At 36.7% G+C, this 42298-nt stretch carries 40 protein-coding genes, 1 pseudogene and 1 CRISPR repeat array; of the genes and pseudogenes, 19 read left to right on the plus strand and 22 right to left on the minus strand.

The genetic code is table 11. The annotated features are described in order from the left end of the window. Positions 1–32: 32 nt before the first annotated feature. The 4 genes from sstT (at position 33) to HX129_RS04245 (ending at position 3118) form a co-directional block, all read left to right on the plus strand. Positions 33–1229 (plus strand): serine/threonine transporter SstT, encoded by a 1197-nt coding sequence (gene sstT / locus HX129_RS04230; protein ID WP_174492577.1) that lies wholly within the window; start codon positions 33–35, stop codon positions 1227–1229. A 46-nt stretch (positions 1230–1275) separates the two neighbouring features. Beyond that, entirely contained in the window at positions 1276–1950 is a 675-nt protein-coding gene (locus tag HX129_RS04235) for a YoaK family protein (RefSeq protein WP_130073446.1), read from the plus strand. 15 nt (positions 1951–1965) lie between these two features. Further along, the gene (locus tag HX129_RS04240; RefSeq protein ID WP_174492575.1) at positions 1966–2502 is read left to right on the plus strand and encodes a DUF2058 domain-containing protein; all 537 of its coding nucleotides are present in this window, start codon (positions 1966–1968) and stop codon (positions 2500–2502) included. A 424-nt stretch (positions 2503–2926) separates the two neighbouring features. After that, entirely contained in the window at positions 2927–3118 is a 192-nt protein-coding gene (locus tag HX129_RS04245) for a ribbon-helix-helix protein, CopG family (RefSeq protein WP_130073443.1), read from the plus strand. A 175-nt stretch (positions 3119–3293) separates the two neighbouring features. On the opposite strand, the gene HX129_RS04250 is transcribed toward HX129_RS04245, so the two are convergent. The 3 genes from HX129_RS04250 to HX129_RS04260 form a co-directional block, all read right to left on the minus strand. Continuing rightward, positions 3294–3680, minus strand: a complete 387-nt coding sequence (locus tag HX129_RS04250; protein WP_286433813.1) for a hypothetical protein — start codon at positions 3678–3680, stop codon at positions 3294–3296. A gap of 61 nt (positions 3681–3741) precedes the next feature. Beyond that, a complete protein-coding gene (locus tag HX129_RS04255; protein ID WP_130073441.1) occupies positions 3742–4080 on the minus strand; it encodes an immunity protein Imm33 domain-containing protein in 339 nt (112 codons plus the stop codon). A 135-nt stretch (positions 4081–4215) separates the two neighbouring features. Then, on the minus strand, positions 4216–4407 hold the full coding sequence (locus HX129_RS04260; RefSeq protein WP_286433812.1) for a hypothetical protein: 192 nt from the start codon (positions 4405–4407) through the stop codon (positions 4216–4218). 1131 nt (positions 4408–5538) lie between these two features. Here HX129_RS04260 and aroQ point away from each other — a divergent pair. The 3 genes from aroQ to accC are packed head-to-tail and all read left to right on the plus strand — an operon-like array spanning position 5539 to position 7810. Then, entirely contained in the window at positions 5539–5994 is a 456-nt protein-coding gene (aroQ, locus tag HX129_RS04265; protein ID WP_130073439.1) for a type II 3-dehydroquinate dehydratase, read from the plus strand. 18 nt (positions 5995–6012) lie between these two features. Beyond that, a complete protein-coding gene (gene accB, locus HX129_RS04270) occupies positions 6013–6429 on the plus strand; it encodes an acetyl-CoA carboxylase biotin carboxyl carrier protein (RefSeq protein WP_130073438.1) in 417 nt (138 codons plus the stop codon). A 16-nt stretch (positions 6430–6445) separates the two neighbouring features. Beyond that, entirely contained in the window at positions 6446–7810 is a 1365-nt protein-coding gene (accC, locus tag HX129_RS04275; protein WP_130073437.1) for an acetyl-CoA carboxylase biotin carboxylase subunit, read from the plus strand. Between the two features lie 92 nt (positions 7811–7902). Here the strand turns inward: accC and HX129_RS04280 are convergent, their stop codons facing one another. Then, positions 7903–8388 (minus strand): hypothetical protein, encoded by a 486-nt coding sequence (locus tag HX129_RS04280; RefSeq protein WP_130073436.1) that lies wholly within the window; start codon positions 8386–8388, stop codon positions 7903–7905. 320 nt (positions 8389–8708) lie between these two features. On the opposite strand from HX129_RS04280, the gene HX129_RS04285 reads away from it, so the two are divergent. Continuing rightward, positions 8709–10124, plus strand: coding sequence for a GGDEF domain-containing protein (locus tag HX129_RS04285; protein ID WP_286433916.1), 1416 nt, complete (start codon positions 8709–8711; stop codon positions 10122–10124). 362 nt (positions 10125–10486) lie between these two features. On the opposite strand, the gene HX129_RS04290 is transcribed toward HX129_RS04285, so the two are convergent. Both HX129_RS04290 and HX129_RS04295 read right to left on the minus strand, forming a co-directional pair. Then, the gene (locus tag HX129_RS04290; protein WP_286433811.1) at positions 10487–11659 is read right to left on the minus strand and encodes an MFS transporter; all 1173 of its coding nucleotides are present in this window, start codon (positions 11657–11659) and stop codon (positions 10487–10489) included. Positions 11660–11949: 290 nt separating this feature from the next. Then, positions 11950–12338: direct repeats of the CRISPR family, unit length 28 nt; unit sequence TTTCTAAGCTGCCTATACGGCAGTGAAC. 314 nt (positions 12339–12652) lie between these two features. Next, positions 12653–12895 carry a hypothetical protein gene (locus tag HX129_RS04295; RefSeq protein WP_286433810.1) on the minus strand — a complete coding sequence of 81 codons (243 nt, stop codon included), beginning with the start codon at positions 12893–12895 and terminating at the stop codon, positions 12653–12655. Positions 12896–13173: 278 nt separating this feature from the next. Between HX129_RS04295 and HX129_RS04300 the strand changes: the two genes are divergently transcribed. Both HX129_RS04300 and HX129_RS04305 read left to right on the plus strand, forming a co-directional pair. Beyond that, the gene (locus tag HX129_RS04300) at positions 13174–13518 is read left to right on the plus strand and encodes a hypothetical protein (protein WP_286436026.1); all 345 of its coding nucleotides are present in this window, start codon (positions 13174–13176) and stop codon (positions 13516–13518) included. Beyond that, positions 13515–14078 (plus strand): hypothetical protein, encoded by a 564-nt coding sequence (locus HX129_RS04305; protein ID WP_286433808.1) that lies wholly within the window; start codon positions 13515–13517, stop codon positions 14076–14078. Before HX129_RS04300 ends, HX129_RS04305 begins: the two co-directional genes overlap by 4 nt. Before the next feature lie 74 nt (positions 14079–14152). Here HX129_RS04305 and HX129_RS04310 read toward each other — a convergent pair whose 3' ends face one another. The 3 genes from HX129_RS04310 to HX129_RS04320 all read right to left on the minus strand — a co-directional run bounded on the left by HX129_RS04310 (position 14153) and on the right by HX129_RS04320 (position 19002). Continuing rightward, positions 14153–15214 (minus strand): 3-deoxy-7-phosphoheptulonate synthase, encoded by a 1062-nt coding sequence (locus tag HX129_RS04310; RefSeq protein WP_174492567.1) that lies wholly within the window; start codon positions 15212–15214, stop codon positions 14153–14155. Between the two features lie 379 nt (positions 15215–15593). Next, positions 15594–17726, minus strand: a complete 2133-nt coding sequence (locus tag HX129_RS04315; RefSeq protein ID WP_286436027.1) for a bifunctional diguanylate cyclase/phosphodiesterase — start codon at positions 17724–17726, stop codon at positions 15594–15596. 511 nt (positions 17727–18237) lie between these two features. Beyond that, positions 18238–19002, minus strand: a complete 765-nt coding sequence (locus HX129_RS04320; RefSeq protein ID WP_130073431.1) for an alpha/beta fold hydrolase — start codon at positions 19000–19002, stop codon at positions 18238–18240. A 290-nt stretch (positions 19003–19292) separates the two neighbouring features. On the opposite strand from HX129_RS04320, the gene HX129_RS04325 reads away from it, so the two are divergent. Beyond that, positions 19293–20498: an amino acid aminotransferase gene (locus tag HX129_RS04325; RefSeq protein ID WP_286433807.1), complete on the plus strand. Its 1206-nt coding sequence runs from the start codon at positions 19293–19295 to the stop codon at positions 20496–20498. A 65-nt stretch (positions 20499–20563) separates the two neighbouring features. On the opposite strand, the gene HX129_RS04330 is transcribed toward HX129_RS04325, so the two are convergent. Both HX129_RS04330 and HX129_RS04335 read right to left on the minus strand, forming a co-directional pair. Beyond that, positions 20564–20998, minus strand: a complete 435-nt coding sequence (locus tag HX129_RS04330) for an I78 family peptidase inhibitor (RefSeq protein WP_286433806.1) — start codon at positions 20996–20998, stop codon at positions 20564–20566. 140 nt (positions 20999–21138) lie between these two features. After that, positions 21139–22248, minus strand: coding sequence for an S-(hydroxymethyl)glutathione dehydrogenase/class III alcohol dehydrogenase (locus HX129_RS04335; RefSeq protein ID WP_130073428.1), 1110 nt, complete (start codon positions 22246–22248; stop codon positions 21139–21141). A gap of 192 nt (positions 22249–22440) precedes the next feature. Between HX129_RS04335 and HX129_RS04340 the strand changes: the two are divergent. Both HX129_RS04340 and HX129_RS04345 read left to right on the plus strand, forming a co-directional pair. Then, positions 22441–23906: pseudogene (locus tag HX129_RS04340) on the plus strand (phospholipase D family protein). Between the two features lie 491 nt (positions 23907–24397). Next, entirely contained in the window at positions 24398–24835 is a 438-nt protein-coding gene (locus tag HX129_RS04345) for a hypothetical protein (RefSeq protein ID WP_130073426.1), read from the plus strand. Between the two features lie 10 nt (positions 24836–24845). Here the strand turns inward: HX129_RS04345 and HX129_RS04350 are convergent, their stop codons facing one another. The 4 genes from HX129_RS04350 to HX129_RS04370 all read right to left on the minus strand — a co-directional run bounded on the left by HX129_RS04350 (position 24846) and on the right by HX129_RS04370 (position 29612). Continuing rightward, complete coding sequence (locus tag HX129_RS04350; RefSeq protein ID WP_286433805.1) at positions 24846–24986, minus strand: hypothetical protein; 141 nt, start codon at positions 24984–24986, stop codon at positions 24846–24848. 379 nt (positions 24987–25365) lie between these two features. Beyond that, positions 25366–26667: a DcaP family trimeric outer membrane transporter gene (locus tag HX129_RS04360; protein ID WP_174492562.1), complete on the minus strand. Its 1302-nt coding sequence runs from the start codon at positions 26665–26667 to the stop codon at positions 25366–25368. Positions 26668–26768: 101 nt separating this feature from the next. Next, positions 26769–28142, minus strand: coding sequence for an MFS transporter (locus HX129_RS04365; protein WP_286436028.1), 1374 nt, complete (start codon positions 28140–28142; stop codon positions 26769–26771). A 552-nt stretch (positions 28143–28694) separates the two neighbouring features. Continuing rightward, on the minus strand, positions 28695–29612 hold the full coding sequence (locus tag HX129_RS04370) for a LysR family transcriptional regulator (RefSeq protein ID WP_130073423.1): 918 nt from the start codon (positions 29610–29612) through the stop codon (positions 28695–28697). Positions 29613–29850: 238 nt separating this feature from the next. Between HX129_RS04370 and catA the strand changes: the two genes are divergently transcribed. From catA to benE, 6 genes are all read left to right on the plus strand, one after another. Beyond that, a complete protein-coding gene (catA, locus tag HX129_RS04375) occupies positions 29851–30771 on the plus strand; it encodes a catechol 1,2-dioxygenase (protein WP_286433803.1) in 921 nt (306 codons plus the stop codon). A 93-nt stretch (positions 30772–30864) separates the two neighbouring features. After that, positions 30865–32265 carry a benzoate 1,2-dioxygenase large subunit gene (benA, locus tag HX129_RS04380; protein ID WP_286433802.1) on the plus strand — a complete coding sequence of 467 codons (1401 nt, stop codon included), beginning with the start codon at positions 30865–30867 and terminating at the stop codon, positions 32263–32265. After that, positions 32262–32762: a benzoate 1,2-dioxygenase small subunit gene (gene benB, locus HX129_RS04385; protein WP_107008677.1), complete on the plus strand. Its 501-nt coding sequence runs from the start codon at positions 32262–32264 to the stop codon at positions 32760–32762. Before benA ends, benB begins: the two co-directional genes overlap by 4 nt. A 78-nt stretch (positions 32763–32840) precedes the next feature. Further along, a complete protein-coding gene (gene benC, locus HX129_RS04390; protein WP_286433801.1) occupies positions 32841–33857 on the plus strand; it encodes a benzoate 1,2-dioxygenase electron transfer component BenC in 1017 nt (338 codons plus the stop codon). A 79-nt stretch (positions 33858–33936) separates the two neighbouring features. After that, positions 33937–34722 (plus strand): benzoate diol dehydrogenase BenD, encoded by a 786-nt coding sequence (benD, locus tag HX129_RS04395; protein ID WP_130073419.1) that lies wholly within the window; start codon positions 33937–33939, stop codon positions 34720–34722. 398 nt (positions 34723–35120) lie between these two features. After that, positions 35121–36338 carry a benzoate/H(+) symporter BenE gene (gene benE / locus HX129_RS04400; RefSeq protein WP_286433800.1) on the plus strand — a complete coding sequence of 406 codons (1218 nt, stop codon included), beginning with the start codon at positions 35121–35123 and terminating at the stop codon, positions 36336–36338. Positions 36339–36491: 153 nt separating this feature from the next. On the opposite strand, the gene HX129_RS04405 is transcribed toward benE, so the two are convergent. The 7 genes from HX129_RS04405 to HX129_RS04435 form a co-directional block, all read right to left on the minus strand. Beyond that, the gene (locus HX129_RS04405; protein ID WP_107008671.1) at positions 36492–37079 is read right to left on the minus strand and encodes a TerD family protein; all 588 of its coding nucleotides are present in this window, start codon (positions 37077–37079) and stop codon (positions 36492–36494) included. Between the two features lie 12 nt (positions 37080–37091). Then, positions 37092–37808, minus strand: a complete 717-nt coding sequence (locus HX129_RS04410) for a TIGR00266 family protein (protein ID WP_107008709.1) — start codon at positions 37806–37808, stop codon at positions 37092–37094. 11 nt (positions 37809–37819) lie between these two features. Continuing rightward, the gene (locus tag HX129_RS04415) at positions 37820–39130 is read right to left on the minus strand and encodes a vWA domain-containing protein (RefSeq protein WP_180047299.1); all 1311 of its coding nucleotides are present in this window, start codon (positions 39128–39130) and stop codon (positions 37820–37822) included. 133 nt (positions 39131–39263) lie between these two features. Then, the gene (locus tag HX129_RS04420) at positions 39264–39842 is read right to left on the minus strand and encodes a TerD family protein (protein WP_130073415.1); all 579 of its coding nucleotides are present in this window, start codon (positions 39840–39842) and stop codon (positions 39264–39266) included. Positions 39843–39845: 3 nt separating this feature from the next. Then, a complete protein-coding gene (locus HX129_RS04425) occupies positions 39846–40949 on the minus strand; it encodes a DUF475 domain-containing protein (RefSeq protein WP_130073414.1) in 1104 nt (367 codons plus the stop codon). A gap of 16 nt (positions 40950–40965) precedes the next feature. Further along, positions 40966–41541 carry a TerD family protein gene (locus HX129_RS04430; protein WP_130073413.1) on the minus strand — a complete coding sequence of 192 codons (576 nt, stop codon included), beginning with the start codon at positions 41539–41541 and terminating at the stop codon, positions 40966–40968. A 48-nt stretch (positions 41542–41589) separates the two neighbouring features. Then, the coding region (locus tag HX129_RS04435) for a TerD family protein (protein WP_502872668.1) at positions 41590–42298 on the minus strand (709 nt) is incomplete at its 5' end.

Here is a 42298-nt window from a genome sequence, read left to right on the forward strand (position 1 = left end):
TTAGTCCAGTTTAAGGCAACTCAGGTTTTAATATGTTCGCTGCCCTAGCACGTTTAAGTTTAGTCACACGTATTCTTATTGCCATCATACTTGGTTTTATAGTTGCATATCTTTTCCCTAATTCTGCTGGATACGTCAGTATTTTAGGTGATATTTTCATTAAGGCATTAAAGTCAGTTGCCCCGATTTTAGTCTTTGTTTTAGTGATGTCGTCCATCGCTAATTTCAAAGTAGGACAAAGTAACCGTCAATTAAAACCTATTTTGATGCTTTACGCTGTGGGCATGCTATTAGCAGCATTCAGCTCTGTTTTTGCGAGTATCGTGTTTCCAAGTACCTTGGTTTTTACAAGTGCTAGTGATATTGCATTACAACCACCTGGTAGCGTAGCTGAAGTCTTGAAAAATTTATTGTTAAGCTTTATTACCAACCCAGTCACTGCACTTTCTGAAGCAAACTTCATTGGAATTCTTGCTTGGGCAGTTGGTTTAGGTGCTGCATTACGTCATGGTTCTGATACAACAAAACAAGTCATTACTGATGTTGCTGATGCAATTAATTCGATCATTCGTATCGTGATTAACCTTGCACCGATTGGTATTTTTGGTTTGGTCGTCGCAACGTTTGCACAAGCTGGTTTAGAAACCTTAGAAAATTATGCGCATTTAATTGCAGTACTTGTGGCAACCATGTTCTTTGTCGCATTGGTTATTAACCCATTATTGGTTGCAATTGTAATGCGCCGTAATCCTTATCCTTTGGTCTTTAAATGTCTAAAAGAAAGTGGGATTACCGCATTTTTCACACGTAGTTCTGCAGCAAATATCCCTGTAAATTTAGACCTTGCAAAACGTTTAGGTGTAAATGAAGCGACTGCAAGTGTTGCCATTCCTTTGGGTGCAACTATTAACATGGCAGGTGCAGCAGTGACCATTACTGTTTTAACCTTAGCAGCTGTAAATACTTTAGGTATTCATGTTGATCTGGTGACTATGGTGATTTTATCCGTGGTTGCGGTAGTGACTGCATGTGGTGCATCAGGCGTTGCAGGGGGATCTTTATTACTCATTCCTGTGGCATGTGGCTTATTTGGTATTCCGAGTGAAATCGCTATGCAAGTGGTTGCTATCGGTATGGTGATTAGCGTGTTACAAGATTCAACTGAAACCGCGCTAAACTCTTCGACCGATGTATTATTTACTGCTGCTGTAGACCTTGCTAAAAAATAATCTCATTCTATACTGAATCAAATCAAGATTTGATTCAGTTAGTTTAATGCCTTTTCAACAGCTCCCTCTTTGGATTCAACTTGGTGCTTTCATGCTTGCATTAAATGCGGGCATGATCAATGTGATTGGATTAATCACTTTACTGCATCAATCTGTTTCGCATATGACAGGCAATGCCAGTATGTTGGCAATCAGCATCATACATGGTGATGTGCCTAATATCATTTTCCTTATTTTAGTGATTCTGAGCTATGTATTGGGCTCAAGCTATAGTGGTTTTATTTTAGGTAATAGTCACTTTCAAATGGGGCGACGTTATGGATTACCATTAAGCTTAGTTGCATTATTTATTGTGCTCAGTTGGTATTTTATTAAGGATTATCCACGCTATGGACTCCTTTGGGCATGTGCTGCAATGGGGATCCAAAATGCTATGGTGAGCCATTATCAGGGTGCGATTATTCGGACTACACATCTTTCTGGCGTTTTAACTGACCTAGGGCTTGCCTTAGGCTATTTATTTCGTGGGCTTTATGTTGAAAAAAAGCGCATTATTTTACATTTACTGATTTTATTTGGATTTATCTTCGGTGGAGTAATTGCCACAGGAGTCTATCCTTATTTAAAATTAAACACCTTTCTAATGCCAGCACTACTCAGTTTTAGTTTAAGTTGCATTTATTGGGTTATTTATTTTCGTATTCATTATCTTACAAAGTGATGGTAGGTTGTTCACATGGTTAAAAATGCTTTAGCAGCTCAATTATTAAAAGCGGGCTTAGTCGATAATAAAAAGGCAAAAAAGTTGTCGAAACAAGCACAACATGAACAGCGTACGGGTCAAAACAATGACGCTGAAATAAAAGCCAAAATTGAGCAAGATAAGCAAGAAAAACTTGCAAAAGATCAAGCACTCAACCAAGAAAAACAACGTATTTTAGATGAAAAAGCCCTCGTTGCTGCGATTATTCAAATGATTGCACAACACAAAATTAAAGACACTGATGGTGATATCAGCTATCAATTTATTGATGATGGCAAAATCAAAAAAGTCTATATTCATCAACAAGTTTATAATGCTCTTGTATCGGGTAGCTTAGTGATTGCCAAAGAAAATAATAGCTATGCATTGTTACCCAAAGCTTTAGCAGACCGTATTAATGAAAAAATGACAGGATTTATTATTGTCAATAACGCCGAAAATAATCAACAAACCACTGATGAAGAAGACCCATATGCAGCTTATGTCATTCCTGATGATTTAATGTGGTAATACCCACATGAATACAATTTTTATGCAAATTGACGCTTGCGAAATAAATTGCTCAATATAGTACCTTGCTCTGTATTGTTAATAATCAGTACACCCACCGCATATATGGTGGGTGTACTTTTTCGAGTATATGCATCGCAGAGATTATTATCGTTCAATTTAGGTCGTACTTAATTACGCACTCATGTTTGGCTTGTAAATGACCAGGATGCCTTTGTTTTAAGATTTTTTAAAATTGGGTATTGTTTTGATGATAAGTAACTGTTAAATATTACAAACTTGAATAAACATGATGAAACTTTTTACCCAACTCATTGTTAGCGTCATTCTATTTCTGGCCAATCAAACAATGTATAGGCACAAAGGGTTACAAAATAGATCGCACATCCTAATCCACCACAAATAATAAATTGAGGACAATATAATGGCTAAATCAAGAATCCAAATTAACGCAGATAGTGATGCAAATAGAGGTTTTGTAAGTAAATCATATAAATTACACACATCAACAGTTCAGCATATTAAAGACCTATCCTGCGAGCTAAATAGATCACAGGGTCAAATCATTGCTGAAGCATTAAAATGCTATGTAGCACATGTAAAAAAGCCTAATTAATCGGGCTTTTTTTACATAATGCCTTTTATAAGCCAAAATAGAAAAACCCGCTTTTTAAGGCGGGTTTAATTCATCAACTTGGACGTTGATGTGTAAAACATGACACAATAAGACCAGGGAAAATCTTTATGGCTTTGTTTTAACAAAAGATATTATCACTAAAATTTACTTTGAATTATTTATCATTTTCAGCCATTTTTATATCATTTTCTGACAATTTAGATGGCTTTGCTGCACAAAACACCTGTTCTGTCATTCCTGAATCAATTAAAGATTGCTTTTGTCGATCTAAAAATTGATTAGCAACCATTAACATCACACTTGCTGTTTCTAATTGAAGGTTATCTTTTGATAACGCAGCAATGTACTCATAAGCCTCTAAACGACTACAAAATGCTTGCCTTTGCGCAGTTGCATCTGCATTTTCAGACTGATCCAATATCTTTTTGGTTGCATTCACTTGATTGGTAAAATGCGTTATCAATTGATTATACTGTTGCTGTGTTAATGACTGATTCGCTAAAGTTTGCACGTCTTGTGCAGCGAGTGAACTGGTAAACAATATTCCACAAATACAAAATATTTGTGTCAAAACAATTGATAAATATTTGTTTTTTATTCGATTAAAATGCATCAGCTTTCCAAACATCTTCATAGTCATCCGCATCGATCATGAAGCGAAACCCCTGCTCCAATGCTAAATATGGAATTGCATCTGGAAAAATATCTTCTAGCTCTTTCACAGTCACCAATTCAAAGTCATCTTGCTCAGCAGCTAACTCTCCACCATAAATAAACCATGCAACTTGATTCTCATCAGGTGCTTTACGTAAACCTACAATCGGTTCTTGGTTTAAGGTATGTTTGGCAATCGCAATCACATCTGTTTCATTTACTTTGATATAACGAGAATCAAATTCTTCACATACCAATTTTTGTTCTTCAATAAAATCTTGCAACATAATATTTTACATCAATCTGTTAGATTTCAAATTTTAAGCATTTCATGCTCAATGCACAATGCAACTTGATGAAATAAAAATAGCAAAACCCCGAACATTCGGGGCTTTGCATCATTTAAGGACGATATTGAACAGTTATTGCTGTTGATTATGTTTCTGTTGATCATTTTGTTGGTTTGGTTGATTAGATTGTTGTTGCTGTTGACGATTTTGTTGGTTCGGTTGATTAGATTGTTGTTGCTGTTGACGATTTTGTTGATTCGATTGATTAGATTGTTGTTGCTGTTGATCATTTTGTTGGTTCGATTGATTTTGTTGATTAGCCATTTTCATCATCTTCCTTTGCAATTTTGGGGAATGCCGTATAAACAACGACAAAACTTACTTTAAGACGCTTTTAGATTTGAACAAGCTGATAGATGTATCATTTTTAAACAATGTAAAGCTTAAAATATAAGCCCTTCAAATGTTGATGACTTTTAAATGACATAATTACTTTGGTTACCCAATCTAGCCAAATGTTATTATTTCTTTACATCATTTTATTTGATTGACATTTTATTCGGCAAATAAAGTACAAAAAATAGGCTTAATTTTTATCTTGCTCAACATTTTTATCATAGAAAGAAATGTAATCCTGCATGATATGGAAGTTTTGCCAATCCTATAATTTTTCTTGGTCTGATTGACTGTTCATTTGTCATACACAGATTGAGCAATTCGGTCAATCTCATGCCGAATTTACAGACAATACAATGAATAACCAAGTTGTAGAAAAATAAGTAAATCACTCCGCTTTTTCAGCTATTTAGGTGCCACCATGCTGGCTTTTATTGTTTTCTGACAATCAAAAAAATCAGCGCAAATTTCTTAATAAATCACTTTATCTTAAGAATCTCAGTATTTTTCAATCCATTAAAATTTACTGAACAAGATATTCTATAAAACCTTATCTAAACCTCTCATAAAACAAATAAAAATTAAATATTTAGATAAATAAAAAATCAATCAACTCAAATTTATAGAACAAACTGTGATGTATACAAAATGATGATCAACTCTATTTTTAAAGTTCATAGTTGAATATCATCTCTATAAATAACAATTTGGTATTGATAAAAACACATCAGAACTTTAGACCTATTAAATTTTAGAAGATCAGAAACCATCTAGAAAACTACAAAAGCACACTTCTTTGGGCTATAGTTACATAAATCACATCAACAGTTTTGGTCAATTCGGTTTAAACTCATTCAAAAATAAAAAATAAAAAATTTGTCATATTTTAACATTGTTATTTAGTCGCAAAGTTCTCAATATATAGCGCATAGTCGGTATCTAATTTCTACACCAATTAAAAGAAATTATAAAATACATGTAGAAAATTATGCCATAATACGCAAACTTTGTAGCGATCTTGCAAAGATTTTTTGCAACTTTCAAATTGGAGCAGGCTCAATGAGTTCGACCATTTTGGTCATTCACGGACCAAACTTAAACTTGCTAGGAAAGCGCGAACCAGAAGTCTATGGTCACCTTACTTTAGAAGATATTAATCAGCAACTCACTGCACAAGCCCAGCAGTCTCATATTCAGTTAGAAACTTTCCAAAGTAATTGGGAAGGCGCAATCGTTGATCGTATTCATCAAGCACAACAAGATGGTGTGCAATTCATCATTATTAATCCTGCTGCGCTTACGCATACCTCAGTTGCTCTACGTGATGCCCTACTTGGCGTTGCCTTACCCTTTATTGAAGTTCATTTGTCGAATGTTCATGCACGAGAATCATTTCGACATCACTCCTATTTATCTGATAAAGCCGTTGGCGTGATCTGTGGTCTTGGTGCAAAAGGTTATTCTTTTGCATTGAACTATGCGATCGAAAAAATTCAACCTTCAACTCATTCATAACATTAGGAATACGAATCCATGGATATTCGCAAAATCAAAAAGCTCATCGATTTGATGATCGAATCCGACCTTCAGGCAATTGAGGTTAAAGAAGGAGATCAATCGATTGCATTGACGCGTCGTAATCCTGTTGTTGCTGGCGTTGCTCCTGTTTCAGCTCCTGCTATTGAAGCACCAGTTGTTAAAGCTGCTGCACGTGGTGCTGTAGAAACTTCTCCTATGGTGGGTGTATTTTATGCGGCACCGAATCCAGGAGAGCCTCCATTTGTCAATGTTGGTCAAACGATTTCTGCAGGTGAAACTTTAGGGATCATCGAAGCAATGAAAATCATGAACCCAATCGAAGCAACACAAAGCGGCGTGATTGAAGAAATTTTAGTTAAAAATGGTGATGTAATCCAATTCGGTCAACCTTTATTCCGCTACCGCGCGTAATCGCTAGGGGGTTGATATGTTGCAAAAAGTTTTAATTGCAAACCGAGGTGAAATTGCGCTTCGCATCACGCGTGCTTGCAAAACTTTAGGGATCAAAACTGTTGGTATTTATTCTGATGCTGACAAAGATTTAATGCATTTACGCTTTGTTGATGAAGCGGTATGTATTGGTCCAGGCGCAAGCAGTGAAAGCTACTTAAATATTCCCGCGATTATTACAGCAGCAGAAATCACAGGCGCAGATGCCATCCATCCGGGTTATGGTTTCTTATCTGAAAATGCTGAATTTGCTGAAATTGTAGAAAGTTCAGGTTTTATTTTCATTGGTCCACGTCCTGAACATATTCGCCTCATGGGGAATAAAGTTTCAGCGATTATGGCAATGCGTAAAGCAGGTGTTCCAACTGTACCAGGTTCTGCTCATGCTGTCACACCAACCAATGCTTTAGCTGAAGCCAAAGAAATTGGCTTTCCATTGATCGTCAAAGCTGCCTCAGGTGGTGGTGGTCGTGGTATGCGTATTGTAGAACGTGTCGACACACTTCTTGAATCTGTACAAGCTGCTCAACGTGATGCAGAAATGTGGTTCGGTGATGATACGGTTTATATGGAACGTTTCCTACAAAAACCACGTCATGTCGAAGTACAGGTCTTAGCAGACGGTAATGGTCATGCTGTACACCTTTATGACCGTGACTGCTCTTTACAACGTCGTCACCAAAAAGTACTTGAAGAAGCACCTGCTCCAGGCTTGCCTGAGGAAGCTCGCGCACACATTTTAGAAGCCTGTGTAAATGCGTGTAAACTCATGCAATACCGTGGTGCTGGTACTTTTGAATTCTTATTTGAAGACGGTGAATTCTTCTTTATTGAAATGAATACGCGTGTTCAAGTTGAGCATCCTGTTTCTGAACAAGTGACAGGCATCGATATTATTGAACAACAACTCCGTATTGCTGCGGGGCTTGGGCTAAACCTTCAACAAGAAGATATTCAAATCAAAGGTCATGCTATTGAATGTCGTATCAATGCAGAAGATCCTTCAACTTTCTTACCATCACCAGGTAAAATTGAAAGTTTTTATGCGCCAGGTGGTGCAGGGATTCGTTTAGATTCTCATATTTATCAAGGTTATAGTATTCCACCTTATTATGACTCAATGATTGCTAAACTTATTTCATATGGTAAAGATCGTGATACTGCGATTGCACGTATGAAACAAGCTTTAGATGAGATGATTTTGACAGGCATCAAAACCAATATTCCATTGCATAAAGATTTGATTCTAGAAGATAAAAAATTCTGTCAACAAGCTATGGATATTCATTACCTTGAAAAACACTTACTTAAGCAAGTTCAAGGTCATGAAAATGATGCTTGATAGCAGTATTTAAGCAATAAAAAAACCTCTGTAAAATCAGAGGTTTTTTATTATCAATTGTACTTGTTCAATTTTAGTTTCGATCTTCATTTCTAAGGCAAAACACGATTCAATGTCGCAAAGCACTGATCTGCTTTTTCTGAAGCACAAAAATTAATCGTATTACTATTTTGCCAACGTACAAAATACTGCGAAACTTCACCTGCTTGATTTTCCTGTCGCCCTGAGCAATCCACTTCATTATTCTCATACTTAATTTGCATGATCAATGCAGGTAATTTCTCCTGAGTATTATCAGGCGAAGCTTGATAGTCATAGAGCCCCGCTGACCATTCTTTGCCACTATTGACAACAACTTCATTTCCACCACGGAAGTTATAATATTCAACACATTTTTTATTATTTGGAATCTGCATTCCCCATAAGCCTAAAATTTCTGGACGTGTGGAAATACGAATCGTATTCTCAGCCAAAGTACTTTTTTCAGCTCCCACTGGTGCTGCTTTCGCAGTCGTTTCAGCAAAGCTTAAAGGTGATGCGCTTAACAACAAAGAAATGCATAATAATGTTTTTTTCATACTTAAATGTATATTACAGTGTGTTCCTATTTAAACTAACATATTTAATTAATAATGCATGTAAAAATAACCATATATGAACAATTTTTCTTTTTTGACAAAATTTTCTATTGATAAAAAATATACTTTTTCACTTTACAAAATATCGAATTCATATATAAAAATTGCCATTTATGTGAAATACTTTAATACATGTAAATGAGGTCATAAAAACAAAGTGCTTTGCAACATTTAGCAATATATAGGATCTTGAATTGTCTATATTTATTCATCAATCAGCACAATCTCTATCTAACAACTTCCGTGCCTTTGCAATTGTCATGGGAATTATTTTCGTCTGTGCACTCATTGGAATTTTAGGACGACCATTATTTTTCCTCGCGATTTTTTGGCCAGCAAACGCTGTATTACTAGGGCTGTTTTTGCGTTTTCCAACATTACGCAATATCGGTGGATGGTTAGGAGCTTTTTGTGGCTTTATGCTTGCAGATCTCATGACAGGCAATTATTTCGTCCTTACTGTTTTTCTCACCATTTCTAATATGCTTCATGCAGTATGTACTTTGACTCTATTACATTTTTTCAAACTTGATTTTAAACAATACAATAAAGGTTTAACTTTCCTTTTTCTTTTTCTTATCTCTGCCTTTGGCGGCTGTTTAGCGGCCGCTAGTTTCGCTGCACTGACCATTCCTCATGTACCCAACACATTTATGAAGCCTGAGCGCGTATGGACAGATTTTGGTATGTGGTGGACAGGTGAAATCATTAATGTGATTGCATTTTTACCTATTTTACTCGCCATTCCTGATATTCAAACTTTTAAAAATTATTGGCATAAACAACAGCTAGCCCCTATCCAAATCAACACAATGATGCCTTTACTTGCAATTATTGGTTCAGTAATTTTGACCCACTTTTTTGTCGGTCCCGGTGCCATTATGTTTCCCATTGCAGCTTTAATTTGGGCTGCATTAACGTATAATTTATTCTTTATTGCGATCATTAACTGCATTGTCTGTATGATGCTCTATAATTCTTTAACAGAATACTATATTGCACAGTCTCCAAATGCTTATCTTGCGACCACAATTTCAGTGCGTATTGGGTTAATGATGCTCGCACTGGGGCCACTCACCCTCACAATCATCAGTCTAAATCGACAGAAACTCTATCATCAAATTTTATACCTTGCCAACCATGATGGACTCACCACCACCATGAACCGTCGTTTCTTTTATGAAGAAAGTGAACGTACCGTTACAACAACCCCACAAAAAAAACAGGCGCAGACTGTAACGATTTTATTATTGGATCTAGACCATTTCAAAAAAATTAATGACACTTATGGACACCATACGGGAGACTTAGTATTACAAGAGTTTAGTCGTCAAGTACGCGAACAAATTCGCAGCCATGATTTATTTGGTCGTCTAGGTGGAGAGGAATTTGCGATTCTACTCAAGGATATGACTTTACAACAGAGTATTCAAATGGCGCAAAGAATTTGCAATAAGGTTTTTGCAACACCGATTTATTTGGAAACAGGTGAATGTCTAAATATCAGTGTAAGCATTGGATTAAGCTATCAAACTCTCCCTTATTGTGTTCCTTTTCAACAACTGATTAAACGTGCGGATGAAGCACTTTATCAAGCCAAGGAAAAAGGTCGTAATCAACTCTGTTTAGAGAATGCATTGCAAAAACCAACGGATCGCTTACACGCACAGTTTTGATTCATTAGCATAATATATTTAAAGATTAAGATAATATTTTCTTAATATATTCAATATGATGATTTAGAATTCGCTTATAAAACATATATACATTAATCACGTGATCCTATACAGTGATTAGCAGAACTATCAATGTATCACACATAAATGCAAGCTCATTGTCATTACATTGTATACATAATAACAATACAATGTGCAAAAATTCTTCTAGAAAATCTTTATAAGTACCCCATTTTACTAAAAAATCTACATCACAAAGAGCAAGATATTGTCATTTTTTTTGATTGAGTATATGCCTCAATAGATTGATTGATTAAAAAAAATTATAGATAGCGCTATTTATGTTTAGATAAAAGAGTAAATTATGATGAATGCTCCGCCTTGTGTTCAACCACTTTGGGTAAAGCTTGTAGAAATAAAAATCCTAAAATGGTTGTACAACCTGCGATTATAAACACCCACTGACCTGACCATTGCTGCCAAAAATGTCCCGCCAGCACACTGCCACTTGCTACCCCTAAACCCCACATCGTGCTATATAATGCCTGTCCTCGCCCTTGCTGCCCCAAACTAAAGTTTTGGAAAATAATGCGCATCGCAATCACATGAAAAAGACCAAAACTAAAAGCATGAAAAGTCTGTGCAATAAACTGTGCAACAAATATTTCAGGGAATAACCCTACCACAATAAAACGCGATCCTGTCATGATCAAACATAGACTGATCAAAAACCGCCACGAAAATTTATTAAGAAACAATGCCGAATAAGCAAACATGATAATTTCAGCAATCACACCAACTGACCATAACAATCCAATTTCTGTCGTGCTGAAACCTGACTGTTTTAAAAAATTGCTATAAAAACTATAAAATGGCGCTTGTGCGAACAGCATAATGAATTCGATACTAAAAAATGCAGCCACAACAGGTCGTTTTAAGATCGGCAATAAAGGCTCAAGCTGTGTTTGTGATTGAGGTGCATGACGCGGTTCTTTAATGGTAAAAGACCAAAGAAATGCCGTAAATGCAATGCATAACAACATAATTGGCAACATTGAAATTGAAACAATTTCCAATAACAGACCAATACTAAAAACCCCAACAATAAAACCAACCGATCCCCATTTACGCACTTTACCGTACAATTCTGCTCTTTTTTCACCTAACCAAAATAAGGTAACACCTTCAAATTGTGCCAAAATCGCATTTTGAAAAAAGCTAAAAATCAGCATGAGTAAAGCTATTGACTGAAAATTATTGGGAATAATAAAAATCAGTAACCAAATGACAGCTTCCATCCATGTTGCAATACGGACTAAAAGCATACGTTTACCTGATTTATCTGCAATCCATCCCCAAATAAAAGGTGCAAAAAATCGGGTAATAATAGCGATGGAAGACAAAATTCCTATTTCATTAAAATCAAAGCCTTGATCTTGTAGGTATAAACTCCAATAAGGCATGAATGTACCAACAATCGAATAGTAGAAAAAATAAAAAGCACCAAGTTTGTGTTGGATTGGCATTGGTTGCATTCAGTTGTAAACCTTTGTATTTACAATTAATTATAAAAATAATAGTTGTATACATATGCACTTAAATGCATTGGATTGTAATTCAACAATCTACAAATCAGTCTATAAATCATAAAATTATTTAGTTTTCAGACTGATAAATACGCATACAAAAACAATCATTTTGGGAGAGTAGCCTTATTATAGTTAAAATATTTACTTTTATTCAAAATCAAATCTAAATTATGATCTACTATCTAAAACAATCTCTCACCGTGCAAGTGAAGAAAATACTTAAGTCCATAAAGTAAACTTTAAGCTACCTATACGGCAGTGAACGCCCCCGATGCTTACATGACTAATCTCATGGATTTCTAAGCTGCCTATACGGCAGTGAACGACGAGTACAACCGTCATCGGGAACTTTTGGTTTTCTAAGCTGCCTATACGGCAGTGAACTGCTAAATCCTCTATTAATAAATAGGCTTCACTTTTCTAAGCTGCCTATACGGCAGTGAACCAATAAAAGCACCAAAACCCAAAAGACCCGCATTTCTAAGCTGCCTATACGGCAGTGAACTAGCGGCAGACCATTGGAGCCGATTCAATGATTTTCTAAGCTGCCTATACGGCAGTGAACAATCAATTCTTTTACAGTGGGATGTAAAAGACTTTCTAAGCTGCCTATACGGCAGTGAACAGTAATAATATAGCAAAAAAAAGAAGATATAACAGTGAGTTAAAACTTAAAATATCAAAATACCCAAGTTTTGAACCATGTCTATAAATTATTGATTTTATTAATGTATTAAATATTAAAAAAATATTGGTTAAAATCTTCTCTTACCCAATAACTTAATTTAACAATCTATTATCATAAAAAATCATACATAGCTGTATTATTTTACATGATGAATCACTTCACTCGTTTGCTAAGCGTATAGGATGTTAGTGCACTCCTAACACCCATTTGATGCTCAACATGCCTCAATATACATTTTAAAAAATTATTCTTTAAATTTGATAATCTAAATTTGAGCGTAAATTATCTAAATAAGGTTGTATCTTGTGAGTAACCTCTAAACGATTTAAACTATCTGCAACCCAAAAATTTTTGATTTCATTCGTACATAATATCTGTAATCTTTCATATCTTGTAGGTTTACTCGTCACTCTGTCTTTCGCTAAAAAATAATCCGATTTCTGATCTACTAACAGTTTACTTCCATGCCAACAACCACCTATACAGATATTCATCTTACGCTCCAATTCATACTATTATTATCAATATATAATAATTTTTTTGATAAAAAAACCCACAACTTTGTGGAAAGATTGTGGGCATAAACTGAGAATATCTCGTTAATATATGATGATGGACTCAACGAACAAGCGCGACAGTTAAAAAACCAGCCACAAACTCATTAGAGGTATACCCACCTAAAAATTCTCAAGAACAACGATTCACAAAATAATAATATTTAATGTTTAGCTTTCATTATAATTCCTCTAAACATTTTAAAGTTATTCAAAAAATGAAAAACAACTTTTTAATCATCACGCTCTCTTGTCTATGTTTAATGGCTTGCTCAAAAAAACAAGAAGCTGAGCCATCTGGCAATGAAGCCCAAGAAAACTCTATTCATGCAGCATCAAATAATCAGCTGGATACTTCAACCACCCCACAAGCCCAAACAACACCAATAACAACACAAAAACCCGAAACGATCTTAAATCCAGAAGCAAATACTGTTGACACAACACGGCAGATGGTTCGTGAAGCAAGTGTCAATTTTTCTGCCCAAGATGTTGTAAAAACGACACTTGCCATTGAACCGCTCGGTTTAAAAATGGGTGGCTTTATTGAACAAAAAATGTGAATTACACAGTATTAGAACCAAAATCTCAAAATATTTCTGAGGGTAAAGTCAAAATTTTTGAAAAAATCCGTCCTGAGGCAGATTTAATTATCAGAATCCCAAGTGAAAATGCAGCAACATTTGTGAATCAACTTTTACCACTGATGTATTTCTTCAATCAACAACAATACTCTGCAAAGCGTTATGAGTTAAAGCTTCTAGAAGAAAAAGTACAACAAAGCCAAATATCAACTACGGCACAATCAAATGCCCAACTGAATGAAATTTCTCGTTTAACCCAACTCGAAATACAAGACCGTATTCATTTTAGTACCATTCATCTAAACATTGATCAACCCACGATTGTACGTGAACGCATAGATGTCAATCTTAATGATATTGCTCAGTTAAATGGTGATCATTTTGGGAATAGAATACGCTACGCAATTCAATTCGGTTGGCAATTTCTACTCAACTTTCTTATCCTTCTGATTTCAATTTGGCCATTATATCTTTTTATTTTGATAGGATTTTTCCTGTATAAAATCATTCAGCCAATGATCAATAAAATTGTAAAATAATCACAAGCTAAAATTAAATAGCAAGAACAAACAAATGATTAAAGCTCCATAGAAGAGCTTTAATCATTCTCATTTTAAGCAGAACAAGTCATGATTTGTTGGGCAGTCTGCATATTGTCATGCATTTCTAACAATAAATTTTGCGTTTTCTCCCAACCTAAACAGCCATCTGTCACAGACTGACCATAAATCATATCATCAGAAATTTTCTGTTGACCATCGACTAAATGACTTTCCAACATCACACCACGCACATGGCTTTCTTTACGCTCAGCAATAATTTGAGCTAAAACTTCTGGCTGCTTCAATGGATTTTTTGCACTATTACCATGACTACAATCAATCACCAATGCAGGTAAATTACCCTGATGGCGTTTACGAATTGCTTGTATTGAAGCTAAATCATAATTTGAGCCTGAGTTTGAGCCACGCAAAATTAAATGCGCCAAAGGATTACCTTGACTATCCAATACACAAGGTAAGCCATGTTGACCCATTCCCAAAAATTGATGTGAATGCATTGCAGATTGAATTGCATCTAAAGCAATCTGAATTGAACCATCTGTACCATTTTTAAATCCAATCGCGAAAGGCATATGACTCGAAATTTCACGATGAATCTGTGACTCACTTGTACGCGCGCCAATCGCACCCCAAGCCAGTAAATCATCAAAATATCCTGTCGCCATTGGACTTAAAATTTCACTGGCAATAGGCAATCCCATTTCAATAATATTTAAGAATAATTCTCGTGATTTTTCTAAACCTAATTGTAAATTTGAAGAACCATTTAACTGAGGGTCATACATATAACCTTTCCAACCTACTGTGGTTCTTGGTTTTTCAATATATGTACGCATAACAAGGAAAATTTGATCTGATACCAAGCTTTGTAAATGCTTTAATTTTTGTGCATATTCTAAAGCTGCAACAGGATCATGGATCGAACATGGTCCTGTAATCACCATTAAACGTGAATCTTGACCTGAAAGAATATTTTTAATTGTTTGACGCTGTTCTGCAATTTGCACAGCAAGAGAATGACTTAATGGAAATTGTTGTTTTAATTGAATAGGTGTGCTGAGTTGTGTTTCTACTTTGGCTGTGTGTTGTAAAGCTTGGTTTAACATATTCATCATTTTTTCCTTTGGGACTTCAAGTCCAATCTTTTATTTGAGCTTATGGGGTCTATTCGATTGCAAAATAGGTGTCATCGCGCGGCTAAAGTGAAACCAATAAAAGTAGCTAAAGTATGTATCGTTAAATGTGTTCATTGTATTCTCCAAAAATCTAAAATTAAATGCATAAAAAAACCTGATCGGGGTTGCCGATCAGGTATTAACTTTGAAGGGCAACTTTATGCCCAAACGTATTCAGGCAATTACTTAAAGAACTGCCAAAAATAATAAGATACGTTATTGATCAAAGGTTTAACTAACATTTTATTCACATAAAAAATCTGTATGAAATTAAAATACTCGTACTTACCTCATTTGACAAGTACTTTTTGAAAAATTAATTCATTTTTATTTGCAGCTTTTTGTTGCTCAACATCTTAACAACAGTAGATGCATCAATTGCACGACTAAATAAGAAACCTTGACCAAGGTTACACCCTACTTGTTTTAAACTTTCAAGCTGTTCTTCTGTTTCAATGCCCTCAGCAATAATATCTAATGATAAGATTGGACCGAGTTGAGAAATACCCTGCACAATGGCATGAATAGGTAATTCACTATTCATTCGATGCACAAAACCACAGTCAATTTTTAAACTATCTACAGGATAATCATGTAAATGAGTTAAAGATGAATGACCTGTCCCAAAATCATCCAATGCAATGCGAACACCCACTTGTTTCAATTTTTTGAGCGCACGCGCAACATAAATATAACCACGCTCTGCTAAAATATGTTCAGTAATTTCAATCTCTATCAAATGATATGGGACTTGGTATTTTTCGAGACGTTTCAATAAAATTTCAGCATAATTATCCCGCATGAATTCAACAGGTGAGGCATTAATGGAAACTGGAACAACGTCTAAACCAGATTGAATCCACTGCTCTATATCACTAAAAACTTTAACATGCATTGTTTCAGCAATTTTTGTCGCGAGCTCATAATCATTAAACGCTTCAGCCACAGAACTAGGAAATTGAATCCCTAATTCTGGATGTTCCCAACGCAATAATGCTTCAAAACCAATGATTTTTCCTGTTTGCAGATTTACTTTAGGTTGATAATAGGGGTGGATGCTATTGTCACGAACAATTTGACGGGCTGTTTCTAATTGAGCTGCTTTTTGGATGGTAATGTCTAACATTTCTTGATTAAAGAAACGTACCCCTCCGCGGCCACCTTCTTTTAGGCTATTTAAAGCAGTATCCGCAAATTTTAAGAGATTTGAACTATCTTTCGCATCATCTGGATATAAAGCGCCCCCAATACTCATGCCACCATTAATTAACTTACCCAAATAAGTAATAGGTTGATCTAACTGTTTTAAAACATTTTGTGCTGCTCTCTTAAAATGTTCAATATCTTTTAAATCATTCACTACAATAGCAAATTCATCACCACCTAAGCGTGCGACGTAGGTATTTTCATCACAACTACGATTTAAACGCTTAGATAAAATACGTAACAAATGATCCCCCGCAGGATGACCAAGCGTATCATTAATATGTTTAAAGTGATCTAGGTCAATCAGCATTAAACCTATTTTTTGTTTATTTCTTTTCGCTTTGATTAGAGATTTTTTGAGATTTTGCTTAAAAGAACGACGATTCATTAAACCTGTTAATTCATCAAGCTCACTACTGATCCGTAATTTATTCTCGGCAATACGCTGTAAAGTGATATCTCGAGAAACACATAAAATACTTGTGGTTTGACCTTCATCATTCACGACAGGCGTTAAAATATTATCCCAATATTGACGTGCATCACCTTCACCACTCATGCCTGCAAAACGTGCATTTTTACCTTTTGCAGCCGAAGTAATGGCAATTTGTCCTTTATCTCGTACTTCTGGAGGTAAAAGGCTGAGCCATTCCATATCAAATTTTTTGACTTTTTCTTGCCCTAATAATGCAATACAGCCAGAACGATTCATATGTGAAACTGTACCATTTGGGCGTACAATCTTAATACAATCAACACTCACGTCGAGCATATCGGTATGCGCACGCAAAGTATCTGCCGTTTCACGTAGCATCAGTGCTCGTTCATGAATATTAGTACAAGTAATCGTCCAATCAAACTCTCGCCCATTGCCAATATGGCTTTGCGCTACAAATAAAAACCAGTGGTATTGATCATTAACATCACGAATACGACATTCTTTTTCAAATTTTCGTCCAGTTTTTTGAGCATTATTCCACAAATTATATAAATGCTCAGCATCTTCTTGATAAACGAATTTCAACCACTCACAATCCTGTAGGGATTGCTCTGCACCTAAATATTCTCTCAGTGCAGTGTTACCATAGACCGCATCGCCTCGTTTAATCCAAACAAGATGAGGCAATAAGTCTAATGTCAGTTTAACTTCATCACTAATTACTGTTTTTGCAGGAACAATCGTTGTTTTAGACGTATCCGTCTGACCCATTTGTGTATCATGAAGCAAATCTAATCGAGTCATATCCGATCCTTTTTGCAAAAACTAAATTGATATATTTACTAACATTTCATCTTACAACGTCTAGCTAAAAGCTAAACATTTAAGCATGACTTATACCATCTTTTCCAATATAAGCTTCAAAACCTTAAACTTTGATTTATAAAAAATAATTTAAAGTTTTAAATTACCTAAATTTTAGTTTTAAAAAGATGCTTAATCAACCTTCAGGATAAAATGATTTGTAAAATTTGTACAATACAAGAAGTTAAGCCTTTGGATAGAATTAACTTTCTCACCCAATACGAAGTAAATAATAATGTGAAATATACCACATTTATTTAAAATAAAATGATATTTTCTACACTATATAAACAATATAAGTATTATCCTTTCAAAACATTAATATCATTATATTTTTTTATAAACAATATAAACTTAACTTTACATAAAATATTATTGTTTACGTTAAGTTAAGTTAAGTTAAGTTTAATCAAAAAACATCATCTATTATTTTTTTAAATAATTCTAATTTTTAATTTAAATAATGCTGAATTAAATAATTCACTTTTTCAGGTTGTTCTGCATGTAACCAATGTCCAGCATTTTCTACAGTTTGAATTTCCGCACTTTCAAATTGAGAATCAATTGCATCTATATGCAAAGATTTTCCGATATACGGCGATGCCTGACCGCGTATAAATAGCGTTGGTTTTGTCCATTGTGGAATGTCTTTCCATGACAAAATATCTTGGTAATGTGCATATAAGGCATCAACATTAAACAACCATTGCCCTTTATTGAATGATTTTAAAAGGAATTGAATGACCATTTCTTCTTTCAAAAATTCACGCATAATTTCTGTCGCCTCTTTGCGACTCTGAATAGCGGCATTTTTAACGGCAAATAAAGCTTTAAAAATTTGATCATGATGATTTTCTTGATAGGCAAATGGTGCAATATCTAAAATCACCAACTGTTCTAAACGTTCGGCGGCAAGCTCTGTCAGTTTCATTGCCACTTTTCCGCCCATGCTATGACCAATGACAGAAAACTGCTGAATATTTAAATGATCTAAGCTTTCTAAAATATCTTGTGCCATCACTTGGTAGTTCATTTCACTCGAATGGGGTGATTGACCATGATTACGCACATCAATTTGCAAGACAGGATGTGTGGCATACAAAGCACGTGCAATTCCACCTAAGTTGCTCAAACTGCCAAACAAACCATGAATAAGCACAAGCGGCGTACGTTGCTGATCATCTTCAGGTTGATGCCATTGATAATTTAATAACATAGGAATTCCAAATATTTGCAAAATTAGAACGCTATTATGATCGGAATATCGCTGAACTTGAACAATATTTTATTGTATCTATAGCCTAATGTTCCTGTCTAAATAAAGTGATTGAAAGAAGAATATAGCTTAAATTTATATTTTTGCTATAAAAGCATAAAATTTACTCGCGATATAAACTAAAGTTGAATCATTTATAAGAATTTATCTTCAATCCTGAGTTGAGTCAGTCAAAATTTCGCTTATATTATCTAAGCACAATAACTTTGTTTGATTTAGGACTTTTCACCATGTTTCAACACGTCGATTCTTATGCAGGTGATCCAATTCTTTCGTTGATGGAAGAGTATAGTAAGGATGCACGTACTCAAAAAGTAAATTTGAGTATCGGTTTATACTATAATGAGGACAATATTGTTCCTCAGCTTGAAGCGGTTAAAACTGCGCTTAAAAATATTGAACCTTTAAATGATAAAGTAAAACTTTACTTACCAATGGATGGTTCTAAAACTTATAATCAAGCAACACAAGCACTTGTATTTGGCGAAAATTCACAAGCACGTAAAGACGGTCGTGTTGTGACGATTCAAACTTTAGGTGGCTCAGGTGCGCTTAAAGTCGGTGCAGATTTCTTAAAAAAATACTTTCCTGAATCTGATATCTGGGTGAGCCAACCGACTTGGGAAAACCATATCGCTATTTTTAATGGTGCAGGTGTAAACTCTCATTTCTATCGCTATTTTGATGCTGCAACCAATGGTGTCAACATTGAAGCAATGCTCGAAGATTTAAATCAAATTCCAGCAAAAGGCATCGTTTTGCTGCACCCATGTTGTCATAATCCAACAGGCGCAGATTTAACCCCTGCACAATGGGATCGTGTGATTGAAGTGTTAAAAGCACGTGATCTCATTCCATTCTTAGATATTGCATATCAAGGTTTTGGTCAAGGTTTAGAAGAAGATGCTTATGCAATTCGTGCCTTAGACCAATCTGGTATGAACTTTATTGTGAGTAACTCTTTCTCTAAAATTTTCTCATTGTATGGTGAACGTGTTGGTGGCTTAAGCTTCGTTTGTGATGATGCAGAAACTGCACAGAAAGTTTTGGGCCAATTAAAAGCAACTGTACGTCGTATCTATTCAAGCCCAGCAACAACAGGCGCTTTGATTGTAGATAATGTATTGCACGATGAAGCTTTGGCTGCAAACTGGAAAGCTGAACTACAAGAAATGCGTGAACGTATTATCAAAATGCGTGAGCTATTAAAAACAAAACTTGAAGCAGCATTGCCTGAACGTGATTTTAGCTATCTGGTTAAACAACAAGGCATGTTCAGCTACACAGGTTTAACTGCTGAACAAGTGGATACATTAAAAGATCAATACGGTATTTATTTAGTACGTAGCGGTCGTATGTGTGCGGCAGGTCTAAACTTAAATAATATTGACACAGTTGCAAACGCATTTGCTGCAGTCATTAAAGCAACAGCTTAATTTTTACATCAGATCAAAAAACCCAAGTTCGCTTGGGTTTTTTACTTCAACGATAGCTTTGCTACTTAACCACAACTTGCTTTCAGAATTTTTTTGGTATTTGGATCAATCACTAAGGTTAAACGCTCTGAACGAAAATCCATTGTCATTGGTTGCTGAGGTGCAACACGACGAATATTTTGTGCTTTAGTTTGTTGCTTTAACTGAGCATCGTCTGTAGCAACTTGCCCAATCAGTTTTTTAGCTTCATCTGCAACACATTGTGCTTGGTTTTGACGAAACAATGCCCACTCTTCTACTTTTTGCCCATCTTTCAAATAACAATAACCAACTTCGCCTTGTGCTTCTTTCACAATTTCAAGTTTGCCACCTTGCTCAACACAGTATTGACTTGCAGGATTTGACATCCCAATCAATGGTGCTGCTTCCTGTTGATTTTGAACGATAGAACATGCGCTTAATGAAGCAATAATTAAACCTAAAAATGCAATATTTTTCATAAATAATTTAAAGTCAAAATAAAGGCTCTAGACTAGCAAACTTATACAAATTTAATGTCAAATTCTTGCAAAATTAATATAAAAATCAGCAGAACTTTAGCTCTGCTCATTTTAAAGTTTTAACAATTGTGATTTGAAGTTTAAAAATGAATCACTGTACGAATTGACTTACCTTCATGCATTAAATCAAATGCTTCATTGATTTTGTCCAAGCTCATCGTATGTGTGACAAAAGGCTCCAATTGAATCTCACCTTTCATTGCATCTTCAACCATACCTGGCAATTGACTACGACCTTTAACCCCACCAAATGCTGTTCCCATCCATTTACGTCCTGTCACCAATTGGAACGGACGTGTTGAAATTTCTTGACCTGCACCCGCAACACCGATAATCACAGATTGTCCCCAACCACGATGGGCACATTCAAGTGCTGAACGCATCACATTGGTATTACCAATACATTCAAATGAATGATCCACACCCCAACCTGTCATTTCTACAATCACTTGTTGAATAGGTTGATCATAATCTTTTGGGTTTAAGAAATCAGTTGCGCCAAACTCTTCAGCCAGTTTAAATTTCTCTGGGTTGGTATCTACAACAATAATACGCCCTGCTTTTGCTTGACGAGCACCTTGCACTACAGCCAAACCGATTCCACCCAAACCAAAGACTGCAACTGAGTCACCTTCTTGTACTTTCGCTGTATTGTGTACTGCACCAATACCTGTAGTTACACCACAACCGAGTAAACATACTTGCTCAGGATTTGCCTCAGGATTGATTTTTGCTAATGACACCTCTGCAACAACGGTATATTCACTAAAGGTTGAACATCCCATATAGTGATAAATTGGCTCGCCATTATATGAAAAACGTGTTGTACCATCAGGCATTACACCTTTACCTTGGGTTGCTCGGACGGCTGTACATAAGTTGGTTTTGCCTGATTTACAAAATAAACATTCACCACACTCTGCGGTATAAAGTGGAATAACATGATCACCCACCGCAACAGAGGTTACTCCTTCACCGACTTGCACCACAATGCCTGCACCTTCATGTCCCAGTACTGCGGGAAATACACCTTCTGGATCTTCACCAGATAAGGTAAATGCATCTGTATGGCACACACCTGTATGGGTAATTTTAACCAAGACTTCACCTTTTTGTGGTGGAGCAACATCAATCTCCACAATTTCCAAAGGTTTTCCTGGCGCAAATGCCACCGCTGCACGTGATTTCATATAGCATCATCCTTCATGGGGTCGTTCTTTAACAGATTAGCTACAGTAACCTTTTTTCATTTAATGATTCAACCAATAACTAGTGTTATGATTTATAAAAATTTAACAATTTATTCAATAAGAATGAAATATTCACCATCTTTTATCGCAATCACACTTAGCTTCACTTTTTTGTCAGGATGCAGTTTGCCTATGAATCAGTCTAAACCTACCAATGAACCTCAGATTCACAGTGAACACTGGCTGAATGGAGAGGATACTAAAACTCAGTTACAACGGGGTTTGACTGCTTATTTAGCAATGAGTGATGCATTCCAAAGTATTGCTGCTCGCATCCACCTGATTCGTCAAGCGAAATATAGTCTAGACTTACAGTATTACATTTGGGCTGATGATTTTATTGGCAATCTGATGCTACATGAATTACTTAAAGCGGCTGATCGTGGCGTAAAAGTTCGTGTGTTGATTGATGACCAAAATGGTACAAAAATAGACCCTCAATTAAAAGCATTAAGCACACATCCCAATATTGAAATTAAACTCTATAACCCTTATAAATTTAGACACTTCAGAGTCTTAGATTATATTTTTCGTTTAAAACAAATTAATCATCGTATGCATAATAAGCTCATCATTGCCGATGGTATTATTGCGGTCACTGGTGGGCGTAATATTAGCAGCGAATATTTTGATGCCAGTGAATCCTTTCAGTTTACAGATATGGATATTTTATTTTTTGGTACAGCAGTACATGGTGCAAACACTGTATTTTCAAACTTTTGGAATAATGATTTAAGCTATCCAAATCAGCAATTTATTACTCAAGGCAATGCTAAAGATCTAGAAAAGTTAAGATTAGACTATCAAAAACTAGAACAAAAAGAACCTGATACAGATATAAAAGTCGATCAAGAACAAAAAGAACTCGCCCATCAACTTAAACAAAATCGTATCAATTGGGCACGTGCTCATTTCCTTGCAGATTCACCTAAAAAAACCTTAGGACAAGCCCAAAATGGCGAATTAATTTCTCACCAAATTCGTCACCAAAACAAGAAATGGACTTAATTTCAGCTTATTTTGTGCCAACGAAAGTAGGTACACAATATTTAGCACAGTTCCCCAAGCAAGGCGTTGATGTTCGCGTTTTGACCAACTCCTTTGTCGCCAATGATGTTGCACTAGTACATGCTTTTTATCAAAAATATCGTACAGATTTATTGAAAAGTGGTGTAAAACTCTATGAGTTTAAACCTTATATTGAGCGTAAAAATCGAACCTGGTATGAAGTGGTTACAGGCAATGTCATTCCTAAAAAAGGTAAAAACAAATCGAGTTTACATGCCAAATTTATTGATATAGACAATAAAGTTTTTATTGGTTCTTTTAATCTTGATCCTCGTTCTTTTAACTTAAATACTGAAGTTGGCTTAGTGGTTGAGTCAGATCAACTGCAAGAACAAGTGTCATTATTACTTGACACCTATCTTTTAAAAGTTGCTTATGAACTTAAACTCGATTCACAAGGCAAAATTAATTGGTATGACCACCAACCCGATGGCAGTATCAAAAAATACACTCAAGAACCTGAAACAACGCGTTTTCAGCGTGGTGTCATGCATAGTGTCTCGTATTTGCCAATTGAATGGATGATGTAACTTATTCATATATTTAAAGTTAGGCATCACAGTCAAGCTTTGTACTCAAACAAACATAAGCTTTCTTTTTGTATCACCAAGTCGATGTCTTTGAAATATGCTGACTTTGAACGTGTTTTCGTGTAGGCATATATAACCCATGATTTTACATCACATGTGATGTAAAATATGATTCCATACCAAATAAATGTTAATAGGTTTTAATAATTTTCTGACTTAACAATCAAAGTTTAAGGCATAAAATTTATGTCGAAGTTCATGCATGGCTTCAGAAAAATCTAAAGTACTATAATGAATATTTTCACACTTTTTAATATATGAAGATCTATAGGGCTTGCAACGTCTTGTGTCGCCATCAAAATAAAATCCAATCAGTCAGTGATGTTTCTTTATACAGAAGAATAGCCAAGTATTGCAAAGGTTTTACTCTCAACGATGCTTGGCATAAAATATGATTTTTCATTGTTTATTTTGTTATAAGTTTTCCTCCCATGCAATTTTTCGATTTAAGCCAAAAATTTAATCTTGATGATATTTTAGTCCCCCACCACACTTTAGATGAGTTAAAAATGCAGGAGTGGTTTTTAAGTAAAGTAAGAGTAGATCATGACTGTCTATCTACACATGATTTTCTCGAAGGTCAAGCTATTTTAAAGTCGAATAAAAACATAGAAATAGAACTAGAGTGGCAAATCATGGACACAGGTCACAGCTTACAGGTTCTGTTTAAAGGAATTGAAACTATTGTGTCTGAACAAACTTTGATTGTGGTCAAAGGTGCACATCTTGTTGACGCTACACAACGAAAAATCTCAACTCAAGCACTTAGTTTATGGATCGATGGTACACTGTTACCCCTATTGCCCAATATTCGTAGTGAAATTAAAGCCCGTTTAAATCTTTGGGATTATGTAGAATATACTGATTAAACAATGATATTCATTGAATATTCTTCATTTCCTCCATTGCATTTTCTAAAACATCAAATACTTTTTTATGCCCACATTGTGCAACATTAAAACGCATAAATTGTCCTGCATCGGGTGACTGACTAATGGCACCCTTAACTATTTTCCTCAAAGTTTTACAGGCATTAAAACTACTGAATTTTTAGCGCTCTTTTATGTTGCTATCTTTAGTATGTTAATCGGTTTTTTCTTTTGGTATAAAGGCTTAGCACTTGGGGGTATTGCAAAAATAGGGCAAATTCAATGATTACAGCCTTTGATTGGCTTAATGCTTTCAACTTTTTTATTGGGCGAACAAGTCACGATGAGCATGCTTATGGTCAGTTGTCTGGTCTTCATTTGTGTACTACTTGCAAAGAAATATGCTTAACTTTTTATCTAAAAAATGTAGTTATTTTTAATAAATATCATATGTAAAATAAAAGTCCAATAAGCCAAAATAGAGTTATACCTCGACTTATTGGAACTTTTTCAACTCATATCACTTCAAGTTAGAAGTTATACATTGCCACCGCATTTACACGATTATCTTCACCTGTTTTGCTGCCATTTGGTGCTGCACCAAATGCTTCACGCTCACCGTAAACATATTCAACACCAAAGCTGAGTGGCTTAACTGGACTATAAAAAACGTTACCCCATGCTTGCCATAAGTCTTTATTGGCTTTGGTTTTATCCGCAAGGGCATTGATATAACGGTCATTTTTATCCGCTTTCATATAACCATAAGCCAAAGTACCACGCAATTTTTCATTGAATTGTTGAGTAATACCTAGAGTAATAGAATCAAATTCATTGGTTTCAAGAATCTGATTATTCGCATCAGTCACAAAACCTTGGTTCGTCCATGACACGAAACTACTGTCACCATTGACATGGTAGTAGTCCGCCTTCAATGTTGTAGTTGGTGTTACATCATATTTTAAACCTACACCTACACCCCATGCTGTTTGCTCATCTGCTTTGGTACGTTTTTCAGTCACCATTGCACGTGCACCAAGCGATAGATTATCCACGATTTTATGGTTAAGTCGTGCTGTCAAAGCAGGTAAGCGCATATCTGAACTGCTATCTTTAGGGTCTTCTAAAGCATAGACAAAATTAGTATCCGCATTTAATTTTTGCGTATAACGAAGCTGTGGTGTACGTTTGACTGAACCACCGACAAAGCCAAGTGCATCAACGACTTCAGGCATAAAATCAACAGGTGCAAAGTTTGACCATGTCTGACCAATCAACCAATTTCCATAGGTTAAATAAGCATGACGAATACGTAATGTATCTAAAGACGAGCCACCTAAGAAGTCAACCTCAAGCTTACCACCGACATCACCGACTTGGGTTGGTGTTTTAAAATCAAAACCTAAACGTGTCGCCGACAAGGTTGATTTCAGATTGTCGCTATTTTCATTGACGCCATCTAAAGCAACTGTACTGATTTGGTTATAGATTCGACTTGCTGGACCACCTTCTATTTGATATTGAAGATCCGCACGTACATTTCCATATACACTGATTTCAGCCCCACCTTTCGTCAACGCTAAACTCCCTCGTTGTGCAAGATGATCTTTCGCTGCATGTTGAGCTTTTTCTTCCTGATAGTTTTGCAGTTGTACCGCTTGCTGCTGTTGCTGTTGTGTTTGCTGATTTAACAGTTGGCGTAACTCATTAATTTCATTACGCAATTGTTCAATTTCAGGATTCACATCTTGTGCATGCGTTAGTGCAGTACTACATACGCCCATAGCCAATAGAAGCGTTTTTACTTTAAAAAATTTGTTATGAGTATTCATCCAAACCTCATTTCTTGATGATTATGGCATCATCCTTTGATGCCATGAATAAATTTATCTGATTAAATAATATAAGAAAACTTAAAATATTTTTCTTTGGTTTAATTGACAGATGACTCTATTACTGATTCATTTTTAAGCGAAGCAGAAGAACGAGTCTCTTTCCTTTGGTCTACCGATACTTTCAAATTCACCAAGAAAATTGCGAGTGCTGCGATTACCCCTGGAATTGCAATTGCTAAGAAATTCATTTGATGTGGCAATTGTAAAGTTAATAATGCCCCTGTTAATACAGGTCCTACAATTGCACCAATACGTCCAATACCTGAAGCCCATCCCATGCCTGTAGAACGGACAGCGGCTGGATAAAACTGTGCAACAAAAGTGTAAAGTAAAATTTGTGAGCCAATGGTTGCTGCACCTGCGATTGCAATCAGTGTATACAAAACCCCTTGTGGGCTTTTAAATCCGAGTAAAATTAATGCGATTGCACCAACTGCAAACATAATGGTCAATACAGGTTTTAAATGGAATCGGTCTGATAATACCCCGCCACCAATGGCACCTACCATACCACCAATATTTAATGCAAATAAGAAAATCATACTTGCACCAAGCGAGTAACCTGCTTGAATCATTAATTTTGGTAGCCAACTGCCTAATGCATACACCATCAGTAAACACATAAAGAAAGCGATCCAAAACATCAATGTACTGAACATACGCCCTTGTTGAAATAAAGCACGTAATGGCGCTTCATCGCCAACAGTGGTTTCATTCAATACAAATACGGTATCAACAGAAATCGTTTTTTCTGGTGCAATTTTTTGTACAGTTTGACGTACTTGTTCAGTTTTCCCCTTATTGGTCAAGAACATGATGGATTCAGGTAAAAACTTCCAAATTAATGGTAAAGCAACAAATGGAATAATGGCAATGTAGAACATGATTTTCCAACCATAGTCTGTCACTAACCACGCCCCCAATAATGCAGATGTCATCCCACCAATGGCATAACCACTAAACATCACAGCCACCAATGTACTGCGAATCTTTTTGGGTGCATATTCGGTCATGAGTGCCACAACGTTTGGCATGACCCCACCAATGCCTAAGCCTGCAAGGAAACGTAAAATACCAAATTCAATTGGGTTGGAAGCAAATGCACCTAAAAAAGTAAACCCACTAAAAATTGCAACGCAAATCATGATGGTTTTTTTACGACCAAGTTTGTCTGACAAAGTTCCAAAGCACATTGCACCGAACATCATGCCAAATAAGGCGGTACTTGCGAGCATACCTGCTTGTACAGCAGATAATCCCCACTCTTGCATCAATAAAGGTAATGCAACGCCATAAATAACTAAATCATAACCATCAAAAATAATAATCAGTAAACACCAAATTAATACATTCCAATGAAATGGGGTGAACTTCGCTTCATCCACAATTGTATTTATATTTAAATTCGCCATACACTTTGCGCCTCCTGCGCGTGAACGGTAGAAAATTTATCAAACAATGAATTAAAGTGTTTTTAATGTCCAAAACCGATTACGCATAAATCTATACCTAAAAAGTAGGCTTTATTTTCATCCCTTAAATAACAATAACTTATATCAAAAAAATGTTTTTTAAGCCTTTGTATAAAATCATGAACGGTTTTAACAACACTTTTTTATTTTGTTTAAAAAAAATCATAGAAAGAGAATTTAAATGGTATTTTTTCGCAATTTTTCTAAATCATTTTTATTTTAATTCTTGTTATATGATTTTTTAATCTTTAAATAACTCATTTTATTATCTTCTACTTTTTTGTAATATTTTTTATAAATATAATCATATTGAATCGATTTTCTAATCAGTTCATCATTATATTGCGACAAAGGTCTATAATAACTGGTAGAAATATTATTCTACTTCAAACTTAATATGTACTAAAAATAAACAATAATAAAAAACAAGTGCTCATTATCTTTCAATAAAAAGCACATATGTTTAATTTTCAAGCAAAAAATGATTTTGCTTTAGAGCACACGGCGCTCATAGCCGATATGTTCGAGGTCATATACTTGATAAACACAGTCAAATAATGAGTGAATATCATTGTTTTCATCCATATTACGCATTGCCATAAAAATTGGGCTCACCGCTGCATCATCTAATAAAGGTATAAAGTGCAAATGTGATAAATGAATATTTTGGGCGCTACTTGGGACGATTGAGATTCCTTCAGCAGCAGCCACAAAACCCAGTGCGAGTTGCAGTTCTCGTACTTCACGAACATTTTTTAGATCTAAACCATATTCAGAAAATAAATGACGTACTTGAGTGGAAAAATTAGGTTTATGATGATTTGGATATAATAAAATATGTTGATCTAACAAATCTGCCAAATAAACGCCTTCTTTATATTGACGTACTAAAGGGCTACTCGCATGTACAGCTACCATGAGGGGTTCCTCACGTAACAACACGCGTTTGACCGCAGAATCAGAAATACGTAAACGCCCAAAACCGACATCGATACGCCCTTCTTTTAATGCCTCAATTTGATCTGTTGTGGTCATTTCGACCATCTCAATTTTAACATCTCGATTTTGCTGTTTGAATAAATAGACAATATTTGATAACAAGCCGAACAATAATGAACCTACAAAACCAATATTTAAGGTCCGATCTGCCAAACCGACCCGCTTGGTCATAGACTTTACTTCTTCAGCATTAGACAAAAGTTTAACAGCGTGTTGGTAGAAAAATTGACCTGCTTCTGTTGTTTTTAATGGTCTGCTTCCTCTGATAAATAGTTGAACATCCAGCTCATTTTCCAAATTTTGAATCTGCCGACTCAATGGCGGCTGTGCAATGAATAATTTTTCAGCAGCTTTGGTGAAACTTTGCTCTTCCACCACTGCAACAAAATAACGAAGATGTCTAAGTTCCATGACAACGAATACCTTTAAAGTATAAAAAAATACGTAATTGATCTTCGACAAGACCTAATTTATTCATTTAAGGTATATAGCATGAAGTAAATTAGCAACAAAGTGAAGTTTTTTTAAACTGATTTTTTCAGATCTAAAAATCTAAATGTAATTGCGATCACATTTGGGCCAGCCTGTTAGCCAGCTACAAAAAGGAATGCTTGTCGCTCAGGATGACCTCATACTCTAGGAGAATAGTATGAATCGTCAAGAAATTAATGAACTTGTTAAAAAAATGAATGTTGACACTGCTACAGGTGATGTTGACGCTCGTGTACAACAAGTTGTTGTTCGTCTTGTCAGTGACTTATTCCAAGCCATCGAAGACCTTGATTTATCTGCAACTGAAGTTTGGAAAGGACTTGAGTATTTTACCGATGCAGGTAAAGCCAATGAATTTGGTCTTTTAGCAGCAGGTTTAGGTCTAGAACATTATTTAGATTTACGTGCCGATGAAGCCGATGCCAAAGCTGGAGTCTTAGGCGGAACACCACGTACCATTGAAGGTCCACTCTATGTCGCTGGTGCACCTGAATCTGTTGGTTTTGCCCGTATGGATGACGGCACAGAAACCGATAAAATCCCAACCTTGTTCATTGAAGGGACAGTGACGGATACTGATGGTAATATCATTGAAGGTGCTAAAGTTGAAATTTGGCATGCCAACAGCTTAGGTAACTATTCATTCTTTGATAAATCACAGTCTGATTTTAACCTACGTCGCACGATTATTTCGGATCAAGATGGTCACTATACAGCGCAAACCACCCTGCCTGTTGGCTATGGTTGCCCACCTGAAGGCACTACACAGTTTGTATTGGACAAATTAGGTCGCCATGGTAACCGTCCTTCTCATGTTCATTATTTTGTTTCTGCACCAGGTTATCGCAAACTCACCACTCAATTTAATATCGAAGGTGATCAGTACCTGTGGGATGACTTTGCATTTGCAACACGTGACGGTTTAGTCGCAACAGCAATCGACATCACTGACGAAGCTGAAATCGCACGCCGTGGTTTAAACAAAGCGTTCAAACACATTACATTCAATATTCAGTTAGTCAAACAACAAGTTCAAGCACCATCAACTGAAGTTGATCGTCGTCGAGCTTCTGCATAATTTCCCTTTTATTTAAAAATACTTTTGGAACCGAAATATATTTAAAAACATATTTCGGTGACTTGCCCACATTTGGACAGTCGGAGAACGGACATGCCACGTATTCCTGTGATTAATACCAGCCATCTTGATCGTATTGATGAGCTTCTTGTAGATGATTATGAAACAGGTGAATTTAAACTTCATCGTTCAGTATTTACAGACCAAGCCCTTTTTGACCTAGAAATGAAATACATTTTCGAAGGAAATTGGGTGTATTTGGCACATGAAAGCCAAATTCCAAAAAACAATGACTACTATACAACTTATATTGGTCGTCAACCGATTCTGATCGCACGTAACCGTAATGGTGAATTGAACGCAATGATTAATGCGTGTTCACACCGTGGTGCTCAGCTTTGCCGTAATAAACGTGGTAATAAAGCCACTTATACTTGCCCTTTCCATGGCTGGACATTTAATAACTCAGGTAAATTACTTAAAGTTAAAGATCCAAGCGAGGCAGGTTATTCAGATTGCTTTAACCAAGAAGGCTCTCATGATCTGAAAAAAGTTGCGCGTTTTGAAAATTATAAAGGTTTCTTGTTCGGTAGCTTAAACCCAGATGTTCCATCATTAGAAGAGTTTTTAGGTGAAACCACAAAAATCATTGACATGATTGTTGATCAATCTGAACAAGGTTTAGAAGTTTTACGTGGTTCATCAACCTATACCTATGAAGGTAACTGGAAACTCACTGCTGAAAATGGTGCAGATGGTTATCACGTGTCTGCGGTACATTGGAACTATGCAGCAACAACGCAACAGCGTAAAGAAAAGCAACAAGAGCTTGATAATGTTCGTGCAATGAGCGCAGGTGCTTGGGGTAAACAAGGCGGTGGTTCTTACGGTTTTGATCACGGTCATATGTTACTTTGGACACAATGGGCAAATCCAGAAGACCGTCCAAACTTCCCGAAGGCTGAAGAATATACAGCAAAATATGGCGCGGCGATGTCTAAATGGATGATCGAGCGTTCACGTAACTTATGTTTATATCCTAACGTGTATTTGATGGATCAATTCGGTTCACAAATCCGTGTATTACGCCCAATCTCTGTGAATAAAACAGAAGTTACGATTTATTGTATCGCGCCTGTTGGTGAAGCACCTGAAGCACGTGCTCGTCGTATTCGCCAATACGAAGACTTCTTTAATGCTTCAGGCATGGCAACACCAGATGACCTTGAAGAATTCCGTGCATGTCAAGCAGGTTATGCAGGTATTGAACTTGAATGGAACGACATGTGCCGTGGTTCTAAACATTGGATTCAAGGTCCAGATGATGCTGCAAATGAAATTGGTTTAAAACCAGCATTAAGCTGTATCAAAACTGAAGATGAAGGCTTATACCTTGCTCAACATCAATATTGGTTAAAAACCATGAAACATGCCATCGCAGCTGAAAAAGAATTGGCTGAGTTAGAAACGTCTGCACAAGGAGAAAATGCATGAGCGCGCAAGACAAAGCATCATTAGAAAATATTGCACAATTTCTCTATCGTGAAGCTCGTTTTTTAGACGATGAACAATGGGATGAATGGTTACAGTGTTATGCACCATCTGCATCATTTTGGATGCCAGCTTGGGATGACGATGACAAACTTACTGAAGATCCTCAAGCTGAGATCTCATTGATTTATTACCCTGACCGTCAAGGTTTAGAAGACCGTGTGTTCCGTATTAAAACTGAACGCTCTTCTGCAACCATGCCAAATACACGTACAGCACACAACATTGCTAACGTAGAAGTTGTTGAACGTGATGGCGATAAAGTCACTGTTCGCTTTAACTGGAATACATTGAGCTTCCGTTATAAAAACAGTTATAGCTATTTTGGTATGTCTCGCTATGAAATTGATTTTTCAGGTGAACAACCACAGATTTTAAGTAAATATGTTGTACTTAAAAATGACTATATCAATCAAGTCATTGATATCTACCACCTCTAAAAACAAACAAGGATGGCATTCGTCAAACTCCCATTTGGCGAATGTCAGAAGTATCAAAATTTAAGTAGGATTCTAGCCATGTCAAACCATAATGTTGCACTTCAATTTGAAGATGGCGTAACGCGTTTTATCAGTGTCGCTCAAGGTGAAACCTTATCAGATGCTGCATATCGTCAAAAAATTAACATTCCTTTAGATTGCCGTGATGGTGCTTGCGGAACGTGTCGCGCGTTTTGTGAGTCTGGCGCTTATGACATGCCTGAAGAAAACTATATTGAAGATGCTTTAACACCTGAAGAAGCAGAAGAAGGCTATATTTTAGCTTGCCAATGTAAACCAACTTCAGACGCAGTATTCCAGATTCAAGCAACTTCTGATGTCTGTAAAACTCAGATTCACGAGTTCCAAGGCACTTTAGCACGTGTAGAAAACTTATCTGAATCGACCATTACCTTTGATATTCAACTTGATGAAGGTCAGCCAGATATTCATTTCCTTGCAGGACAATATGTCAATGTTGCGCTACCAGGCACAGCAGAAACACGCTCTTATTCATTTAGTTCAAAACCAGGCGACCGCTTAACAGGCTTTGTTGTGCGTAATGTACCGAATGGTAAGATGAGCGAGTTTTTAAGTGCCAATGCTCAAGCTGGCGACAAAATGACATTCACAGGTCCTTTTGGTAGCTTCTATTTACGTAATGTTGTTCGCCCTGTTCTTATGCTTGCAGGGGGTACAGGTATTGCACCATTTATGTCAATGCTACAAGTTCTAGAAGAAAAAGGTTCTGAACAACCTGTACGTCTTGTTTTCGGTGTAACCAATGATTTTGACTTAGTTGCCATTGAAAAACTTAATGAGTTACAAGCAAAATTACCATGGTTTGAATATCGTACTGTTGTAGCACATCCTGACTCTACGCATGAACGTAAAGGTTATGTGACAGGTCATATTGAAAATGAATGGCTCAATGGTGGTGATGTTGACGTTTACCTTTGTGGTCCAGTTCCAATGGTCGAAGCCGTTCGTGGCTGGTTAGACCAAGAAGGTGTAAAACCTGCAAACTTCTTATTTGAAAAATTCTCTGCGAACTAAGCTTTCCACAAACCTCGTTTTGCACTCAAAACGAGGTTTTTAAATATTCGGTTTTAAAAAATTGAGCATGGAGAAAAAAATGTCAGATCGTCAAAGATTTTTAAATAAAGTTGTTATTGTTACAGGTGCTGCTCAAGGGATTGGTCGTGGTGTTGCGCTGCAAGTTGCTGCTGAAGGCGCACAAGTGATCCTCGCAGATCGCGCTGAAATTGTAGATGAAGTTTTAGCTGAAATTTTGCAGCATCAAGGTGATGCGATCACAATTAATGCAGATTTAGAAACTTTTGCAGGCGCTCAATCTGTTGTGGCTAAAGCAATTGAAAAATACGGTCGTGTTGATGTCTTAATCAACAATGTCGGTGGTGCAATTTGGATGAAACCCTTCCAAGAATTTTCTGAAGAAGAAATTATTAAGGAAGTGAATCGTTCTTTATTCCCAACCTTATGGTGCTGCCGCGCGGTGTTACCAGAAATGTTGAAAAATCAGAAAGGTACGATTGTTAATGTATCTTCAATCGCGACACGTGGTATTAACCGTGTACCTTATTCTGCATCTAAAGGTGGTGTAAATGCCTTAACTGCTGCAATGGCATTTGAACATGCGAAAGATGGTATCCGTATCAATGCTGTCGCAACAGGCGGCACCGAAGCACCACCTCGTAAAGTACCTCGCAATAGTAATCCTTTATCTGAAAATGAAAAACAATGGATGCAACAAGTGGTTGATCAAACCATTGATCGAACTTTCTTAGGACGCTACGGCACGATCCAAGAACAAGTGAATGCGATTTTATTTTTAGCCTCAGATGACTCATCTTATATGACAGGTACTGTCGTTCCTGTGGGTGGTGGAGATCAAGGTTAAACTGATCTTTTATTTTAAAAGATTTCATGCCACTTTTTATGATTAAACAAATAAAAAATGAGTTGCTTTTATAGCAATTCCAATGCCATTGGTTTAATCGCATGAGGCGACATGGATGTCGCCGTTGGTCAAACGTATCATGGATGTACATTTTGACCAACAAAGAATTTTTGTCACTTTGATCCGTCAAAAGAAAGGGATTGCCTACATAAATTAGTCTTTATTTTGAATAAATAAAATGTGGCTGTGCCCATCGAAGCATCAAAGTGAATAAGTATTGACAGCATAGTAAGAAAATCTATATGACAATGTAGATTTTCCTTTTTCTCTAAAACATATGATTTAAAACACAATTCAGCAGGATCATTGAATTAAACACGCATGGAGGCAAATGCCCAATGGCAACCCTGTTTAAGACCCTAAAACAGGACTGGTCAATTTCAGCTACAGTTGCTGGTTTCTTAGCAGTCTTGATTTCGTACTCAGGTCCACTCATTATCTTTTTCCAAGCAGCACAACAAGCCCATGTCAGCAATGCCATGATGATTTCATGGATCTGGGGCATTTCTATTGGTGCTGCGGTTGCTGGAATATTTTTATCCATTAAATTTAAAGTTCCTGTGATCACAGCTTGGTCTGCTCCCGGAACAGCTTTATTGGTCACACTATTTCCACATATCTCACTCAATGAAGCTGTTGCTGCATATATCACGTCCGCAGTGATTATTTTCTTGATTGGAATTTCAGGTTCTTTTGATAAATTACTCAAATGGATTCCACAAGATGTTGCCGCAGGCATGATGGCAGGTATTTTATTTCAGTTTGGGCTAGGTTTATTTAAAGCCACTGACACCATGCCAATGATTGTTTTTGGCATGCTTTTGGTTTATTTGGTGGCAAAAAGACTCAGCCCTCGTTATGCCATGGTTTTTGTGCTTATTTCAGGTGTGATTTTAAGTTTAGCTTTAGGCAAAATGAATCCCGTTGATGTCGATTTTTCTCTCGCTATTCCACAATTCATCATGCCTGAATGGACTTGGAACTCAACGCTTAACCTTGCTATTCCACTGACATTGGTGAGCTTATCTGGCCAATTTCTACCCGGTATGGCGATTATGAAGTTAAGTGGCTACGACACCCCTGCTAAACCGATCATCACAGCAACCAGTCTGACATCTATGGCTGTTGCATGCGTGGGTGGAATTACCATTGTTCTTGCTTCAATTACTGCGGCACTTTGTATGGGTAAAGATGCACATGAACTGAAAGAAAAACGCTATATTGCAGGGATTGCCAATGGGATCTTTTATATCTTAGGTGGTTTATTTGCAGGAAGTATTGTGATGCTTTTTACATTATTGCCCAAAGAGTTAGTCGCTGCATTAGCAGGTTTAGCCTTACTCGGTGCAATTGCGATTAACATCTCTGCTGCAATGAAAAATGAAAGTCAACGCGATGCTGCTTTACTGACTTTTTTAGCAACGGCTTCAGGGATGAGCTTCTTAGGTCTCAGTTCAGTATTTTGGGGCATTTGTATTGGTATCGTGGCACATGTCATTTTGACAAAACGTCAGAACACAGCACAAAGCCAGACTGAAGCTGTCAGTTCAAAATAAAAAATAGCATGAAGCTCACTCAAATCAGTTTTGGGTGGGCTTTATTCTTACTCAGTTTTAGCATGAATATAATGCCAAGGTTAAAATATTCAACCTCTTTAGAAAAAGCCCAATTTCTAAAAATTAGGCTTTTATATCATAAAAAATAATCAATTACAACAATGGCAATACCGAAGGTACGATGTCATGAATCGTTTTACCTTGACAAGACTCACCCAACGCTGACATTTTCCAAGCACCATTATGACGATATACTTTCGCAATAATCAAAGCAGTATAATTGCCTTGTGCTGACAAATTATATTTTGCAACTTCAGTGTTGGTGGTTTCATCGACTAAACGGCAAAAGGCATTCTCTACTTTTTCAAAAGTTTGACCACGAAAACTACTAATCGTAAAGACGATTTGCTGAACTTGATCAGGAACACGCGTCAAATCTACAAAGATTTTCTCGTCATCACCATCGCCTTCACCTGTTAAGTTATCACCAGAATGTTGAATACTACCATCGCGGCTACGAAGCTGAGCAAACCAAACGTTATCAAGTACTTGTTTATTGGCATCAAATAAAATTGCTGAAGCATCTAAATCAATAGAGCCACCGCCGCCACCAAATAGACCACCTAAAAAGCCACCGCCTTTAGCAACGTCCCAACCTGCACCCAAATAAATTTTTGTTAATGAAGAACCATCTGGTTTTTCTAACGAAATTTTTTGACCTTTTACTAGACTAATACCCATTTATTGTTTCCTTCAGTTTGAGTTTCCACGACCTAAAGCCGATGCCAACCATTGTAAATAACTTGCACGATTTCTAGAGCATACAATCACTTTGCCATGCCCACGAAACTTAATCACTAAACCTTCACCGCTGGTTAAGCTATTAAAAATATTACCCACAATACCACCGCCGCCTGAAGTCGGCATACCAATGTTATAGTTTAAAGACGCATCCCAAGCCGCAACATGACCATTATCAATGGTGACCTCGCCTTGTTCAGGGGTAATATCTAACTCAAGCAAGGTGCCACTGCCTGAAATACAGACTTGCCCCTGCCCACCTGTTTCCATTACTACAAAGCCACCTGTGCCGCCAAATAATGCACCACCAATATTACTCTGTACTTTCGCTTTAATATTAGTATGTTCAGTTGCAGCGACAAATGCACCGTCTGACAAAATATATTGGCGTTGCCCAACATCTAAAATTTGCATATCTCCATCTAAATTTGGGGATAACAAACATTCACCATCTCCATTTGAAGCTTTGATTTGCTGCTGAAACAAAGATTCGCCTGAGGTAAATTTACGCATAAATGCCTGAAATACACCGCCACGTAACTTACCTGTCACTTCGAGATTTTGCTCCACCATGACCATGGCATCCGATTCACAATAAATCGATTCACCACGTTTCATACTGACATGTAAAAAAGGTTCTGGACTACCCACTAAAGTAAATGTTGCCATTGCTCTTGGTCCTACTTGATTATATTTTTTTGTTGCGCAGCTTTGAGCCACATTGGAAATTCATTTAATAACAAATCATAGAGTTGCGACTCAGGCATACTGTCGATATTGTCCATTGCAAAAAAATTACAATTATCAATCACACGTCCCGACATCTCATCTAACTGCTCTAAGACACCATAATTTCGACCACCAATGCCCACAAACTGCCAAAAAATTGCTTGATTGGATATATCTTTTAAAATTTGTTTAATTTTTTTAGTTTCAGATACGCCGCCATCTGAAATAAACACCACATAAACAGGCAAATCGGATGGGCTTTCTTGAATAAAATAATCAATCACCGCATTCAGCGCCGCAGGTTCATTATTAAAACGTGCGCCAGCATCCCATTTTTTATGCCCGCCCTGTTCGGTATTGATATAGTTTTTTAAATTACCTAAATGTACATCGCTTAAACGTAAAGCATGCTGTGCAAATGCCCAACATTCAAAACGCCCATCATCATCAAAATTCACCGCTAAAGGCATAATCCGATCAAGGACTTTTTGTACATCACCTTTTTTATATTGCTGATTCATTGAACCTGAATAGTCTAGAACAAGTGCTACCCGTGCTTTCACATTGAGCAAATTATTCTTTTCTAAACTGATCAAAGATTTTTTAGTGAGTTCTAAAAGCTGCGGGGCAGATTTCTCAATTTTATCTAAAACCACTTTTTTCTTTAAATCTAAAGTGGATGTCGTTGCAGGTACATGGTTTTGAGTTACCGTATTTTCGATAGGAGTAGGAGCCGTTTCATCTGCAACTTCCCCACCAAAATGCTCAACCAGCGCTTTTAAACCGCCATTAAAACCTTGCCCAACCGCCGCCATGCGCCAAGCGTCATTTTTAAAGTAGATTTCACACAACATAGCCGCTTTTTCTTGCTGAAAATGTGCACTTGTCAGGTGGTAGCTTGCCAAAACTTGCTGCTTAGCATTGACTAAATCAACTTGAATAGATTGAATATGATTTAAAGTCGTTTGATCTGTTGTCGCACAAATCACAAAACGGGGCGTTTTTTCAGTATCAATTTGACTGAGATCAAATTTAAAAATATGTTGCTGTGCCTGTTGAAAATATTGCACTTCATTTTCAGGCGTTTTGGGCTGATTATAAAAAGTCATATAATCATCATGATAAAGTTGATCGTGCCGCCCTAAGCCAAAACTAGAAATATCAATTTCAAAACTTGCTTGCACTTGAACACGTACACTCAATTCTGATGTAGATTGTAACAGTTGGGTCAATGCGAACTTTTGTCCTGAAACCAGTTGCATATATGATTCTCTATTTTAGTACTTGAAAATAATCGATTTAAAAGCATTTTTATAAAATACAAAGATTGCAAAATTATTTTCAAGTACTAAAAGATTGCTCTTTTAGTACTCTGTTTTAAACTGTTTTTACAGATTAAACGGCAACACCGTAGCTTGCAGCCAATGCGCCTAAGCCACCGTTAAAACCTTGACCTACAGCTTTGAATTTCCACTCACCGCTGTGACGGTATAATTCACCAAAAATCATCGCAACTTCAGTGCTACCATCTTCAGACAAGTCAAAACGTGCAAGCTCTTCACCGTTTGCATCTTGGTTAATCACACGGATGTACGCTTTATCCACTTGACCAAAGTTTTGACCGTTTTGTTGACCTTCGTGAATGGTAACTGCAAAGACAACTTTCGCAATATTTGCAGGAACTTTAGACAAGTCTACAGAAATCGTTTCATCATCACCGTCGCCATCACCTGTACGGTTATCACCTTGATGCGTTACAGAACCACATGGAGATACTTTCTGGTTAAAGAAAATAAAATCGCCATCACCTGTGACTTTGCCATTTTCATCTGTTAAAAATGCGACTGCGTCTAAGTCAAATGCTTTACCATCAGTTACACGTGGGTTCCAACCTAAACCTAAATCTACTTTATTCATCGTAGGTGCAGTTTTAGATAAGTTAATGTTACCGCCTTTAGATAAGCTAATCGCCATGTCTTAATTTCCTTCTTGTGTTGATTCTAACTTTTGCTGTTTCTTGCTATACGAAATTGATGATAATACCGCCCATACAATAAACGCTACACCAATCAATCCTGTGACAACTTCAGGTACATGCACACCTGTACCACTTGCGAGCATAATCAATGCTAAAGCACCAATCGCATAATGCGCACCATGCTCTAGATATACATAGGCATCCAATGTGCCTTTTTCAACGAGGTAAATGGTCATAGAACGAACAAACATCGCACCTATTGCCAAACCTAACATAATCACAACAACATCATTAGTAATTGCGAAAGCACCAATAACCCCATCAAAACTAAATGAAGCATCTAAAACTTCTAAATACAAGAAGCCCCCGATACCACCTTTCACCACTGTACCTGTAACTGTTGCGTTGCCATTTGAAGATTTTTCATCATCTGCTTCATCATCAGAACCACTGCCTTCAAGTAAATGTCCAATGACCTGCACACCCACATAGACCACGATACCCCAGATGCCTGCCATCACCACAACTAAACGCTGTGCCTCAGGTACAAAACCTGCAATGACCAACAATGCAATCAGTGAAATAAATACTGAAATCGCTTGAATACTGCCTAAATCTGCTAATTTAGACTCAACCCAATGAAACCAATGTTCATCCTTTTCATCATCAAAAAGAAAGTTTAAAAACACAAGTAATAAGAAAATACCACCAAAAGCAGCAATTTCCGCATGATGTGCCATCAGTTTTTCTGAATAAGTTTTAGGGTCATTCAATGCTAACTTAGCCACTTCAACCATACTCATATCTGCGGTGACGCCAACAATGAGCAATGGGAAAACCAAGCGCATACCAAATACGGCAACAATGATCCCGACGGTTAAGAATAACTTCCGCCAAAACATATCCCAATGTTTAAGCACAGAGGCGTTCACAACGGCATTATCAAATGACAATGACACTTCCATGATGGCTAAAATACCTGTAATTGCCAGTACCTTAAACATCATCATCAGCCCTGCTTCAGGACCGTGGGTAAATCCCCAATAGGCAGAAATTGCTAAACAGATAATGGTGAAAATTATCGAAAATCTAAAATGCTTCATTCATTCCACTCAACGTTTAGATGCTAATGCCATACTGATGGCACATGGCACGCAAACCGCCTGCATAACCCTGACCTACAGCGCGGAACTTCCATTCACCGTTATGACGATACAACTCACCAAATACCATTGCTGTTTCGGTTGAATAATCTTCGTTTAAATCAAAGCGTACAATTTCAACGTTACTTTGATCATTGACCACACGAATAAATGCATTTTGTACTTGACCAAAGTTTTGACCACGTTGCTCTGCATCATGAATCGTCACAGTGATTGCAATTTTTTGAATGTCTGCAGGAACAAGACCTAAATTAATTTTAACGGCTTCATCATCACCATCACCTGCACCTGTGCGGTTATCGCCTGTATGCTCAACAGAACCCTCAGGAGAACGTGTTTGGTTATAAAAAATAAAGTCATGTTCGCCACGAACTTTATCGTTTGCACCTAATAAAAATGCCGATGCATCTAAGTCAAAATCTGCACCATCTGTTGCACGTGCATCCCAGCCTAAACCAACAAGAACTTGAGAAAGTGATGGATCTGTTTTACTTAGTGATAAATTACCACCTTTATTTAAAGAAATTGCCATATTGCATATCCTTTTATCTATGAAATTGATTGTTAAAAAAGTTAAAGATTAATCTTTTGACCCTTGTGTCCAACGAAAACCAAAGCGGTAATGTTGGTCTAAATATTGTTGATCTTGGAAATAACGCACTTCACGATTGGCTCGAATACTACCACCCACATTTCTCAGTTCAACAATGGCACAGGTGGTTAAATGATTACCATCGGTTAAACGAACCTCTATTTCAGGCTGATTTGGGATACGAATGGTCACTACGCCATCTGTTGCAGCCCATTGCGCCACACCTGAATAAATATAGGTATAAATAACAATCCGTTCAATTTCATCCCAACGATCACCATTGATATGCAAGTTCTCACCTGTCGTTCTCGCACCTGTACGATCATCACCGTCTAAATGAATAAATGGGGGGCGGTCATAATGACCAAACTGATTACCCAGTGGTTGAACTAAAGCAACTTGACCACTTTTAAACTGAATCATGGCGCCGAGATCTAGATCGATGGTTTTATTTCCACCGACTAATTTTTTAAAGAATGAACCTGATTGGGCTTGTTGACCTTGATTCCAGTTGAGATTTACTGAAATTTTACCGAAACCTGAGCCTTTTTTAGTCAAATTAATACTGGAATTGGTCTTGTCTAATTTGATTTTAGATAAATTTAAACTTGAGTTTGGCGTTGGCGTTGGCGTTGGCGTTGGCGTTGGCGTTGGCGTTGGCGTTGGCGTTGGCGTTGGCGTTGGCGTTGGCGTTGGC

It is taken from the genome of Acinetobacter sp. 251-1 (genome assembly GCF_030329305.1).
Taxonomy (GTDB): Bacteria; Pseudomonadota; Gammaproteobacteria; order Pseudomonadales; family Moraxellaceae; genus Acinetobacter; species Acinetobacter piscicola_A.

Bases quoted from the DNA above. Each gene is read 5' to 3' on its own strand.
- sstT (WP_174492577.1), top strand. From the start codon at position 33: ATGTTCGCTGCCCTAGCACGTTTAAGTTTAGTCACACGTATTCTTATT.
- HX129_RS04235 (WP_130073446.1), top strand. From the start codon at position 1,276: ATGCCTTTTCAACAGCTCCCTCTTTGGATTCAACTTGGTGCTTTCATG.
- HX129_RS04240 (WP_174492575.1), top strand. From the start codon at position 1,966: ATGGTTAAAAATGCTTTAGCAGCTCAATTATTAAAAGCGGGCTTAGTC.
- HX129_RS04245 (WP_130073443.1), top strand. From the start codon at position 2,927: ATGGCTAAATCAAGAATCCAAATTAACGCAGATAGTGATGCAAATAGA.
- HX129_RS04255 (WP_130073441.1), bottom strand. From the start codon at position 4,080: ATGTTGCAAGATTTTATTGAAGAACAAAAATTGGTATGTGAAGAATTT.
- HX129_RS04260 (WP_286433812.1), bottom strand. From the start codon at position 4,407: ATGGCTAATCAACAAAATCAATCGAACCAACAAAATGATCAACAGCAA.
- aroQ (WP_130073439.1), top strand. From the start codon at position 5,539: ATGAGTTCGACCATTTTGGTCATTCACGGACCAAACTTAAACTTGCTA.
- accB (WP_130073438.1), top strand. From the start codon at position 6,013: ATGGATATTCGCAAAATCAAAAAGCTCATCGATTTGATGATCGAATCC.
- accC (WP_130073437.1), top strand. From the start codon at position 6,446: ATGTTGCAAAAAGTTTTAATTGCAAACCGAGGTGAAATTGCGCTTCGC.
- HX129_RS04280 (WP_130073436.1), bottom strand. From the start codon at position 8,388: ATGAAAAAAACATTATTATGCATTTCTTTGTTGTTAAGCGCATCACCT.
- HX129_RS04285 (WP_286433916.1), top strand. From the start codon at position 8,709: ATGGGAATTATTTTCGTCTGTGCACTCATTGGAATTTTAGGACGACCA.
- HX129_RS04290 (WP_286433811.1), bottom strand. From the start codon at position 11,659: ATGCAACCAATGCCAATCCAACACAAACTTGGTGCTTTTTATTTTTTC.
- HX129_RS04295 (WP_286433810.1), bottom strand. From the start codon at position 12,895: ATGAATATCTGTATAGGTGGTTGTTGGCATGGAAGTAAACTGTTAGTA.
- HX129_RS04300 (WP_286436026.1), top strand. From the start codon at position 13,174: ATGAAAAACAACTTTTTAATCATCACGCTCTCTTGTCTATGTTTAATG.
- HX129_RS04310 (WP_174492567.1), bottom strand. From the start codon at position 15,214: ATGAATATGTTAAACCAAGCTTTACAACACACAGCCAAAGTAGAAACA.
- HX129_RS04315 (WP_286436027.1), bottom strand. From the start codon at position 17,726: ATGACTCGATTAGATTTGCTTCATGATACACAAATGGGTCAGACGGAT.
- HX129_RS04320 (WP_130073431.1), bottom strand. From the start codon at position 19,002: ATGTTATTAAATTATCAATGGCATCAACCTGAAGATGATCAGCAACGT.
- HX129_RS04325 (WP_286433807.1), top strand. From the start codon at position 19,293: ATGTTTCAACACGTCGATTCTTATGCAGGTGATCCAATTCTTTCGTTG.
- HX129_RS04330 (WP_286433806.1), bottom strand. From the start codon at position 20,998: ATGAAAAATATTGCATTTTTAGGTTTAATTATTGCTTCATTAAGCGCA.
- HX129_RS04335 (WP_130073428.1), bottom strand. From the start codon at position 22,248: ATGAAATCACGTGCAGCGGTGGCATTTGCGCCAGGAAAACCTTTGGAA.
- HX129_RS04345 (WP_130073426.1), top strand. From the start codon at position 24,398: ATGCAATTTTTCGATTTAAGCCAAAAATTTAATCTTGATGATATTTTA.
- HX129_RS04360 (WP_174492562.1), bottom strand. From the start codon at position 26,667: ATGAATACTCATAACAAATTTTTTAAAGTAAAAACGCTTCTATTGGCT.
- HX129_RS04365 (WP_286436028.1), bottom strand. From the start codon at position 28,142: ATGGCGAATTTAAATATAAATACAATTGTGGATGAAGCGAAGTTCACC.
- HX129_RS04370 (WP_130073423.1), bottom strand. From the start codon at position 29,612: ATGGAACTTAGACATCTTCGTTATTTTGTTGCAGTGGTGGAAGAGCAA.
- catA (WP_286433803.1), top strand. From the start codon at position 29,851: ATGAATCGTCAAGAAATTAATGAACTTGTTAAAAAAATGAATGTTGAC.
- benA (WP_286433802.1), top strand. From the start codon at position 30,865: ATGCCACGTATTCCTGTGATTAATACCAGCCATCTTGATCGTATTGAT.
- benB (WP_107008677.1), top strand. From the start codon at position 32,262: ATGAGCGCGCAAGACAAAGCATCATTAGAAAATATTGCACAATTTCTC.
- benC (WP_286433801.1), top strand. From the start codon at position 32,841: ATGTCAAACCATAATGTTGCACTTCAATTTGAAGATGGCGTAACGCGT.
- benD (WP_130073419.1), top strand. From the start codon at position 33,937: ATGTCAGATCGTCAAAGATTTTTAAATAAAGTTGTTATTGTTACAGGT.
- benE (WP_286433800.1), top strand. From the start codon at position 35,121: ATGGCAACCCTGTTTAAGACCCTAAAACAGGACTGGTCAATTTCAGCT.
- HX129_RS04405 (WP_107008671.1), bottom strand. From the start codon at position 37,079: ATGGGTATTAGTCTAGTAAAAGGTCAAAAAATTTCGTTAGAAAAACCA.
- HX129_RS04410 (WP_107008709.1), bottom strand. From the start codon at position 37,808: ATGGCAACATTTACTTTAGTGGGTAGTCCAGAACCTTTTTTACATGTC.
- HX129_RS04415 (WP_180047299.1), bottom strand. From the start codon at position 39,130: ATGCAACTGGTTTCAGGACAAAAGTTCGCATTGACCCAACTGTTACAA.
- HX129_RS04420 (WP_130073415.1), bottom strand. From the start codon at position 39,842: ATGGCGATTAGCTTATCTAAAGGCGGTAACATTAACTTATCTAAAACT.
- HX129_RS04425 (WP_130073414.1), bottom strand. From the start codon at position 40,949: ATGAAGCATTTTAGATTTTCGATAATTTTCACCATTATCTGTTTAGCA.
- HX129_RS04430 (WP_130073413.1), bottom strand. From the start codon at position 41,541: ATGGCAATTTCTTTAAATAAAGGTGGTAATTTATCACTAAGTAAAACA.